This is a genomic window from Alteromonas sp. ABH4_453 (assembly GCF_056160665.1).
In genome coordinates this window covers 1-57671 of the sequence record NZ_JBSWXP010000001.1, presented here as the reverse complement: position 1 = coordinate 57671, position 57671 = coordinate 1, and the positions used below count along the sequence as shown (strand labels likewise).

The 57671-nt window shown below is 44.6% G+C and carries 53 protein-coding genes and 1 rRNA gene (1 of these 54 running past the window's edge); 36 read left to right on the top strand and 18 right to left on the bottom strand.

What is annotated here, in order from left to right:
• A protein-coding gene (gene ygfZ / locus ACXAGV_RS00270) for a CAF17-like 4Fe-4S cluster assembly/insertion protein YgfZ (RefSeq protein WP_474870850.1) crosses the window boundary here: on the bottom strand, nt 1-120 show its start. It extends 927 nt beyond the left edge of the window; only the first 120 of its 1047 coding nucleotides appear in the window; the start codon lies at nt 118-120; the stop codon falls past the left edge of the window.
• A gap of 187 nt (nt 121-307) precedes the next feature.
• Between ygfZ and ACXAGV_RS00265 the strand changes: the two genes are divergently transcribed.
• The 3 genes from ACXAGV_RS00265 to ACXAGV_RS00255 all read left to right on the top strand — a co-directional run bounded on the left by ACXAGV_RS00265 (nt 308) and on the right by ACXAGV_RS00255 (nt 1962).
• The gene (locus tag ACXAGV_RS00265; RefSeq protein WP_014950112.1) at nt 308-559 is read left to right on the top strand and encodes an FAD assembly factor SdhE; all 252 of its coding nucleotides are present in this window, start codon (nt 308-310) and stop codon (nt 557-559) included.
• Nucleotides 560-680: 121 nt separating this feature from the next.
• Complete coding sequence (locus tag ACXAGV_RS00260; protein ID WP_474870848.1) at nt 681-1076, top strand: hypothetical protein; 396 nt, start codon at nt 681-683, stop codon at nt 1074-1076.
• 13 nt (nt 1077-1089) lie between these two features.
• On the top strand, nt 1090-1962 hold the full coding sequence (locus ACXAGV_RS00255; protein WP_474870846.1) for a MaoC family dehydratase: 873 nt from the start codon (nt 1090-1092) through the stop codon (nt 1960-1962).
• 314 nt (nt 1963-2276) lie between these two features.
• Here the strand turns inward: ACXAGV_RS00255 and nadB are convergent, their stop codons facing one another.
• A complete protein-coding gene (gene nadB / locus ACXAGV_RS00250; RefSeq protein WP_474870844.1) occupies nt 2277-3962 on the bottom strand; it encodes an L-aspartate oxidase in 1686 nt (561 codons plus the stop codon).
• A 197-nt stretch (nt 3963-4159) separates the two neighbouring features.
• Between nadB and rpoE the strand changes: the two genes are divergently transcribed.
• The 10 genes from rpoE to ACXAGV_RS00200 all read left to right on the top strand — a co-directional run bounded on the left by rpoE (nt 4160) and on the right by ACXAGV_RS00200 (nt 13669).
• Nucleotides 4160-4738: an RNA polymerase sigma factor RpoE gene (rpoE, locus tag ACXAGV_RS00245; RefSeq protein ID WP_012518957.1), complete on the top strand. Its 579-nt coding sequence runs from the start codon at nt 4160-4162 to the stop codon at nt 4736-4738.
• Between the two features lie 99 nt (nt 4739-4837).
• The gene (locus ACXAGV_RS00240; RefSeq protein WP_014976995.1) at nt 4838-5419 is read left to right on the top strand and encodes a sigma-E factor negative regulatory protein; all 582 of its coding nucleotides are present in this window, start codon (nt 4838-4840) and stop codon (nt 5417-5419) included.
• A 124-nt stretch (nt 5420-5543) separates the two neighbouring features.
• On the top strand, nt 5544-6728 hold the full coding sequence (locus ACXAGV_RS00235; protein WP_474870842.1) for a MucB/RseB C-terminal domain-containing protein: 1185 nt from the start codon (nt 5544-5546) through the stop codon (nt 6726-6728).
• 18 nt (nt 6729-6746) lie between these two features.
• A complete protein-coding gene (locus ACXAGV_RS00230; protein ID WP_474870840.1) occupies nt 6747-7208 on the top strand; it encodes a SoxR reducing system RseC family protein in 462 nt (153 codons plus the stop codon).
• A gap of 323 nt (nt 7209-7531) precedes the next feature.
• Complete coding sequence (gene lepA, locus ACXAGV_RS00225) at nt 7532-9328, top strand: translation elongation factor 4 (protein ID WP_474870838.1); 1797 nt, start codon at nt 7532-7534, stop codon at nt 9326-9328.
• Nucleotides 9328-10230, top strand: coding sequence for a signal peptidase I (gene lepB, locus ACXAGV_RS00220; protein WP_014950104.1), 903 nt, complete (start codon nt 9328-9330; stop codon nt 10228-10230). Before lepA ends, lepB begins: the two co-directional genes overlap by 1 nt.
• The gene (gene rnc / locus ACXAGV_RS00215) at nt 10230-10916 is read left to right on the top strand and encodes a ribonuclease III (protein WP_101565228.1); all 687 of its coding nucleotides are present in this window, start codon (nt 10230-10232) and stop codon (nt 10914-10916) included. Before lepB ends, rnc begins: the two co-directional genes overlap by 1 nt.
• 19 nt (nt 10917-10935) lie before the next feature.
• Entirely contained in the window at nt 10936-11847 is a 912-nt protein-coding gene (era, locus tag ACXAGV_RS00210; RefSeq protein WP_474871885.1) for a GTPase Era, read from the top strand.
• Between the two features lie 212 nt (nt 11848-12059).
• Entirely contained in the window at nt 12060-12698 is a 639-nt protein-coding gene (gene pdxH / locus ACXAGV_RS00205) for a pyridoxamine 5'-phosphate oxidase (RefSeq protein WP_474870835.1), read from the top strand.
• A gap of 128 nt (nt 12699-12826) precedes the next feature.
• Entirely contained in the window at nt 12827-13669 is an 843-nt protein-coding gene (locus tag ACXAGV_RS00200; protein ID WP_474870833.1) for a TatD family hydrolase, read from the top strand.
• Between the two features lie 17 nt (nt 13670-13686).
• Here ACXAGV_RS00200 and ACXAGV_RS00195 read toward each other — a convergent pair whose 3' ends face one another.
• Nucleotides 13687-14382, bottom strand: a complete 696-nt coding sequence (locus ACXAGV_RS00195) for a hypothetical protein (RefSeq protein ID WP_474870831.1) — start codon at nt 14380-14382, stop codon at nt 13687-13689.
• Nucleotides 14383-14520: 138 nt separating this feature from the next.
• Here ACXAGV_RS00195 and serB point away from each other — a divergent pair, with 138 nt between their 5' ends.
• The gene (serB, locus tag ACXAGV_RS00190; protein WP_474870829.1) at nt 14521-15504 is read left to right on the top strand and encodes a phosphoserine phosphatase SerB; all 984 of its coding nucleotides are present in this window, start codon (nt 14521-14523) and stop codon (nt 15502-15504) included.
• Nucleotides 15505-15670: 166 nt separating this feature from the next.
• On the opposite strand, the gene ACXAGV_RS00185 is transcribed toward serB, so the two are convergent.
• Complete coding sequence (locus tag ACXAGV_RS00185; protein WP_474870827.1) at nt 15671-18199, bottom strand: PilZ domain-containing protein; 2529 nt, start codon at nt 18197-18199, stop codon at nt 15671-15673.
• A 189-nt stretch (nt 18200-18388) separates the two neighbouring features.
• Here ACXAGV_RS00185 and radA point away from each other — a divergent pair, with 189 nt between their 5' ends.
• The gene (gene radA, locus ACXAGV_RS00180) at nt 18389-19756 is read left to right on the top strand and encodes a DNA repair protein RadA (RefSeq protein WP_474870825.1); all 1368 of its coding nucleotides are present in this window, start codon (nt 18389-18391) and stop codon (nt 19754-19756) included.
• Between the two features lie 110 nt (nt 19757-19866).
• Here the strand turns inward: radA and ACXAGV_RS00175 are convergent, their stop codons facing one another.
• Nucleotides 19867-20274, bottom strand: coding sequence for a PilZ domain-containing protein (locus ACXAGV_RS00175; RefSeq protein WP_474870823.1), 408 nt, complete (start codon nt 20272-20274; stop codon nt 19867-19869).
• A 196-nt stretch (nt 20275-20470) separates the two neighbouring features.
• Nucleotides 20471-22138 carry an energy-dependent translational throttle protein EttA gene (gene ettA / locus ACXAGV_RS00170; RefSeq protein WP_014950094.1) on the bottom strand — a complete coding sequence of 556 codons (1668 nt, stop codon included), beginning with the start codon at nt 22136-22138 and terminating at the stop codon, nt 20471-20473.
• 355 nt (nt 22139-22493) lie between these two features.
• Here ettA and lpxD point away from each other — a divergent pair, with 355 nt between their 5' ends.
• The 10 genes from lpxD to ACXAGV_RS00120 all read left to right on the top strand — a co-directional run bounded on the left by lpxD (nt 22494) and on the right by ACXAGV_RS00120 (nt 31113).
• Nucleotides 22494-23522, top strand: coding sequence for a UDP-3-O-(3-hydroxymyristoyl)glucosamine N-acyltransferase (gene lpxD / locus ACXAGV_RS00165; protein ID WP_474870821.1), 1029 nt, complete (start codon nt 22494-22496; stop codon nt 23520-23522).
• 154 nt (nt 23523-23676) lie between these two features.
• The gene (glyA, locus tag ACXAGV_RS00160; RefSeq protein ID WP_474870819.1) at nt 23677-24933 is read left to right on the top strand and encodes a serine hydroxymethyltransferase; all 1257 of its coding nucleotides are present in this window, start codon (nt 23677-23679) and stop codon (nt 24931-24933) included.
• Nucleotides 24934-25031: 98 nt separating this feature from the next.
• A complete protein-coding gene (nrdR, locus tag ACXAGV_RS00155) occupies nt 25032-25481 on the top strand; it encodes a transcriptional regulator NrdR (protein ID WP_012517538.1) in 450 nt (149 codons plus the stop codon).
• 50 nt (nt 25482-25531) lie between these two features.
• The gene (gene ribD / locus ACXAGV_RS00150) at nt 25532-26671 is read left to right on the top strand and encodes a bifunctional diaminohydroxyphosphoribosylaminopyrimidine deaminase/5-amino-6-(5-phosphoribosylamino)uracil reductase RibD (protein ID WP_474870817.1); all 1140 of its coding nucleotides are present in this window, start codon (nt 25532-25534) and stop codon (nt 26669-26671) included.
• Nucleotides 26672-26691: 20 nt separating this feature from the next.
• Nucleotides 26692-27354 carry a riboflavin synthase gene (locus ACXAGV_RS00145; RefSeq protein WP_474870815.1) on the top strand — a complete coding sequence of 221 codons (663 nt, stop codon included), beginning with the start codon at nt 26692-26694 and terminating at the stop codon, nt 27352-27354.
• A 20-nt stretch (nt 27355-27374) separates the two neighbouring features.
• On the top strand, nt 27375-28475 hold the full coding sequence (gene ribBA, locus ACXAGV_RS00140) for a bifunctional 3,4-dihydroxy-2-butanone-4-phosphate synthase/GTP cyclohydrolase II (protein ID WP_474870813.1): 1101 nt from the start codon (nt 27375-27377) through the stop codon (nt 28473-28475).
• Nucleotides 28476-28649: 174 nt separating this feature from the next.
• Nucleotides 28650-29123 carry a 6,7-dimethyl-8-ribityllumazine synthase gene (gene ribH, locus ACXAGV_RS00135; RefSeq protein WP_025255832.1) on the top strand — a complete coding sequence of 158 codons (474 nt, stop codon included), beginning with the start codon at nt 28650-28652 and terminating at the stop codon, nt 29121-29123.
• 12 nt (nt 29124-29135) lie between these two features.
• Complete coding sequence (gene nusB / locus ACXAGV_RS00130; protein ID WP_014979773.1) at nt 29136-29558, top strand: transcription antitermination factor NusB; 423 nt, start codon at nt 29136-29138, stop codon at nt 29556-29558.
• Nucleotides 29559-29606: 48 nt separating this feature from the next.
• On the top strand, nt 29607-30572 hold the full coding sequence (gene thiL / locus ACXAGV_RS00125) for a thiamine-phosphate kinase (RefSeq protein WP_474870811.1): 966 nt from the start codon (nt 29607-29609) through the stop codon (nt 30570-30572).
• A gap of 40 nt (nt 30573-30612) precedes the next feature.
• Nucleotides 30613-31113 (top strand): phosphatidylglycerophosphatase A family protein, encoded by a 501-nt coding sequence (locus tag ACXAGV_RS00120; protein ID WP_474870809.1) that lies wholly within the window; start codon nt 30613-30615, stop codon nt 31111-31113.
• 129 nt (nt 31114-31242) lie between these two features.
• On the opposite strand, the gene dxs is transcribed toward ACXAGV_RS00120, so the two are convergent.
• From dxs to xseB, 3 genes are read right to left on the bottom strand one after another with little or no spacing between them, the layout of a single operon-like run.
• Nucleotides 31243-33123 carry a 1-deoxy-D-xylulose-5-phosphate synthase gene (dxs, locus tag ACXAGV_RS00115; protein WP_474870807.1) on the bottom strand — a complete coding sequence of 627 codons (1881 nt, stop codon included), beginning with the start codon at nt 33121-33123 and terminating at the stop codon, nt 31243-31245.
• 32 nt (nt 33124-33155) lie between these two features.
• A complete protein-coding gene (locus ACXAGV_RS00110; protein WP_474870805.1) occupies nt 33156-34046 on the bottom strand; it encodes a farnesyl diphosphate synthase in 891 nt (296 codons plus the stop codon).
• Between the two features lie 29 nt (nt 34047-34075).
• The gene (xseB, locus tag ACXAGV_RS00105; RefSeq protein ID WP_136782332.1) at nt 34076-34318 is read right to left on the bottom strand and encodes an exodeoxyribonuclease VII small subunit; all 243 of its coding nucleotides are present in this window, start codon (nt 34316-34318) and stop codon (nt 34076-34078) included.
• Nucleotides 34319-34718: 400 nt separating this feature from the next.
• Between xseB and pomA the strand changes: the two genes are divergently transcribed.
• The gene (pomA, locus tag ACXAGV_RS00100) at nt 34719-35480 is read left to right on the top strand and encodes a flagellar motor protein PomA (RefSeq protein WP_039217062.1); all 762 of its coding nucleotides are present in this window, start codon (nt 34719-34721) and stop codon (nt 35478-35480) included.
• Nucleotides 35480-36409: a flagellar motor protein MotB gene (locus ACXAGV_RS00095; protein WP_474870802.1), complete on the top strand. Its 930-nt coding sequence runs from the start codon at nt 35480-35482 to the stop codon at nt 36407-36409. Before pomA ends, ACXAGV_RS00095 begins: the two co-directional genes overlap by 1 nt.
• A gap of 104 nt (nt 36410-36513) precedes the next feature.
• On the opposite strand, the gene ACXAGV_RS00090 is transcribed toward ACXAGV_RS00095, so the two are convergent.
• Genes ACXAGV_RS00090 through ACXAGV_RS00070 form a run of 5 tightly spaced genes read right to left on the bottom strand, consistent with a single transcriptional unit; the run spans nt 36514 to nt 40949 of the window.
• Nucleotides 36514-37770, bottom strand: coding sequence for a class I SAM-dependent methyltransferase (locus tag ACXAGV_RS00090; protein ID WP_474870800.1), 1257 nt, complete (start codon nt 37768-37770; stop codon nt 36514-36516).
• A 2-nt stretch (nt 37771-37772) separates the two neighbouring features.
• A complete protein-coding gene (locus tag ACXAGV_RS00085) occupies nt 37773-38516 on the bottom strand; it encodes a DUF1365 domain-containing protein (protein ID WP_474870798.1) in 744 nt (247 codons plus the stop codon).
• Nucleotides 38513-39778, bottom strand: a complete 1266-nt coding sequence (locus tag ACXAGV_RS00080; protein ID WP_474870796.1) for an NAD(P)/FAD-dependent oxidoreductase — start codon at nt 39776-39778, stop codon at nt 38513-38515. The genes ACXAGV_RS00085 and ACXAGV_RS00080 overlap by 4 nt, the downstream gene beginning before the upstream one ends.
• A gap of 11 nt (nt 39779-39789) precedes the next feature.
• On the bottom strand, nt 39790-40509 hold the full coding sequence (locus ACXAGV_RS00075) for an SDR family NAD(P)-dependent oxidoreductase (protein WP_474870794.1): 720 nt from the start codon (nt 40507-40509) through the stop codon (nt 39790-39792).
• On the bottom strand, nt 40506-40949 hold the full coding sequence (locus ACXAGV_RS00070; RefSeq protein ID WP_474870792.1) for a nuclear transport factor 2 family protein: 444 nt from the start codon (nt 40947-40949) through the stop codon (nt 40506-40508). Before ACXAGV_RS00070 ends, ACXAGV_RS00075 begins: the two co-directional genes overlap by 4 nt.
• Before the next feature lie 259 nt (nt 40950-41208).
• Here ACXAGV_RS00070 and ACXAGV_RS00065 point away from each other — a divergent pair, with 259 nt between their 5' ends.
• From ACXAGV_RS00065 to ACXAGV_RS00055, 3 genes are all read left to right on the top strand, one after another.
• Nucleotides 41209-41784 (top strand): LON peptidase substrate-binding domain-containing protein, encoded by a 576-nt coding sequence (locus tag ACXAGV_RS00065; RefSeq protein WP_474870790.1) that lies wholly within the window; start codon nt 41209-41211, stop codon nt 41782-41784.
• A gap of 118 nt (nt 41785-41902) precedes the next feature.
• Entirely contained in the window at nt 41903-42514 is a 612-nt protein-coding gene (locus ACXAGV_RS00060) for a sigma-70 family RNA polymerase sigma factor (RefSeq protein WP_179983974.1), read from the top strand.
• Nucleotides 42507-43250, top strand: a complete 744-nt coding sequence (locus ACXAGV_RS00055; RefSeq protein ID WP_474870788.1) for a ChrR family anti-sigma-E factor — start codon at nt 42507-42509, stop codon at nt 43248-43250. Before ACXAGV_RS00060 ends, ACXAGV_RS00055 begins: the two co-directional genes overlap by 8 nt.
• A 99-nt stretch (nt 43251-43349) precedes the next feature.
• Here the strand turns inward: ACXAGV_RS00055 and ACXAGV_RS00050 are convergent, their stop codons facing one another.
• The gene (locus ACXAGV_RS00050) at nt 43350-44114 is read right to left on the bottom strand and encodes an outer membrane protein assembly factor BamD (protein ID WP_334059724.1); all 765 of its coding nucleotides are present in this window, start codon (nt 44112-44114) and stop codon (nt 43350-43352) included.
• A 185-nt stretch (nt 44115-44299) separates the two neighbouring features.
• Here ACXAGV_RS00050 and rluD point away from each other — a divergent pair, with 185 nt between their 5' ends.
• The 4 genes from rluD (at nt 44300) to dld (ending at nt 50720) form a co-directional block, all read left to right on the top strand.
• Nucleotides 44300-45283 carry a 23S rRNA pseudouridine(1911/1915/1917) synthase RluD gene (rluD, locus tag ACXAGV_RS00045; RefSeq protein WP_474870786.1) on the top strand — a complete coding sequence of 328 codons (984 nt, stop codon included), beginning with the start codon at nt 44300-44302 and terminating at the stop codon, nt 45281-45283.
• 16 nt (nt 45284-45299) lie between these two features.
• Nucleotides 45300-46055 (top strand): peptidoglycan editing factor PgeF, encoded by a 756-nt coding sequence (pgeF, locus tag ACXAGV_RS00040; RefSeq protein ID WP_474870784.1) that lies wholly within the window; start codon nt 45300-45302, stop codon nt 46053-46055.
• A 251-nt stretch (nt 46056-46306) separates the two neighbouring features.
• Nucleotides 46307-48883, top strand: coding sequence for an ATP-dependent chaperone ClpB (gene clpB / locus ACXAGV_RS00035; protein ID WP_474870782.1), 2577 nt, complete (start codon nt 46307-46309; stop codon nt 48881-48883).
• 133 nt (nt 48884-49016) lie between these two features.
• Nucleotides 49017-50720 (top strand): D-lactate dehydrogenase, encoded by a 1704-nt coding sequence (dld, locus tag ACXAGV_RS00030; RefSeq protein ID WP_474870780.1) that lies wholly within the window; start codon nt 49017-49019, stop codon nt 50718-50720.
• Between the two features lie 18 nt (nt 50721-50738).
• Here the strand turns inward: dld and prsT are convergent, their stop codons facing one another.
• The 3 genes from prsT to xdp1 (ACXAGV_RS00015) form a co-directional block, all read right to left on the bottom strand.
• Nucleotides 50739-53597, bottom strand: coding sequence for an XrtA/PEP-CTERM system TPR-repeat protein PrsT (gene prsT / locus ACXAGV_RS00025; RefSeq protein WP_474870778.1), 2859 nt, complete (start codon nt 53595-53597; stop codon nt 50739-50741).
• A gap of 60 nt (nt 53598-53657) precedes the next feature.
• Complete coding sequence (gene xdp1 / locus ACXAGV_RS00020; RefSeq protein ID WP_474870776.1) at nt 53658-54608, bottom strand: exosortase-dependent surface protein XDP1; 951 nt, start codon at nt 54606-54608, stop codon at nt 53658-53660.
• Between the two features lie 162 nt (nt 54609-54770).
• A complete protein-coding gene (gene xdp1, locus ACXAGV_RS00015; RefSeq protein ID WP_474870774.1) occupies nt 54771-55709 on the bottom strand; it encodes an exosortase-dependent surface protein XDP1 in 939 nt (312 codons plus the stop codon).
• 370 nt (nt 55710-56079) lie between these two features.
• Between xdp1 (ACXAGV_RS00015) and pssA the strand changes: the two genes are divergently transcribed.
• Together pssA and ACXAGV_RS00005 are read left to right on the top strand one after the other, a co-directional pair.
• A complete protein-coding gene (pssA, locus tag ACXAGV_RS00010) occupies nt 56080-56883 on the top strand; it encodes a CDP-diacylglycerol--serine O-phosphatidyltransferase (RefSeq protein WP_474870770.1) in 804 nt (267 codons plus the stop codon).
• Between the two features lie 427 nt (nt 56884-57310).
• Nucleotides 57311-57671, top strand: a 16S ribosomal RNA gene (locus tag ACXAGV_RS00005); the annotation flags it as partial.

Here is a 57671-nt window from a genome sequence, read left to right as displayed (position 1 = left end):
CGTAATTTGCCCTTGCAGGTAACTGTCGGCCTGTTCTCCTTCCAAAGAAATTATCATGGCATTTGAAAGCTTGACCACAAATTCATTGGGAAGACGTTGTAACGATGCGATAGATGTCATATTCACCACTGTAAAATTCGCTGTATGTACTCAAGGTATGGTAAAACCATCAATATTCAAGGGCAATACATGGGAATGTGCGCAGATTAAGTTCTATTTAGTTTGCCTATCTGACCAAAAGAGCAGTGATCCCCACGCATAGGGCATGGTATTATTGTTAGCGAATAAAAAACGGTATGAAAGACATATGTTTGAACCAAAAAGATTAGCGCGATTAAAGTGGGCGTGTCGCAGAGGCATGCTAGAGTTAGACGTACTTTTACTTCCTTTTGTGGAAGAAGCTTTCGATTCTTTAAGTTATGAAGATCAAGAAACATTTGAACGTTTACTTACCAGTGATGACCCTGATTTGTTTGCATGGATCATGGGACACCAGAAGTGCGAAGATCCTGAACTAGCCGCCATGGTGGCAACTATCGTCAACCGTGTCAAAGTATAGAATTTGCATTACGCACAATAGGTTTAGAAGGTTATTTGGGGAAGTATGCGTTGCTGTTTGTCTTTTCGCAGCATTGTGCAGCCTGCCTCAATACTTGTGGTCTTGGCTGAGCTTCTCAAAATTGATAGCGCTTGTTGCTGTTGTAACTACGTTAGTTATTTTCTGGCGTCTTTATGACGCGTTTAGTAACAAAATTTCTGCTACTCAATACGCTCTCTCTTTGACCAGCGATGGTATTATCCGGGTTGTTGACGACAGCACGCTCCCACTGGATTTGCAAAGCATGCCAAAAGGTAGCTTGTTAGTTGATGCTCAGGCCGACGGCACATCAATGAACATTCATCATTCTTCCCTGCTCTTTACTTGGGGACTGTGTATCAATGTGCTGCGTCAAAAACGCAGATGGTTTGAAAAAGATCATAGCCATCTCGCTTGGATCTTAAAAGGTGAGTGCTGCGAAGCAGACTATCGCCGGTTGGCTAGAGCCATTATCTTGGCCCGAAAAGCAACGCTTTAAAGGAATTAAAAAGATGTTTCGTGAGTATACCAAAGCGTTATTTAAACGCGTTGACGCCAGGCAGCTTATGCAGTTTAAACCGCCTACGTTGCCTCAGCGCATCTATACCAAAACGCTCAATGTCGACAATGTGCACTACGCTTCTTTTTGTCAGGAAGTTGATTGGCCGGCAAATGAGCATGCCCATCCACTTTATTTGCAGATGCTTTCCTTACCATTGCAAATGCAGTGTTTGCTGGACAAACAAAGCCCATTTCCATTGCTTGGCCTTATCCACGCCGCTAACAAAGTATCGGTAATAGACCATTGCGATTTAAGCGAACCCTTTGAATGTCGCGTGCGCTTTCACGATGTGAGACCGCATAACCGAGGTTGGGAAGTGGATGTGATGTTGGAAGCGCTGCAGGCAGGGAACCTGGTTTACAGGGCGATAAGTAGTTACTTAGTGAAGGTGAAAGCCGTTCATGTAGCTCCACTTGGTGCTAAAAATGACGTACATGACGATTGTGAATTAGAGAATAGGGCGCTCATCGGCGAAATTAGTGCTTCGGCTAATACAGGTCGCCGCTATGCAAAGCTTTCTGGCGATTATAACCCAATCCACTTGTCTACAATATCTGCCAAAGCATTTGGGTTTAAACAGCCTATTGCGCACGGCATGTGGACATTGTCACGCGCAGTGTCGGCGTTTGTAAGTCATCAAGACTTCAGACAATCTATGAGCATAAAAGAAGTAAACTGCCACTTTAGAAAACCCGTGTTTTTGCCCAACGACATCCATATTCAACAGCACTGTAAAACAGACAATAGTGTGCTAATAGACGTTACCGATAGTAATGACAGCCTTGTGCACTTATCTGCTAGTTTAGTGTTTAATCAGGCCTGAATTATCGTTTAATCAGGTGCAGATCTGCAAAAGATAAGCGTGAGATAACCTAAGGTTAATACCAGCCCGCATAGATAGTTGCTCACTTAGAAGGCGCCGGCAAGTTTCCTACCGAAGCGTGTGAATTTGAAAGGGAACAGACTGGTAAAATACCCTATGGACTATGAAAAGAGAGCATGCTGTGATGCTCTCTTTTTGTTTGACGTGCTTTATTGAGCGCTAAACGATGCTGTGTGAATGTATTGACCAGTCATTTAAAAAGGCGCATTAGCATTAGCGCTTTCTTTAGACTGTTACAGATCTTAATTTAGGCGCTAGTCGGCATCGGCGAAGCTGTCTTGGGTAATTAGCGAGCCAACGTCAGCACCAGACAGTTGTTTTCTGGGAATAAGAACCGTTGGCATCGGGTTGTTTACTTGCTCAGGGTGATCCAAATTAAAGTGTAACCCTCTGCTTTCTTTTCGCTCCATCGCGCATCGCACTATGAGTTCCGCAACCGTAACCAGGTTTCGGAGTTCTAGCAGGTTATTACTCACTCTGAAGTGTGAGTAATATTCAGTAATCTCTTGCTCTAATAACTTAATTCGACGCATGGCACGTTCAAGGCGCTTATCCGTGCGTACAATACCTACGTAATCCCACATAAACAGCCTAAGTTCGTGCCAGTTATGTTGAATGATGACTTCTTCGTCAGAGTTAGACACTTGGCTTTCATCCCAAGGCGCAATAGACTCTTCACAGTCTGCACTGGGAAGGTTTTTAATAATATCTTCCGCTGCAGCGCTGGCAAAAACCACACACTCAAGTAAAGAGTTAGATGCCATGCGGTTGGCACCATGCAGACCCGTGTAGGCCACTTCACCGATTGCGTATACATTATTTAAGTCGGTTTTGGCATTAAAGTCGGTCATCACTCCGCCGCAGCTGTAGTGCGCAGCGGGCACGACTGGGATAGGTTCACGGGTTATGTCGATACCAAGCGAGCGGCACTTTCGATAAATATTAGGGAAGTGCTTAACGATAAAGTCAGCAGGCTTATGACTGATATCCAAATACATGCAGTCAGCGCCTAATCGCTTCATTTCATAGTCGATTGCGCGAGCGACTACGTCGCGCGGCGCAAGATCGCCACGCTCATCAAACTTGTGCATAAAGCGGGTACCGTCGGCGTGGCAGAGGTTTGCGCCTTCGCCGCGCAGTGCTTCTGTAATTAAGAAGTTGCGTGCCTGCGGGTGGAATAAGCAAGTCGGATGAAATTGATTGAATTCCATATTGGCCACGCGACAACCCGCTCGCCATGCCATGGCAATGCCGTCACCGCTAGACACATCGGGGTTCGATGTATACTGATATACCTTACTGCCACCGCCGGTCGCTAGCGCAACGAAAGGGGCGCGAATTACTTCGACGTGCTCTTGTTGTCTATTCCAAACATAAGCACCCACCACGCTGTTCTTTTCTTCCTTTGAAGGAATGAGATCAATGGCGTTATAGCGCTCAAATATGTGGATGTTTGGATGCGTCGATACTGCGTCATTTAACGTAATTTGAAGCGCTTCGCCTGTGGCATCTGCAGCGTGAAGAATTCGCCGATGGCTGTGTCCGCCCTCACGGGTAAGGTGAAAGCGCTCCTCACCAGATTCACTTTTTTCTGTATCAAACGGTACACCGTAACTGATAAGCCACTCAAGTGACGCCTTTGCTCGTTCTGCAGTAAATCTTACGGCTGGCTCTTCGCAAAGCCCAGCACCTGCAGCAAGCGTGTCTTTTACGTGTGCGTCTATAGAGTCTTGTTCATCGAATACTGCGGCAATACCACCTTGTGCATAGCGGGTAGAGCCTTCATTGCGGTCACTTTTACTAAGTACAATAACCTGACAATGGTCGGCAAGCTTAAGCGCTAAGCTCAATCCTGCCGCGCCACTCCCAATAATCAATACGTCACAACGATGTTCTATTGCATTTGATGTGGAAGTTAGTGAAGACGATACAGATTTCATGTATTTTTATATCAATTCAAACGAGCAAAGGTTCGGCAAGTCTAAAGGATGAGTAGCAAAACACAATCATTCTTGCCCCCTGGCCTAAGCATTTTTTAAAATATTTAATGCTTTTACAGAACTTTTGTAAAAAGAACGCGTCTACACACATGCTTGTTAGAGCTATGGTGTAGTTGAAGTAGGGAGTAATGGCTCGAATGAGCGAGCAGATAACCGACCAACAACTGGTCGAAAAAGTACAGCGTGGCGATAAAAATGCGTTCAACTTATTGGTAACTCGTTACCAACATAAAGTGATGCATCTCGTTTCTCGCTATGTGAAAAATACCGGTGACGTTGCTGATGTAACGCAAGAAGCGTTTATCAAAGCATACCGTGCCTTACCTAATTTTCGTGGCGACAGTGCATTTTATACTTGGCTTTATCGCATTGCGGTAAACAGTGCCAAGAACTATCTTGTATCTCAAGGTCGCAAGCCGCCTGCAAGCGATGTCGATGCTGACGAAGCAGATTTCTACGAGGGTAGTGACGCATTAAAAGAGCAATCTACACCCGAGCGAAGCCTGTTATCTGAGGAAATTGAAGAAACCCTGTTTAAGGTAGTTGAGAAGCTGCCGGACGATTTACGTATGGCGATAACGCTGCGTGAAATTGAAGGGTTGAGCTATGAAGAAATCGCGAACGTTATGTCGTGTCCTGTGGGTACGGTGAGATCCCGTATTTTTAGGGCTCGCGAGGCGATTGATAAAGTTATTCAACCGCTGTTAGAAAATTAAAAAGAAATAAAATCAAAAAAAGATGAACTTTCTTTTTTACACGATGACTAACAGCTGTGTTAGGGTAGTTAACGATCACTTTGATCTGGAAATGAATATATGACGCAACAGCAAGAAAAATTGTCCGCATTCATGGATGGTGAGATAGAAGGCAATGACATCATCGATGCAATTAAGCAAGATGAAGCGCTTCAGGCCAAATGGCAACGTTACCATGTGTATCGCGGTGCAATGCGAAAAGAAGCAAGTGTTGCCCCACAGTTGGACATCACCGCAAGCGTAGCAGCTGCGCTTGAAAACGAGCCAGCTATAGTTGCACCTAAACGCTCGCGCTGGCAGTCGATACCATTGATTGGCAATGTTGTTCCTTTTGCGAAGCAGTCAGGCCAGTTTGCAGTAGCCGCGTCGGTGGCAGTGGCAGTTATCTTTGGTGTTCAATACACTAATCAAGAAGCGCCTACCGAGCCATTTATGACAGCGCCAACGATTGCTCCTCAAGGTGGATTGTCTCCAGTGAGTTTGGAACAAACCAGAACGTTACCACGTAACGACATGAATGAAATGCTTGAGAAAAAGCGCAAAATTAATGCATTGATTGCTGATCATGAGCAGCAAATAAAGCTTAAGCAAGCGCAAGAGGACGAAGGTGAAAGCGAAACAAGTGGACCAGAGCGCCCATAAGTTATCGCAGCCAGTCAACATTAGTTGGAATGTGCTTTCGCAAGTAAATTGCGACTGACATACATTTCATATTTTAATCATACCAGCATATACTGCTGGTATGTTTGTTTTAAGGCGGGAAAAAATGCGCTGTAGTTCTATCCTTGCACTTTTTTTCATTTCGGGCGCGGCTATTCAGCCTACTGTAGCCCAACCTACTTCGCTGAGCGAAGCGACGAAAGCTCCTACTATCCCAGTCCAAAATGTGAATGATGGCGACGCTGAATTAGACGCTAACTCAGAAACAAACACGAGGGCTGACCGACTAGATGATGCCTACAAAGCAGAGGCAGAACGAGAAGACGTAATTCAAGAGCAACTTGAACAAAGTCGAAGCGAGCAAAATGCATCTGCTTCACACACGCGAGAGCCACAATCGGCTAGCCAGTGGCTAACAGAACTTCAAAACATTATAACCAATGCCAATTTCCAAGTGTCTTTTGTGCAAACTATTGCAGGAAAGGAAACCGTTCCATATTTATGGCGCCACGGGATAATGGAAGATGGCTCTGAATTAGAGCAGTTAAATCTTCAAAATGGACCAGGCCGCGAGCTTATTCGTGTGAACGATGTGGTGAGTGTATTTGAGCCAGATGTACAACCCTATAGCTTGCGTTCAAAGCATATTAACGGTCCAATACCAAATGTATTATTGTATCATCCTGAACAGCTTGCCGAAGCCTATGAATTTGTTGCAGTAGGGAGAGCGCGGGTGGCAGGACGTTCGGCGCAACAAATTCGAATAGTCAGCCGAGATAACACGCGATTTGGTTATCAACTATGGCTGGATGAGTCGTCTGGCATGTTGCTCAAACTGAACATGCTTGATTTGCAAGGGGCGCTATTAGAGCAGATTCAGGTCACGGCATTTGCGATATCGCCAGAGCCTGCTGATTATTTCTCACGAATTAATTCTGCGTCGTTACCCGCGCCCATGGCGCTGAGCAATACGCCAAATCGTGCACACAAATGGGATGTCACCTATTTGCCGGCTGGCATGCGAGAAATAAAGCAAGATACAAGACGATTGGCCTTAACAGGACAGATTGTAGAATATAAACTCTTTTCAGATGGATTGGTTGACGTATCTGTGTATGTTCAGCCTGCGGAAGATGCTTTAGGTGAAACGCTGGCGCTGCGCAATGAAGTGAGTACGTTCTTAACGTTAACAGACGGCAAGGCCCAGGTGACAGTGGTGGGAGAAATACCTTTGCAAACCGCTAACGCTATTGCTACGTCTTTACGCCCCGTCAGCAGTGTAAGTGAATAACCGCGCAATTGAGTAACAATGATAAGAGAAACCGCCACCGTAGTTGCCGTTAATGGCGATACGGTCACCGTAGAAGCAGCGATTAAATCGACCTGTAACGCATGCCAAGCACAAAGTGATTGTGGTACCGGCGTTATTTCTCGTGCGCTTGCACCGAAAACGCAGCAGTTGACGCTGCGTACTCCCATGCCTGTGCGGGTTGGCCAAGAAGTGACTGTAGGCATACCGGAAGCAGGTATTTTAAGTGCATCGGCTTGGTTGTATTTGCTACCGCTCATAGCGTTTATCGGGGCATATTCGGTGTCTATATCATTACTTAGTAGTAACGGCTTTACTCACGAGTTATGGGCCATGCTGCCAAGTGGGTTAGTAACCTTCTTTACCTATAAGTTAATTGCTTACAAGTTGCGTCGTGTAGAACGTACGAAATATCAACCTGTCCTATTGGGTCAGCAAGACCACAGTGCACTAGAACATTGATTTTTTGAAGGGCTTTACGCTGCTCGAAGGTTTAATACGGGACTGCTTCATACGAGGCCAATTTATACGAGGCCAATTTATACGAGATTATAGCGTTAACTCACGCTCATCAATGTAGCCGAGTTTTGAGATAGAACGAGGAAGTCACGTCAGGTTGCCACTTCCATTCGTTATGTTTCTTGAAAGTAATAAATTTTCCACCACGCCAATTCGCTTTTCGCGCAAGAAATGGGTAAAATCCGCACGCGCTGCGTATAACCCTTAAAGCAAGGCAAGCAGCATTTTTTGTTTAATGAATTTTTCTGCAGGTAATTTCCAGCATTATGCAACAATCGCACATTCGTAACTTCAGTATTATCGCCCACATTGACCACGGTAAGTCTACGCTGTCAGACCGTTTAATCCAGCATTGTGGAGGGCTAACAGACCGGGAGATGGCTGAACAGGTTCTCGACTCAATGGACCTGGAAAAAGAGCGCGGTATTACTATCAAAGCGCAAAGCGTAACGCTGAACTACGAAGCGCGCGACGGTGAAACTTATCAGCTTAACTTCATCGACACTCCTGGACACGTTGACTTTACCTATGAAGTATCTCGTTCTCTTGCTGCCTGTGAAGGTGCGCTTTTGGTTGTTGACGCAGGTCAGGGCGTAGAAGCACAAACATTGGCAAACTGCTACACCGCTATCGAGATGGATATGGAAGTGGTGCCTGTGCTAAATAAAATCGACCTGCCTCAGGCTGAGCCAGATCGCGTTGCAGAAGAAATTGAAGATATTGTTGGTATCGATGCACTGGACGCTGTGCGCTGCTCAGCGAAAACCGGTATCGGTATTGAAGATGTACTTGAAGTTATTGTAAATAAAATCCCACCACCTGAAGGTGACCGGGAAGCGCCACTTAAAGCATTGATTATCGACTCGTGGTTCGACAATTACCAAGGTGTTGTTTCATTGGTAAGAATAGTGGAAGGCGAGCTTAGCAAGAAAGACAAAATCCAGATAATGTCTAACGGACAAACTCACCAAGTAGATAAAATTGGTGTGTTTACTCCTAAGCCATTAGACACGGGAACGTTAAGAGCCGGTGAAGTAGGCTTTATTATTGCTGGTATCAAAGATATCCAGGGCGCGCCTGTGGGCGATACCATCACCTTGGCTCGCGAGCCTGCTGAAGCTATGCTTCCGGGTTTTAAGAAGGTTAAACCTCAGGTTTATGCTGGTATTTTCCCGATAAGCTCTGATGACTACGAAGACTTCCGTGATGCCCTGGCGAAATTGAGCCTGAACGACGCTTCACTGTTCTATGAGCCAGAAAGTTCTGCAGCGCTAGGTTTTGGATTCCGTATTGGTTTCCTTGGCATGCTACACATGGAAATCATTCAAGAGCGTTTAGAGCGTGAATATGACTTGGGTCTTATCACTACTGCGCCTACGGTAATTTACGAAGTAGAAACGACCAAGGGCGAAACCCTTACCGTGGATAGCCCGGCTAAGCTACCCCCGGTAAACGATATTGCGGAAATTCGTGAGCCTATGGTTGAAGCTAATATTCTTGTACCACAAGAATATTTAGGCAACGTAATTACGCTTTGTGTTGAGAAGCGCGGTATGCAAACCAACATGACATACCACGGTAAACAAGTGGCGGTAACTTATGAGCTGCCAATGGCAGAAGTGGTGCTCGATTTCTTCGATCGTTTAAAATCTACTAGCCGTGGTTTCGCATCGCTCGACTACAACTTTAAGCGTTTCCAAAGCTCAGACATGGTGCGTGTGGATATTCTTATTAACGGTGAACGTGTTGACGCGTTGGCGGTAATTACGCACAGAGAAAACTCTCAAGGGCGTGGTCGTGAGCTGGTCGAAAAGCTTCGAGAGCTTATTCCACGACAAATGTTCGATATCGCTATTCAGGCGGCTATCGGTAACCATATTGTTGCAAGAAGTACAGTAAAACAGCTACGTAAAAACGTAATCGCAAAGTGTTACGGCGGTGACGTAAGTCGTAAGAAGAAACTACTTCAAAAGCAAAAAGAAGGTAAAAAGCGAATGAAGCAAGTGGGTAATGTTGAATTGCCACAAGATGCGTTCCTTGCAGTATTGAAGGTGGGCAAATAATGGCGAATTACTTCTCCTTGATTTTGGTGGCACTCACCTTAATAACAGGATTAATCTGGCTAGTGGATAGCCTAGTGTTTGCACCAAAGCGAAAAGCACGTTTACAGGCTGCGGCAACCGCAGAAGGAGCGGGCTATGGAGAAGATCCTCAGCTGCCGTACCTTGTTGATACTTCGCAACAGATTTTTCCTGTTATTGCTTTCGTATTGGTATTACGCTCGTTTTTATATGAACCATTTCAAATTCCTTCAGGCTCAATGATGCCTACTCTGTTAGTGGGTGACTTCATTTTGGTTGAAAAGTTTGCCTATGGCGTGAAAGATCCGGTATTCAGAAGTAAGCTTATTGAAACTGGCGTTCCAGAGCGTGGTGATGTGGTGGTTTTCAAGTACCCGGAAGAGCCTTCAATAGACTACATTAAGCGCGTGATTGGCTTACCGGGCGATACTGTGGTTTATCAAAATAAACAGGTTTATATCAAACCGAAGTGTGAGACTGGCAACAACTGCCCTAAATTGAAAGCCGTACCGCTGACGTTCCAAGAGCGTGGTGAGTTCGTACAGGACATGGCGCAGCTTATGCGGTATACCGAAGATTTAGGCACAGTAGAGCATGACATTTTGCGCCACCCAGTGCGCGAGATTTCGCCGGTTAATTTTTATACCCAGCCTGGAACGCGCAGCAATGAGTGGATTGTGCCAGAAGGTCAGTATTTCGTGCTAGGCGATAACCGTGACAACAGCCGCGACAGCCGTTTTTGGGGGTTTGTGCCAGATGCAAACTTGGTTGGAAAAGCGGTGGCGATTTGGATTTCATTTGAATTTGAGCGCAGCCCGTCAGACTTCCTTCCAACTTGGGTACCAACAGGTGTTCGATTTGAGCGAGCAGGTGGCATCCATTAATGCAGGGAATTGATAAATATCGTCGTCTGTACAAGGCGATAGGCTACACATTTACCAACGAAGCTCTATTGGAACAGGCACTTACTCATCGCAGTGCGGCTAAACAGCACAACGAGCGCCTAGAATTTTTAGGCGACGCTATTTTAGGCATGATTGTTGGGGAAACGCTGTTTAAACGGTTCCCAACGGTGCCAGAAGGCAAACTTACCCGAATGCGCTCTACCTTGGTTAAAGGAGACACATTGGCAGAACTTGCAAAAGAAGCCAGTGTGGGTGAGCTGCTTAACTTAGGGCCAGGTGAGCTCAAAAGCGGCGGTCATCGCAGAAGTTCGATTTTAGCTGATGCAGTTGAAGCTATTTTAGGGGCTATTTACCTTGATTCAGGTATGGACGAGGTACGCGGCGTTATTGACCGTTTATGGGAAACTCGCATAAATAAACTAGACCCTAATGCCCACCCTAAAGACAGCAAAACGCGTCTTCAAGAATTTTTACAAGGTCGTAAACAGGCGCTACCGACCTATGAAGTGTTGTCTATTTCAGGGAAAGATCATGCTCAGACTTTTGAAGTTAGCTGCAAGGTAGAAAGTTTACCAGAGGCAGTAGTAGCGTCTGGCAATAGCCGCAGAAAAGCAGAACAAGAAGCTGCTCGTTTAACATTGGAGAAGCTTGATGACAACGCATGATGAATCGAATTTGCCAGAAATGCCTGATATTCAAACTCGCTGTGGTCTTGTTGCCATAGTAGGGCGCCCTAATGTGGGTAAATCGACCTTGCTTAATCGTTTGCTAGGGCAAAAGGTAAGTATTACTTCGCGTAAGCCGCAAACCACTCGCCACCGCATTCTTGGTATAGACACCGACGGTGACTATCAAGCGATTTACGTTGATACCCCAGGGCTTCACCAAGACGAAAAGCGCGCGATTAATCGCTACATGAACCGCGCGGCATCCAGCTCTTTGGCTGAAGTTGGCCTTGTACTTTTTGTGGTAGAAGGCGATAGATTCAACGCCGAAGATGAAATGGTATTAAGTAAGGTTAAACAAGCAAACCTTCCTTGCTATCTCATCGTAAACAAGATGGATAAGGTTGAAGATAAAGAAAACTTTATGGTTCACCTTAAAAAGCTTGGCGAAAAGCACCCGTTTGAGCACATGATCCCTATCAGTGCTAAACAGGGCCGAATGGTTGACGAAATAAGAGATTTGGTTGCCAAATCGCTGCCTAAAAGTGAGTTTTTCTTCCCGGAAGACTACATCACTGACCGCTCAAGCCGTTTTATGGCTGCAGAAATCATACGTGAAAAGCTTATGCGTTTTACGGGCGATGAACTGCCTTATTCTACCACGGTGGAAATTGAGCAGTTTAAAATGGCTGAAAATGGTGTTTATCGTATTAGCGGTCTGATTTTGGTAGAGCGTGAAACGCAAAAACGCATGATCATCGGCAAAGGCGGAAAGCATTTGAAAACCATCGGTGAGCAAGCGCGTAAAGATATGGAAAACTTGTTCGACAACAAGGTATTTCTAGAGCTTTGGGTTAAGGTGAAACAAGGCTGGGCAGACGATGAACGCGCCTTGCGCTCTTTAGGTTACGGCGACGACAGCAACTTCTAGTCCACGCCTATAATATTTTTATAACGCTAGTCATCTGTAACTAGCGTTATAAAGATAAACAGTGAGCCAGCCTTGTCGCCAAGTGGTGTAGCTCAACGCCTGTTGAAAGTTAACTCAGTTAAATGCGCTTATACGAGCATTTACACGGTTGATTACTTATTCGGTTTCCAACATCACTAGCATCCAAAACAACCTCTTGTAAGGAGCGGTATATGGCAATTTCAGATATGCGTAGGCAGTACTCAAAGGGCAGTTTGAGTGAGTCAGATATAACTTCAAATCCGTTTACTTTGTTCGATGTATGGCTAAAAAATGCCATTGGCGCTGGAATTCCCGATCCTACTGCCATGACAGTTGCAACCGTTGATGCAAGCGGTCAACCCTCTCAGCGTATCGTTTTGCTAAAAGACGTGAGTGAAAAGGGCTTTGTGTTTTTCACTAACTTAGGCAGCCGTAAGGCGCAAGAGTTGGCGGTAAACCCTAAAGTGTCGTGCCACTTTCCATGGTTTTTCATGGAACGCCAAGTTCGTGTATGTGGTAGCGTTGAAAAACTTTCTGTTTCTGAGAATGCTGCCTATTTCTTTTCGCGACCGAAAGACAGTCAGCTGGCAGCATATGCGTCAAGACAAAGTAAGCCTATTGGCAGCAGGGAACTATTATTGACCCAGTTTAAGCAGCTAAGAGATAAATTTGCTAATAAGGAATTACCTGTACCGGACTTTTGGGGGGGCTTTAGGATTGTGCCTCATCAAATTGAGTTTTGGCAGGGTGGGGAAGACAGGTTACATGATCGTTTTGAATACAACAAAACTGAAGATGGTGCGTGGACAACTCAGCGCTTAATGCCGTAGAGAATTGTTTTAACAATCGGTCCCGCAAATATACTTTTTTAAAATGTCACCTCGCTTAGCGCGTGTTTCTGACGTTGTAATGAGTAATCAGCGTACGACAAAATGAGTAACAAGGAGGCATGTAAACTGTGATTGATAGCCATTGCCATCTGGACTTGCTTGCCCCAAAAAAAGACCTTCAAACAGCACTTGAAAATGCCAAAGCAACGGGACTTACTCGTATCATGGCGCCAAGTATTACTCCTCAATCTTGGCAAGCGCTACAAACGCTCAGTGAACAGTACAGCGACTTTCTTCCTATCGATACTGCACTGGGCCTTCACCCCTATTTTTTGATAGGTAACAAGCCTGGCGAGCCAGAACTCATGGGTGGTGAAAATGAACAAGCAGTCGAAGCGAACCTTCACCAACTTGAAGCCGCTGCGGCTAACTTGCACCCTTCGGTAAAAGCGGTGGGAGAAACGGGCATTGATGGGCATATAAGCGTTCCATTAGCACTTCAAAAAGACGTACTGCATACCCATTTGAAACTTGCTGACAGCGTATCGCTACCTGTGATTTTACATCACAGAAAAAGTCATCATTTGCTCGTTGAAGCGTTGAAGCAAACCAAATATCAAGGTATAGGTGTTGTACATGCTTTCTCTGGTAGCATTGAAGCAGCCAAAGGGTACATTGAGCGAGGGTTTTACCTAGGTATAGGCGGCACGATTACCTATGAACGTGCTCAAAAAACACGAAACACCCTTGCATTTTTGTTAGAACACCATTTTGATAAATTGCTTTTAGAAACGGATACCCCTGATATGCCCATGTGCGGTAGACAAGGTGAAGCAAACGAACCTCGTTATTTATCAGATGTCGTTGATGTTATGAGCGACAACTATGGGGTGTCACATAAAGAAATAGTGTCCACCACCACAGCAAACTACAATCGACTATTCAATATTGATGCTGGAAGTGAAGCATAGACTTCCAAACTAGCTATTTAGCGCTTCTCTTTGTTTCTTTTTGATTCGGTTACCTGAATAAACCATGGGCGAGACTTATAAAATGCCCGGGTTAGGTAAATACCTAGCATGAGCGCTAAAAAGACGATAATACACGCAATAAAAGCAAGTTGGTAACGCAATGTCAGTGGGCTCTCGAGGACTGCCTGCGTATTCATGTGAATATTCACATAACCTAGTAAATTTTCATTATCGTCAGTGATAACGCCAACATAAGTTAGCGGCGTTACACTTTGAGATTGGCTCATCGCTACCACGCTTTCAATTTGGGGCAAAGGGGCAATATATCTTCCGTCTTTATCGAACACGGACAAGGCAAGAATGTGTGGTTCGTTTATCAAAATAGCAGCGACACTTTCAATGTAATCCCTTCTGGCAATACTGTTCGATAACACCGTGCCAGCATCTGTTCCAAGGTTTTTACTAGTGAGCTGATCTGCTATGAATGCGGGCTGAAGAAGTTTTGCATATTGTCTGGCAATACTTTCTCCAGAAAAGCGGGTTTGAACTGTCAACCAGTCATTTTGGTACTGCTGTAACAAAAGTATTAACACAACCACCAGCGCAAATACCGTGCTCACTACTAGGGTATGAAATAGCCTTTTCAATGCAGTATACAAAGAGTGGGAGCTGCTTTTAACTTGTAATTGGGCTTTGCTAAGCACGTCTACCAATGCGTAATTCCATAAATGCCAAGAGTTGCCTAACAGTAGGTGAAATCTAAATAATTTTAAAGAGGATATTTTATTAGTTAGCCTAATTGGTTAGCATTAGTGCATCATTTGCCAACCACCGCAGTTTCTGTGTGCGTTATGAAAAACACCTTTACCATTAATATTAGTAACGACCATATTCATCTAGCTTCCTCGCTGTCAAACATTGTCAATAATGAGCACAATGAACACTCTTATTCGCATACGCTGACTATAATCGGTCAAGCGGTTACACCATATTTATTGAATGGTGTATGTGAAAAGCTCAACGATGTGTTCACGCCCCTGAGCGCCGCGTTTCATCATTTGCATCAGCAGATGGGTGACGACGTTGTTGAAGTTAGAGGAGATCTACGTAACGCAGACCTTGAAAAGATCAAGCCGCTACTTGGTGATGTAAGTAAAGCATTCAACCTCGATGTCAGCCTTCAGGCATCTCGACCGTCTTTGTCTAAGCCTGGGCTACTGGTCATGGATATGGATAGTACCGTGATTGCCATTGAATGTATCGATGAGATAGCAAAACTAGCTGGGGTTGGCGAGCAGGTTGCAGAAGTTACAGCAAAAGCCATGCGCGGCGAAATAGCTTTTAACGACAGCTTAACGCACAGAGTAGCATGCTTAGAAGGTGTACCTATTGAACATCTGAATCAAATACGTGACAGTATTCCTATTATGCCCGGTATTCAATCGTTGATCAGTCACTTGAAAAAGCATGACTGGAAACTAGCCATCGCGTCGGGGGGCTTTACTTTCTTCGCTGATCATCTAAAAGCGAGACTGGAACTTGACTACGCAATATCGAATACACTTTCGACAAAAGACGGGTTCTTAACCGGGAAGGTAGAAGGCGAAATCATTAACGCTGATGTAAAAGCTCGCACAGTAAAAGCGCTGTCTGAAAAGTGGCAAATACCATCTACTCAAACTGTGGCGATGGGCGATGGCGCCAACGACCTAGTCATGATGGCCGAGTCTGCCTTAGGCGTGGCGTGCCACGGAAAGCCTTTAGTTAACGAAAAAGCAGACGTGGCAATACGCGTGGGTAGTTTGCATAGTCTTCTGTATTTCTTAGATAAATAACTGATCAAGATCAGTGATAGGGTAACGCTAGCTTTTCAATGTAAATCGAGCTGGCGTTCACTCGTTTTCGGTTAGCATCAACCCGACGGCTCAGCGCTAAAAGCAATATACTCTCGCGTTTATATATTGTACTTGACGCCAAATTATACAGGGAAAGTAGCAATCTTCAGCTGCGCGCGTTTACAGTAACGCCAGGCTGAACTGTACTTTTAAGGGTTTTGTTTGCTGTGATGTCTTCCATCGTAAAACCGTATCTGATTAGAGCTTCGTCGGTCACGTCGATTAGGTGAGAACATGCTGCAATGCTCCACATTTTTTTCTCTAACTCGCGGGCTCTGTGCATGGCGTACATGGTAACGTAATTAATCTCTGTTTGCAGCATGGTTAAGTCAGGCTTACCCGTGGTGGTTAGCATAACGTGTATAGCAACAAACTGGCCTCGAACCATGGCTTCTCTAATAAACGCACGGCGCTGCTCGTTACTTTCAAATTTATGCGAGTAACGAGGAATAATTGCCATTCGGGGTTCTTTTTGAGACGCATCAAATGAAATGAAGAGCTCTTGTCGCAAAGGCATATTTTCAAGCTTGACCGCTTTAATTCCACTTTGAACAAATGGTGAATCTTGCTTTCTATCTCGGAACAAAAACTCCAGATTCACCTTGCCACGCTCTGCATACTGCGTAGTAAGTGTGGTAATTCTTTCGTCTTGTTTCCCGACAATACACGCCTGGGGCGTGTATCGCACCCCTTCTTTGCTCATCAGAAAAGATAGAGATGTAGCGTTTCTGGCGTTTATACAGCGAAGCGCTTGTCCAATGCCAGGCACCTCTTCTTCATCGTTATCGACCTTTAAATTGCCTTTATTCTTTTTAATTAACTCTTCAAAGAAATTACGTGCGCTTTTGCCTTCATCGCCGGTCGCGGTTTTCAGGTGAAGGATATTTTTCTCTACATTGTGATAGATGATATCGTATTGAAGATGCATAACATCAAAAGCGTTTGCTATCTCTTGAAGGCGAGGGAACGCGACTTCGACTCTACCTTCTAAACTGCCGTTGTAGTCTTTTGCAAGCTCAATTCGAAGGCCTAAGCCCTGAACTGAAATATCCTCGCTTATGCCTCGATGGACCGTCGTCTCACCATTAAACCTTGCCTCAATCTGTGTTCTTAACTGATAGCGGCTTTCTATGCGCTGTTCTTCGTACTTGAAGCGAACCAGATGAATGTTAGAGGCTGCGCGATTTCTAGGGTGACCAAAAATTCTCAAGTGGGAAAGGTTGTCTCGATTAAACTTAAGCTCATTATAGGTTTCTTGCCCCGTTACCGAGGTAACATCCGTTACATGAGCGAGGTAGCGCAGATTTTTAAGCTTAGACATCAATCGCGCCGAGGGCGGTGTATTGAGTTTTTTTACTTTGTGGCCAACAGAGTCTGGAATCGAGAGCGGGATGTGCGCTTGTTCAGGCTCCATATCTGTTAGCGTTACTTTAAACACTCGCCAGCTGGCTTTTCTTGAACCAAAGCCTAAGAATACCCGGGACAGCACTTCTTTCTGTTGAAGCTCTTCATAGGAGGCTGAATAAAAATACACTTTGTCGCTATGCAAGTGCGTAAAACTGAAGACAAAAATTTCTCTTACTTCTTCCGATTTGTTGAGCAATCGCATAAGTCTTTCTTGCGTAAGTAAGAAATTCAAGCGACAGTTGTCTTCTTCATCTTGCCAGTATTGAACGGTTTCTCGGTTAACTTCATTTACCATTGCATAGCGTGGAACCAAGGTTTCGTTAACAACATCAATGAATATTGGCAGAGTGGGGCTACGAGGAGAAAAATACTGCTCGGAGGTCTTACTGGTTATCGCTTCGATAGTGTTCGTCATATTTACTTTATAACGGCGTTTGTTACCGTGTATAAAGCTCTCTAAAAACTTATCGAACGCTGGACTTGGGTGAGTTTTATCGCGCTGTAGGGCTAAGTAGTTAACGTCGTTCTTCGTTATGATTTTTACCAGTTTGTAAGCAATGCCATTTTTTTTATCCATGGCAAATTCGCTTTCAAGCCCTCTGAAGTAGATGAAAAGGGTCTCGCCTTTTTCAAAAAAAGAGTCCTTTGACAACTTTATCTGCAGGCCTTCAAGAGAAATATCTACGCTTAACCCACGCATTGATTGATTGACACTGTTGAATATTTCTACAGCAACCGCAAAGTTCATGCGCTCTGTATTACGCTGTCTATAGTCGAGAAGGTTTACGGTGGGAACTTTGAATTGTTCTAAAACTGCTGAACGTTTTTTAACTTCGGGGTTTTCCTTATCTGCGCGCTCTTGAGCAAGCTCTTTTTCACGCATTAGGCGGAAGTTATTTTCAGTGTTTTGAACGGCCTCGTACACACCGTAAGTGTATCGACCAAACACGCGCAGTTGTTCTTCAAACTTATCAACGGCCACATCATCCATGTAGTGGCTTCGCCCTTCGTGCACATACTTTTTGCACTTTCCGTCAACATGGCCGCGCAAATCTATGGTACGCATACAAGGTTTAGCTAAACGCTTTACTTCCATTTTAATTAGAAAGCGTTTTTCTTTAGGCACGTCAGAAGCAGTTTGAAGCAATACCTGGTTAAATTCAGGCTCGTTAACCATAGGCTTTAGCTGTTCAATAATGTCAGCGTATTGCTTTAAATCTTGACTCATGAATGTGCAACTTTGTTGTTTAGTATCATTATTTTAGTTGTTATCGGCAAATCAGCAAAACTCATTAACCCGTTAATTTCTTATACTTTTAGGGTATGTTTCTGTATGAAAACTGACCGTAGGTTTGTGCTTAATTCACCATTATTAAGTGTTAGAATACTCTTTTTAAGCAATGGATAAAACTGGAATATGGCAAAACGTAAAACTGCTTATGTGTGTTCTGACTGCGGGGCTGAGTTTCCTCGCTGGCAAGGACAGTGCTCGGAGTGTAAAGCGTGGAACACGATAAGTGAGTTTGTGGTTGCCAGTGCCAAAAGTGTGGCGCGCCAAACCACGTCAGGCTATGCAGGACAAACTGCTGCTAAAATTGAGACGTTAAATGCAATAGATCTCGAATCACTACCGCGATTCTCGTCAACATTTAAAGAGCTAGATAGAGTGCTAGGGGGCGGAATAGTCCCTGGGGCAGCTATGTTAATTGGTGGCTCGCCAGGAGCGGGTAAGAGTACGCTTCTGCTTCAAGTAATGTGTCAGATGGCAAAAAGTGAAACCGCGCTTTATGTCACGGGGGAAGAGTCGCTTCAGCAAGTGGCCATGCGAGCGAAGCGCTTAAATCTACCTGACGACAAGCTGATGATGCTAGCCGAAACAAACGTGGAAACCATCTGTGATTTAGCGCTTACGAAAAAGCCTAAGATTATGGTTATCGACTCTATTCAGGTAATGCACGTGTCAGATGTGCAGTCTGCACCAGGCAGTGTGTCGCAAGTACGAGAAAGTGCAGCGTATTTAACGCGCTTTGCAAAGCAAAATCATATTGCCATGTTTATCGTTGGACATGTAACAAAAGACGGTAATCTAGCGGGGCCGAAAGTTCTCGAGCACTGTATCGACAGCTCTATGATGCTGGAAGGAGAAAGTGATGGACGTTACCGTACCCTTCGAAGTCACAAAAACCGTTTTGGTGCGGTAAATGAGCTCGGCGTATTTGCCATGACAGAGAAAGGGCTAAAAGAAGTGAGTAATCCTTCCGCCATTTTTTTAAGTCGAGGTGACAATGAAACACCAGGGTCTAGCGTGATGGTAATTTGGGAAGGCACACGCCCGCTACTTGTTGAGATACAGGCATTGGTTGACTACTCGCAGATGTCTAACCCAAGACGGATTGCGGTAGGGTTGGACCAGAACCGTTTATCCATGCTCTTGGCCGTGCTTCACCGTCACGGTAACGTGCAAATGAACGATCAAGACGTATTTGTCAACGTGGTTGGTGGGGTACGCGTTTCTGAGACCAGCGCTGACCTTGCTTTATTATTGGCCATGATTTCAAGTTTCAGAAACCGCTCGCTACCACGAGACTTAATCGTGTTTGGTGAAGTGGGGTTAGCCGGGGAAATTCGCCCGGTGCCGAATGGAACGGAACGCATTATCGAGGCGGCGAAACATGGCTTTAAGCGGGCGATAGTGCCAAAAGCAAATGCACCTAAACAAGCTATAAACGGAATGCAAGTGGTGCCGGTGGCACGTTTATCTGAAGCTTTAGACGCACTTGAGTAATGCGAAAGGCTCAACGTTTAAGTAAAGTATTGACGGTGCCTGTTAGATTGAAAGGCCTATTGAATGGGCCTTTCCTGCATTAAACGAGTGAAACGCGTTTTTTTTAGAGGTTATTGTGGCACCTGATAAACCGCATTAACTAACGCATTCAGGTCTTTCTCTTCAATACTGGCGTCGTCGCTGTTTAAAGTAATTAAACGACGAAGGGCGCTAATGCTGTCTACATCCATTCGCTCAACTTTACAGCCTAATGAAACCCGTTCTTTTCTACTGTCGGCATGACGATACAACTGCGAAATAGAAAGGGTTATTACAGGACTGTCTTCATTTGCTTGGAAGGTAGCAGTGTAAGGGTCGTGACTGTCGAACGGTAAGTGTGACAATGCCGTTTCGGTAGCTTGAAGTTTAATGCCTTGAAGCGATACGTCGCTGACTACCACATCAATACTTACGTCATTGTGAGCCAGTGTACCATTTACATTAAGTGATACTCGTTGGAATTGGCGCTTGTCTGTCATTACTCGTATACCTAATGTTTGTCTACGCTATCATACCAGTCCGCAGAGTGGGTAATGATCTATGCGGACTGGTATTAGTATTGGCTAATTTGCGCTCGTTCGCAACGAAAAGCCGCCAAATAAAAAAGCCGCTATCGTCGATAGCGGCCTTTGGTGTCGGTTCAGAGTTACAACACTCTACATCTCTGATTTTGTGTTATTTAGACATACGCTTATATTTAAGGCGATGCGGTTCAACCACATCTTGTCCAAACTCTTGCTTCAACCAGCTTTCGTAGTCTGAATAGTTACCTTCGAAGAAGTTGATGTTACCTTCATCGCGATAATCCATGATGTGCGTTGCCACGCGGTCAAGGAACCAACGGTCGTGCGAAATAACCATGGCGCAGCCAGGGAACTCCAGCAACGCGTTCTCTAACGCGCGAAGGGTTTCAACGTCTAGGTCGTTGGTTGGCTCATCCAGTAGCAACACGTTGCCGCCTGCTTTAAGCAGTTTTGCAAGGTGAACACGGTTTCGCTCACCACCTGACAAGTCTTTGATAAACTTCTGCTGGTCGGTGCCTTTAAAGTTAAAGCGACTGCAGTAGGCACGGCTGTTAATTTCAAAGTTACCAATGCGAATAATGTCTTGCTCGTCAGAAATTTCTTTCCACACGGTGTTGTTTTCGTTCATGTGGTCGCGGAACTGTTCTACCGCAGCAATTTGAACGGTTTCCCCTAAATCGATGGTACCTGAATCAGGTTGCTCAGCACCGGTAAGCATTCTGAACAAGGTTGATTTACCCGCACCGTTAGGGCCAACAATGCCTACAATGGCACCCTTTGGTACTTTAAACGTTAAATCGTCAATAAGTACGCGATCACCATAGGACTTTTTAAGGTTGCTAACTTCGATAACCTTGTCACCTAAGCGCTCACCTGGTGGAATGAAAAGCTCGTTTGTTTCGTTACGCTTTTGGTAATCGCTGGTAGATAGTTCTTCAAAGCGAGCCATACGAGCTTTGCTTTTAGCATGACGACCTTTTGGATTTGAGCGTACCCACTCAAGTTCCTGTTTCATGCTCTTCATACGCGCCGTTTCGGTACGCTCTTCTTGCTCAAGTCGGTTTTCTTTTTGCTCCAACCAAGAAGAGTAGTTACCTTCCCACGGAATACCTTCACCACGGTCAAGTTCTAAAATCCAACCTGCAACGTTATCAAGGAAGTATCTATCGTGGGTAATAGCGACTACCGTACCTTCATAATCGTGAAGGAAACGCTCTAGCCATGCGACTGATTCTGCGTCTAAGTGGTTAGTGGGTTCGTCTAGAAGCAACATTTCAGGCTTTTCTAGAAGTAGGCGGCACAGCGCTACACGGCGGCGTTCACCACCAGATAGTTTGCTAACGTCCGCATCCCACGCTGGAAGGCGAAGGGCATCAGCAGCACGCTCTAATGCATTTTCTAAGTTGTGGCCATCTTTGGCTTGAATAATGGCTTCTAGCTCACCTTGCTCTTTTGCAAGGGCGTCAAAATCAGCATCCGCTTCTGCATAAGCGGCATACACTTCATCAAGGCGAGTCAGTGCATGTTTAACATCGGCGACTGCTTCTTCGATATTGCCACGAACATCTTTGGTTTCATCAAGCTGAGGCTCCTGTGGAAGGTAGCCCACCTTCAAACCTGGTTGAGGACGCGCTTCACCTTCGATGTCGGTATCTACGCCGGCCATAATGCGAAGTAAGGTAGATTTACCCGCACCGTTTAGACCTAGCACACCAATTTTGGCACCCGGGAAAAAGCTAAGAGAGATATTTTTTAGAATGTGTCTGTTTGGTGGGACGATTTTGCCCACGCGATGCATACTGTAAACGTATTGAGCCATGCTCTATCCTCGCTGAAAAAGCGGTGAAAAATAATAAAGTCCTAATTGGGCGTATTCTACTCGTAACAGGGTAGTTTATGCTAGGGGCTGTTGACCTTTGATGTACAGAAAAGGTCAACAGCCCAATGTCACTTACGCTTGGTGTTTTCATGACTGGTGATATTTCGAGCGCTCATGCCAAAAAGATTGATTTATGCGTCGGTTGACGAGGCGATTTAAGGTAAACTTAGTTTTATAAAAATAAGTAATTTATAAGAACGAGTAAACTTGTGCTTCTGGGTGAGTTTGTAAGCAAGTCAAAAGAGCCCAGAGCGATAGACTCAATAGTATTCATATATCTGAACAGGTAATTAAGATGACCGCTATGAATAAACGCACGTACAGCCTAGATGAACTTGCCAAACATGTAGGTGGGGAAGTGCTAGGCGATGGAAATGTCACCATTTCTGCAGTGGGGACGTTATCTGGTGCAGCATCGCATCAAATCTCGTTTCTAACCAACCCAAAATATAAGCCGCAGTTAAAAGATACTAAGGCTGGTGCGGTAATTCTGCACGAAAGCTTAAAAGCAGACAGTCCTGTACCTGCGTTAGTTGCGACAAACCCTCATGCTGCCTTTGCGCTTATCGCTCAGTTATTCGATACCACCCCAGCAGTAGCGACAGGCATTGCTGAATCAGCAGTTATTGCGCCATCTGCTCGCATTGGCAGTGATGTATCCCTAGGTCACAATGTGATCATTGAAGAGAACGTGGTTTTAGGCGATAGAGTTACGGTTGGTGCAAATACCGTTATCCGCAGGGGCACCCATATCGGTGAGGGCTGTACTATCCACCCGAACGTGACTATCTATCATGACGTAGTAATTGGTAAGCGCGTGACTATTCATAGCCAAACGGTGATTGGTGCGGCAGGCTTTGGTTACGCAAACGACAAAGGCGTATGGATCCCTATCCCACAAACCGGGTCGGTTCGCATTGGTGACGACAGTCAGATTGGCGCAAGTAGCAGCATTGACCGCGGTGCTATGGAAGATACGGTGTTAGGCACCAACGTAATTATCGACAATCAAGTACAAATTGGCCACAACTGCATCATTGGCGATCATTCATGCATTTGCGGCGCTACTGGTATTGCCGGCAGTTGTCACATTGGCAAACACGTGATTATCGGTGGTGGAGTGGGCATCAACGGGCACATCAGCATTTGTGACAATGTTCAGGTGACTGGCTATACCATGATTGTACAAGATATCACTGAACCGGGTGTTTATTCTTCTGGCCAGCCAGCACAAACTAACCGTGATTGGCGTAAAAATACAGTTCGCCTTGCTAAAATTGGTAGTTTATTTGACCGTGTTAAAGCCCTTGAAAAACAGGTCTGATCTCGCGCTGGCGCAGGTATTACGTTAAACCTGCGCCATTTATATTAATTTGGTCATAAAGCGGTATACAAGTAACCGAAAATGACTAGAATATGGCTCGAATTTGAGCAATCAGTGCGTAACGCCATATAAAAACCGCAGTTAAGGAGCCCCCATGTTTTCTCGCGAAATGAATATAGCCGACTTCGATCCTGAATTAGCCGATGCAATGTCTAAAGAGGTTGAGCGTCAAGAACATCACATTGAGCTAATTGCCTCTGAGAACTACTGTAGTCCACGTGTAATGGAAGCACAGGGTTCGCAGCTTACTAACAAATACGCGGAAGGCTATCCAGGCAAGCGTTACTACGGTGGTTGTGAGCACGTAGACGTTGTTGAGCAACTAGCTATCGACCGTGCAAAAGCATTATTCGGTGCAGACTACGCAAATGTTCAGCCACACGCTGGTTCACAAGCTAACTCTGCCGTATTCATGGCACTACTTGACGCAGGCGATACGGTGTTGGGAATGAGCCTTTCTGAAGGTGGTCACCTTACTCACGGTTCACACGTAAACTTCTCTGGTAAAACCTACAATGCTGTACAATATGGTCTGAACAAAGAGACCGGCGAAATCGATTACGCTCAGGTTGAAGCACTAGCTAAAGAGCACAAGCCGAAAATGATTATCGGTGGTTTCTCTGCGTATTCAGGTGTTGTTGATTGGGCGAAATTCCGTGAAATCGCTGATAGCGTTGGCGCATACTTGCTTGTAGATATGGCGCACGTAGCAGGTCTTGTAGCAGCGGGCGTTTATCCAAACCCACTGCCTCACGCACACGTGGTAACAACGACCACCCATAAAACGCTAGCGGGTCCACGTAGTGGCCTTATCCTATCTTCATGTGGCGACGAAGCTATTTACAAAAAGCTTAACAGCTCAGTATTCCCAGGTAATCAGGGCGGCCCACTGTGCCACGTGATTGCAGCTAAAGCGGTTGCTTTCAAAGAAGCGCTACAGCCAGAGTTTAAAGTGTACCAGCAGCAGGTTGTTGCAAATGCGAAGGCGATGGTTACCGTAATGCAAGAGCGCGGTTATAACATCGTTTCTGGCGGTACTGACAACCACTTGTTCCTTCTTGACCTTATTGACAAGGACATTACCGGTAAAGATGCAGACGCAGCACTAGGTGCCGCAAACATCACGGTAAACAAAAACTCAGTGCCAAATGACCCGCGTTCACCGTTTGTTACCAGCGGTCTTCGTATCGGTAGCCCAGCGATCACTCGTCGTGGTTTCAAAGAAGAACAAGCTAAGCAAGTTGCTACTTGGATTTGCGACATTCTAGATAACATGGGCGATGAGTCTGTTATCAAACGCGTTCAAGACGAAGTGGTTGCACTTTGCGCACAATTCCCTGTTTATAAATAAATAGGTTTGTGTTTTATTGCGTACTTTGGTACTAATGCTGGACTAACTAGTCTAGGTTTAATTTAGATACCTAAGTGCGCAATATTTAAGGATTATTCATGTTTTGCCCGTTTTGTTCAGAACAAGAAACAAAAGTCATTGATTCTCGTTTGGTTGCAGAAGGGCAACAGGTGCGTAGACGCCGTGAATGTATGGTGTGTCACGAGCGATTCACTACGTTTGAAAGTGCAGAACTCGTGATGCCCCGCGTTATTAAACGCGATGGTTCCCGTGAACCGTTTAACGAAGACAAACTTCGTGCAGGCTTGCAGCGCGCACTCGAAAAGCGCCCTGTAAGCACCGAGAAAGTTGAACAATGTATCCTCTCACTTAAATCACAGTTGCGCGCAACCGGTGAACGTGAAGTGAGCAGTGAATTGCTCGGCAACCTTATTATGAAAGCCCTCAAAGAACTTGATAAAGTTGCTTATGTCAGGTTCGCCTCCGTTTATCGCTCTTTCGAAGATATTCGTGAATTCGGAGAAGAGATTGCACGATTGGGAGATTAAGTCGGCGACCTCTCAAACATCAGACACTTAGGGCTACAACAGGAATCCAAGTGAACCACGATACGGTTAAAAACGATTATTTTTGGATGGCAAAAGCCATTCAGCTTGCCCAACAAGGGCGCTTTACCACTTCTCCTAACCCTCGCGTAGGCTGTGTAATTGTTGATGAAAAAAATCAATTGCTTGGTCAGGGATATCACATTCAAGCTGGCACACCCCATGCCGAAGTTCATGCACTAAGACAAGCATCTAACGCACGTCCGCAAGGCGCAAAGGGCGCAACAGCTTACGTTACGCTTGAACCTTGTAGTCATTTTGGCCGCACGCCGCCTTGTGCAGTAGCTTTGGTTGAAGCGAAGGTGGCGCGGGTGGTTATTGCTATGACCGACCCTAACCCGAATGTATGTGGAAAGGGTATTAACATCTTACAGGAAGCAGGTATTGAAGTAGTTAGCGACGTGATGGCTGCTGAAGCCGCTGCGCTAAATCCAGGGTTTATTAAACGCATGCTTACCGGTAAGCCCTTTGTTCGCGTGAAATTAGGCATTAGCCTGGACGGGAAAATAGCCCTTCAAAATGGCGTAAGTCAGTGGATCACTGGTCCAGAGGCAAGGCGAGATGTGCAGCGCTATCGCGCGCAAAGCTGTGTAGTGTTAACGGGCTCCGGCACGGTAAAAGCTGATAATCCTAGCTTGTTGGTGCGAGAAAAAGAGGCTCAGTTCGAAGACTATCCTCTAGAGCACACCCGTCAACCAGCTCGGGTTGTTGTCGATGGCAAGAGCGCGCTTAGTCGAGGCTACGCATTGTTTAATGACGGCAACCTAACCTTAACTGCTACATCGCAAGCCCATCCAGATACTGCAACACAGCACTATCTTTTGGTAGATGAAAAAGACGGTAAACTCAATTTACATTCACTTATGTCAGCCTTAGGCGATAAGCAATATAATGAAGTGTGGGTGGAGGCGGGCCCAGGCCTTGCGGGTGCCTTATTGCAAGAAAGCCTAGTTGATGAACTTATTTGCTACCAAGCGCCTAAGCTTTTAGGTGATAAAGGAGTAAGTATGGTTAATTTACCCGCGTTCACGTCGCTAAATGAATGTATTTCGCTTTCGCTTATTGAAAATCGTCATGTGGGTAACGATATTAAGCTTATCTTCCGTCCTGATGTTAGCAACACCCGTGGTTAACGCGATTAAAGAGGAACTTTATGTTTACTGGAATTATTCAAGCGCTAGGTACTATTAAAAAGCTTGATAACCGAGGCAACGATATTCGCCTAACCGTTGCATCGCCTACGCTTGATATGTCTGATGTCGCACTTGGCGACAGTATTGCGACCAATGGTGTTTGCTTAACAGTCACCGATATGGGTCTCGATTATTATTGCGCTGATGTGTCGGCAGAGACCATCAAATTAACTGGCTTTGCTCATTACAGTGCAGGCTCAACGGTGAATCTAGAAAAAGCGATGCGCCCTAGCGACCGTTTAGGTGGCCACATTGTGTCAGGTCACGTGGATGGTGTAGGCGAGGTTACGCAAATTATCAAACACTCAGACTATGTAGAGTTTTGGGTAAAGGCACCTGAAGCACTAGCGAAATACATTGCGCACAAAGGCAGTATCACCGTTGATGGTATCAGCCTAACCGTTAACGAAGTTAACGGCGCAGAATTTATGCTTTGGATTATTCCTCATACGCTGCAAGAAACAATAATGGGAAGCTATAAGGTTGGCACAGCGGTAAACCTAGAGGTTGATGTTATTGCGCGCTACTTAGAGCGATTGATGCTGGGCGACAAAGCCGCCGAGCCAAAAAGCAAAGGCATCGACATGGCATTTCTTGCCGAGAACGGATTTTTAAAAAAATAACCCTACAAGAAGCACACAACATGGCATTTAACACTACACAAGAAATAATTGAAGACATTCGCCAAGGTAAAATGGTTATCTTGATGGATGACGAAGACAGGGAAAATGAAGGTGATTTGATCATGGCTGCTGAGCATGTGACGCCAGAAGCCATTAACTTTATGGTTACCCACGCTCGCGGCTTGGTGTGTTTACCAATGACGCAAGAGCGCTGCCGTACGCTAAACCTTCCTTTAATGGTTGATAAAAACGAAGCGCAGTTCTCTACTAACTTTACCGTGTCTATTGAAGCGGCAACCGGCGTGACCACAGGTATTTCGGCGGCAGATCGCGCGACGACCATTAAAGCTGCTGTGGCGAAAGACGCAAAAGCGGCAGACATAGTGCAGCCGGGTCATATTTTTCCGCTAATTGCTAAAGACGGGGGCGTGTTAAACCGCGCAGGTCACACTGAAGCCGGAGTAGATTTGCCGCGTTTGGCAGGATTAGAGCCTGCTGGAGTTATTGTAGAAATTCTTAATGAAGACGGCACTATGGCTCGCCGCCCAGAGTTAGAGAAATTTGCGGTAAAACACAATCTTAAAATCGGCACCATTGCTGATTTAATTGAATATCGCAATCTTAACGAAACCACTATTCAAAAAGTTGCTCAGTGCAATATGCCAACCGAGTATGGTGACTTCGAGCTTCATACGTTTAAAGATAGTATCGACAACCAGCTTCATTTTGCTCTTAAAAAAGGCGAAATTAAAGAAGACGAGCCGACACTTGTACGTGTGCACCTTCACAATACCTTTAGTGATCTACTTGGGTCTACGCGCGGTATCCATCGCTCGATGACGCTTGCAGATGGCATGCGCAAAATTTCAGAAGACGGTGGCGTATTGGTGCTATTAGGTAAAGAAGAGCATATTGAAAGTCAGGTACGCCGCTTTGCCGCAGAAGACAGAGGCGAGCGCCCGACTGGCGCTGACTGGCAGGGATCTTCACGCACTATTGGTGTAGGCAGTCAAATTCTAGCATCAATGGGCGTACACAAAATGCGTCTCCTTAGTAAGCCAATTAAATATCACGCACTTTCAGGTTACGGCCTTGAAGTAGTTGAGTACGTGCACGATTAGTACTTAGCTGTAGGGCGGAGCTAACGTGGAGAGGGTTTGCGACGAGCAGCCCTTCCACACATAGAGTCAAGCTAAAGTACCCGGTTACGAATAGTTGAAGTTAAAGAAACAATCGATTTAGTTTAGGCGCAGTTGTGGTATACTTCGCGCCGTTTTTTCTCGAGGAATGAATCCATGCAGGTAATTGAAGGTAATATCAGAGCAACCGGTAAGAAGTTTGCTATTGTTGTATCACGCTTTAATAGCTTTGTTGTTGAAAGCTTACTGGAAGGTGCATTAGACACACTAGAGCGTCACGGTGAAGTAAGCGATGACGATATCACGGTAGTACGTGTACCTGGTGCTTACGAGTTACCTGTTATTGCTAAGAAATTAGCTGAGAAGAAGTCATTTGACGCCATTATCGCTCTTGGTGCAGTTATTCGTGGCGGCACGCCACACTTTGATTTCGTAGCAGGCGAGAGCAACAAAGGTCTTGCGCAAGTATCTCTTGAATACGGCGTACCTGTATCATTTGGCGTAATCACAACAGATTCAATTGAACAAGCTATCGAGCGTTCTGGAACCAAAGCGGGCAACAAGGGTGCAGAAGCAGCACTAGGCGCGCTAGAAATGGTTAACGTTATCGATGCTGTTGAAAAGCTTTAAGGTAAACATTAAGTGAAAGTTTCAGCTCGTCGTAAAGCCCGTGAACTCGCCCTTCAAGGTGTGTATTCATGGCAAATGAGTCACAACGATATTCAGCAGGTTGAACTGGCGCTAGCCACCAGTAACGACATGCAAAAGGTAGATATGGCGTATTTCCAAGCCTTACTTCGCGGTGTTGCACACAACGCAAGTAACCTTGATGCAACCATTAAACCTTACCTTGGCCGTTTGCCAGAAGAGTTAGACGCTATTGAAAAAGCCATCTTGCGCATTGCGACGCTGGAACTCACTGAGCGCATTGACGTACCTTACCGTGTAATTATTAATGAAGCGATTGAGCTTGCTAAAGCATTCGGTGCTGAAGAAAGTCATAAATTCATTAATGGTGCACTGGACAAAGCAGTGCGCACGTTGCGCAAAGACGAGCGCGACTAACCTTACCGTGGCGGCATGGATTGCCGCTAAAAGGGTTTAAAAATTACCGTGAAAGAATTTGATCTTATCGGCCGCTACTTCTCAAACAGCGGCCACAAACGCAAAGACGTTGTTATTGGTATTGGTGATGACTGTGCTGTAACAACGGTTCCTGAAAACCAACAGCTTGCCGTTACTACCGATACTCTTGTTGCAGGTGTGCACTTTTTGAAAGACGCACCAGCTAAGTCTGTGGCATATAAAACAGTTGCTGTTAACTTAAGCGACCTTGCCGCGATGGGCGCTGAGCCCGCGTGGATTAGCTTATCGTTGTCACTACCTGAAGTGGACGAAGCTTGGTTAGGTGACTTTGTTTCGGGCCTTTACGAGCTTACTCAGTACTATTCTGTGCAGCTTATTGGTGGAGATACAGTTAAAGGCCCTATGGCATTTACTATTACTGCTCAAGGCTTCATACCGCCTGGTTCTGAGTTAACGCGCAGCGGTGCTAAGCCGGGTGACTGGCTTTATGTCACCGGAACGCTTGGTGACGCAGGTGCTGGTTTAGATATTCTACAAAATAAGCTCAGCGTAAGCGGTGAAGCAAAAGACGTGTTGGTCAATCGTCATTATTTCCCAACTCCTCGCGTAGCGGTGGGCACAGCTATCCGACGTATTGCAACGTCGTGCATTGATATCTCTGATGGATTGATTTCAGATTTGGGGCACATCTTAAAAGCGTCTAATTGCGGTGCGAATGTTCATGTAGACCGTTTACCGTTATCACGCGCGTTAACGAGTGCCGTTACACCTGAGCAAGCGGTTGAGTATGCGCTATCTTCAGGCGATGACTACGAACTTATTTTTACCGTAAGTGAAGAACAGCGCGGTAGCTTAGAAACCTCATTGGCGAGCACAAATGTAAAGGCTACCTGTATCGGACAATTAACCGGTCATAACGGTACGCTTTCATTACTTAAGGACAATGAAAAGTACACGCCCATTAATCCGTCTGGTTACGAGCACGCCTTTTAGGCAACCACACACTCTACAAGACCAATAAGAAGGAAGAAGCATGCAGGCTGAATATCGCGCAAGAGTAAGTATGAAAAATCCCGTTCATTTTCTTGCGCTAGGTTTTGGTAGTGGGCTTGTTCCCTTCATGCCGGGAACCTTTGGCTCATTTGCAGCATTGCCGCTTCTTATCGCGTGCAGCCAGATTTCTATGATTTCCTTTATTGCACTCACGCTAATCTTTTCTGTTGTGGGTATTTACCTGTGTGGCAAGACTGCTGACGATATGCAGGTTCACGATCATGGCTCTATTGTGTGGGATGAAATTGCGGGCATGTTTGTGACCTTTCTGTTTGTACCTATTTCAGCGTCCTCTTTGCTTGTAGGCTTTGTTCTATTCAGGCTTTTCGATATCTTAAAGCCTTGGCCAATAGGTATTATCGATAAGCGCTTACACGGCGGTACAGGCATTATGCTTGACGATCTTATAGCGGGAGCGATGGCGTGCGGTTGCTTGCATGTGATGATGGTGTTTTGGCCAGCAGCACTAGCTTTGTTTTAATTGATTACGAATATTCGCCGCCATTTGGTTAGACTTACCGAAAGCCAGTTGGCAGTGAGTAAACTATTTACAGAAAAGCCCGCAAAATAGCGGGCTTTTTAATGTTTTAGTGATAGCTTTTAGACTCAATTAATTAGCGCTTAAACTACCAGCTGCAGCAATAATGCCTTCAGCATCCAAACCGTGTTCTTTGTACATTTCTTGCTGCGTACCCTGAAGAACAAAGCTATCAGGTAGACCCAACATCTTCACTGTTTTTAACACGCCGTTTTGCTGCAAGTGCTCAAGTACTGCACTACCAGCACCGCCCATAATACAGCCGTCTTCTAGCGTAATAAGCGCGTTGTGTTCACTGGCTGCTTTTAAAACGGCATCGCCGTCTAACGGCTTAATGAAACGCATGTCGATAACGGTAGCGTCAAGGGCTTCTGCAGCTTCAAGCGCAAAGAGTAATAAACAGCCGAAGTTCAAGATAGCAACGCTTTCAGATTTATCTTTCGAGGTTTCTCGACAGGTACGTGATTTACCTATTTCAAGTTCCGCCATCGCCTCATCTGGCGTAATCCCCGTGCCAGCACCACGAGGATAGCGGACTGCAGCTGGTTTTTGTAGCTTGTGACCCGTATAGAGCATTTGGCGACATTCATTTTCATCTGAAGGAGCCATAACCACCATATTTGGAATACAGCGAAGGAAGGCGATATCAAACGCCCCTTGGTGGGTAGGGCCATCGGCGCCCACAATACCCGCTCTGTCTATAGCAAATAATACCGGTAAGTCTTGAATTGCCACATCGTGAATAAGCTGATCGTAAGCGCGCTGAAGGAACGATGAATAAATCGCAACAACCGCATTCATACCGTCTTTGGCAAGACCGGCGCCAAAGGTCACAGCATGCTGTTCGGCAATGGCAACATCGAAGTATTGTTCAGGAAAACGCTGGGAAAACTCAACCATGCCTGAGCCTTCGCGCATGGCAGGTGTTACAGCCATTAGTTTCGAGTCTTGCGCGGCCATATCACACAGCCACTTACCAAAAATAGCCGAGTAAGTAGGGGCAGAAGGCTTCGACTTTGGCAGGGCGTTATCTGCTGGATTAAATTTTGGCACCGCGTGAAACTTGATCGGGTCTTCTTCAGCAACGGCGTAGCCCTTTCCTTTCTTTGTTACAACATGTAGAAGCTGAGGGCCCTCAAAATTACGCATATTGCGAAGGGTATCGACTACAGCGTTCACATCGTGACCGTCAATAGGACCAATGTAATTAAAGCCTAACTCTTCAAAGATAGTACCAGGCACCACCATACCTTTAAGGTGCTCTTCTGCACGGCTGGCAAACTCTTTAATAGGTGGTACATTGCTTAACAGCTTTTTGCCGCCATCCCGTATTGAGTTGAAAAAATTGCCAGTAAGTAAGCGCGCAAGATGACTATTTAATGCGCCCACGTTTTCAGAAATAGACATTTCGTTGTCGTTAAGTACAACCACCATGTCTTTTTTGATATCGCCGGCGTGGTTAAGGGCTTCAAACGCCATACCTGCAGTCATTGCACCGTCGCCGATAACGGCCACCACTTTGCGGTCTTTACCTTCTTTTTCCGCTGCTACAGCCATACCCAAAGCGGCGCTAATCGATGTGGAAGAATGGCCCACGGCAAAGGTGTCATAGTCGCTCTCAGGCGGCCATGGGAAAGGATGCAGGCCATTCTTTTGACGAATGGTACTCATGCGCTCTGCACGGCCAGTAAGAATTTTATGAGGATAGGCTTGGTGCCCTACGTCCCACAACAAACGGTCAAAAGGTGTGTTGTATACATAATGTAACGCGACAGTAAGCTCTACCGTGCCTAAGCCGGAAGCGAAGTGACCACTGGTTTGGCTTACGCTATTAAGTAAGTACTCACGCAACTCATCGGAGAGCTCGCGTAATTTATCCTGGGGCAGTTGCCTCAATTTTTCAGGTGTTTGCGCAAGCGCAAGCGTTGGGTAATGTTGGAGATCTAAACTCATGTACTTATTATCTTTTTCAACATGGCGCGTGGCTAATGGTCACGTTTCACCAAAAGCTCGCTAAACGCAATTAAACTGTCGGTATTGTAGGGTAAACGCGTCAATGCTTGAAGTGCATTATTATGAAGCATTTCTAATTCTTGTTTAGCGCCAGCCATTCCGAGCTTGGCGGGAAACGTGTTTTTACCCAATGCTTCGTCTGACCCTGCCGGTTTACCTAATTTCTCGCTGCTGCCTTCAACGTCTAAAATGTCGTCTTGAACTTGGAAAGCTAGACCAATATCGGCGGCATAAGCCATTAAGTCAGTTTTAGTTTGTGGCAGTAAGCCTTCACTGACAATAGCGACCATTTCAACACAGGCTTTCAGCAAAGCCCCAGTTTTTAGCCTGTGAAGCTGTTTCAGTTCTTCTATCGAGATGGCTTTACCTGTACTGGCTAGGTCAATAGCCTGGCCACCACACATGCCTACGTAGCCAGCACTTTTTGCGAGCACAGACAATAACTGACCACGCTTTGTTTCGGCGTACGCACTTAGTGGCACATCGGCTAAAACCGTGAATGCGAGGGCTTGCAGCGCGTCGCCAGCTAAAATAGCCGTAGCTTCGTCAAAGGCGATATGGCAGGTTGGCATTCCGCGACGCAAGTCGTCATCGTCCATGGCGGGTAAATCGTCGTGCACTAATGAATAGGCGTGTACGCATTCAATCGCCATGCTAATGGCCATCTGGTCTTTTTTGGGCACGTCTAACGTGTTGCCAACAACCTGAACCAAAAGGGGACGCATGCGCTTACCACCAGCCAACAAGGCGTGGCGCATGGCGTCTTTTAGGCGTGGCGCGTAATCGGGTAAATCATCAATTAACGTAAGAAGAGATGCATCAGTTTGTTGTTTAACTTGTTGATGCAAAGCAGAAAAATTCATATATTGCCTGTTAGTTAAAAATGAACGAGTTACGGCTGTTCACTTTCAGGAAGAGTTTGAAGGGTTTCTTCGCCTTGTTCACTGAGTAGTATTTTTACTTTTTGTTCGGCGTTTTCGAGTGATTGCTGGCCTTGGCGGGACAGTGCAATTCCGCGCTCAAATTTTTCTAGTGCTTTATTCAAAGGCAGATCACCGTTTTCCATTTCGTTAACGATAGCTTCTAGTTCTGATAAAGTTTCTTCAAAAGACGCTGATGCTTTTTCTGTCGTCATAAAACACTCAATATAGTGGCCAAAATACATATATCGGGCACATTAACCGAGGGCTGCACAAGGGTCAAATGGTTTGTCCGTATATCGCCTATATCACTGCGACATAGCTTTTTTTTCACGCAGTTGAGCAAACAGGACAAACAGAAACTGTGCTATATTCGTGTTGGGTAGTTATATTACTTTTAAATGTGAGGTGACAGCGTGTGCCTAACGTGAACTCTATGAATAGGCAAACTCATCGTTTTTAAATGTATTGGGAAATGCGGGAGTTATTAACACGCTTCATAAATAACAAATAAATGTGATATTTTTCAATAATGTCGTTTTAGTATTTCTATCTCTTGCCGATAGAATTACTGTACATCAACAGCACTGTCTGCGCATAAATGGGGAAGAGTGAGTGGATTTAGCAACCGTCATAGGTATGTTGGGCGCTATTGGTTTCATAGTTATGGCTATGATTCTAGGCGGCAGTTTAGGCATGTTCATCGACGTCCAATCAATATTAATTGTATTTGGTGGGACCTTGTTCGTTGTTTTGTCACAGTTTACTTTAGGTCAGTTCTTCGGTGCAGGTAAGATCGCTGGTAAAGCCTTCATGTTCAAAATTGAATCGCCAGAAGAGCTTATTGAAAAAATTGTAGAGATGGCAGATGCAGCGCGAAAAGGTGGCTTTCTCGCCTTAGAAGAGGCGGAAATCTCCAATGAATTTATGCAAAAGGGCGTAGATATGTTGGTTGACGGCCATGATATAGAGGTGGTCAGAGAAACACTTGCTAAAGATATATCCATGACGTCAGAAAGACACGATTTCGGCGCATCATTTTTCAAAGGCATGGGCGATATTGCACCGGCTATGGGTATGATCGGTACCTTGATTGGTTTGGTTGCCATGCTATCAAACATGGATGACCCGAAAGCTATCGGCCCGGCAATGGCGGTAGCACTACTTACTACGCTCTATGGAGCTTTTTTCGCCAACGTTATTTGTTTGCCTATAGCTTTTAAATTGGCCGTACGGGCAGGAGAAGAGAAGCTCAATCAAAGTCTTGTTCTTGATGGTATTGTCGGCATCGCTGACGGTCAAAACCCGCGAGTTATTGAGGGTGTACTGAAAAACTATCTTGCTGCAAGTAAGCGTGGAAGCGCAGAGGAAGAGTAATGGCCGAAGAAGAATGCCCCAAATGCCCCCCCGAGGGGCTTCCAGCCTGGATGGGAACCTTCGCAGACTTAATGTCTTTGCTTATGTGCTTTTTTGTACTTTTGCTTTCATTCTCCGAAATGGACGTGCTCAAATTTAAGCAAATAGCGGGCTCAATGAAGTTTGCATTCGGTGTGCAAAACAAAATTGAAGTAAAAGACATTCCTAAAGGGACCAGTGTTATTGCTATGGAGTTTCGACCTGGTAAGCCTGATCCCACGCCAATTGAATCTATTCAGCAGCAAACCAACGAAATGACTCAGCAAATGCTAGAATTTCAGGCGGGAAATGAGGATTCAGCCGGCGGCAGGCAAAAGCAGCGCGGCGAACAACGGGGCGGTCAGTCTCAACAAACGGCTACTGAGTCATCCTCATCCGCTGAACAAAGCACTGACCAATCTCAAATGGCAGAATTGATGAAAAAAGTGGCTCAACAATTGGAAAAACAAATTTTAGACGGGTCGGTTGAGATGGAGTCGCTGGGGCAGCAGCTTACCATTCGAATTAGAGAAAATGGTTCGTTTTCCGCCGGCTCTGCTTTCTTACAGCCTCAGTTTCAGCCCGTATTACGAAAAATTGGTGTGCTGTTAGCAGATGTACCCGGAGAAATTGAGATTTCTGGGCATAGCGATGGTCAACATATTGCTAACGAGTTATATCGCTCAAACTGGGATTTATCATCACAACGAGCAGTAGCGGTAGCTGAAGCTATGCGGACAGCGCCTGGTTTTGATGAAAGCCGTATGTCTGTTGTAGGCAAAGCTGATACCAATCCCATTGTTGAGAATGCCACGACAGCGACTGATAGAGCGAAGAATCGCCGAGTGGAGATTAATATTAACCAAGGCAAACCAATGATATCCAAACCCATATCAGTGGTAGATGATTAATAGCTGTATGTGTATTGGGTGACTACCCATGAAAAACGGTGCTTAATGTAAGCACCGTTTTTTTTGGTTTTGGAACCTGTCCACGTTTCCATAACGCGGACAGACTACACTCTGGCTAGTTCTTCTCTGTACTGAGGTTTAGATATAACAAGTTGTACAGTGCTAATGGTTCTTTCTAGAAAGCCACCTTCGCAATATTTGAGGTAATAGGTCCACATACGCACAAAGCGCTCGTCGTAACCATCACTCAATAATTCATCTTTAGCCGAGATAAATGCTTCATACCAATGGTTTAGCGTTTTTGCATAGTCCACACCGATGTCGTGTAAGTCACGGATCATCATATTCGTGTACTTTTTAAGGTGTGCATTTAACTGGTATTGCGATGGTAAAAAACCACCCGGGAAAATGTATTTCTGTATGAAGTCTACGCTGTTTGAGTAGCTGTCATAACGTCTATCGTCAATGGTTATTGACTGAAGTAACATAAGACCGTCGTCTTTTAAAAGAGAAGCACATTTTTCGAAAAAGTTACCTAAATACTCTTTGCCCACGGCTTCAATCATCTCAATGGAAACGAGTTTGTCGTATTTACCTTCAAGCAAGCGATAATCTTTTTTAAGTAAGGTAATTTTACTTTCTAGTCCTTCCCGTTCAATCCAATCTTTCGCCCATGCGTGCTGCTCTTCTGAAATAGTAGTGGTGGTGACACTGCAGCCATAATGTTTCGCAGCATAAACTGCAAGGCCGCCCCAGCCAGTGCCTATTTCTAAAAGGTGGTCTGCTTCAGAAAGTTGTAATTTGTCACAAATGGCTTTTAGTTTGTAATTCTGCGCGTCGTTAAGCGTTGCATTTGCATCTGGGTATATTGCTGATGAATACATCATTGTGGGGTCGAGAAAGCGGGTGTAAAGCTTATTGCCCAAATCATAATGCGCTTCAATGTTCTTTTTAGCTTGGTCTTTCGTATTTCGACGCGCAAAATGCTGAATTTTATTGATGGGCATGGTTAGCCACTTAAACTTATTTTCCCACTCATCTAGGGTGGGTAAGTTCCGCGCGAAAATCCTTACTACAGCTGTTACATCGTCACTGTCCCACAACCCATCCATGTACGCCTCTCCAGCGCCAACACTGCCGCCAAGTAACAACTGTCGATAGGCTTGCATATCTTTGATATTTACCGTAGCGCGCAAGTCACTCTCGTCTGTGCCGAAACGCGCAACGACATCGCCATTTTCTTGAATAGTTAAGCGACCAAATGGAAGCTGATTTAAACACTTCAAAAATAGTGTTCTACAAGTTTTATCTACGAAAGAGACCTCTGAGGTGGTCAGTAGTACAGATTCACCGAAAGACATTGTTATTGTTCCTGACTCTTTTCTGGGTGTGTGTATAGTGGCGTTCGTTTCAGCAATAGCTTAAGCGCGTGCCAATAAATTCCGGCCACGGTTTTTATTGTCATACTGGGTATACGTTTAAGTGCGGCAGATAGATTCGCATTATCTAAAGTAAATTTAGTCAAATTAATCCCAGCGCTAAATTCTTTGTCTTCTCTTACGCAATCCATCGCTAAAGAAAGTCTAGACGAAGGCTGAGAAATCGACCATTTATAGGTCATATCCATAGGGTTGAAAGGCGACACGTGAAAAGCCTTAGGTGTATCGGCTTGAGTTTCTAGGTTTACAAGATAGTGATGGCGTTCATTCCATGGAGTATTACTCACTTCAGCTAGCATATGAGTATATTTACCCTCAGCGTTGCGTAGGTAGTAAAAATTAACTGGGCTAAAATAAAGCCCCCACATGCGTAATTGCCCCAACATAAAAACGTCACCGTTGAGTGCTTTACCACCGTTTAACTCGGTCATCCTTTCTAAAACCGCTTGTTTCAATGAAATAGAAGTGTCGCCTAGATAGTCTTCTCTTTTAAAGCGAACCCTTGCCTTATTGCTCGCACTGAAGTGTTTTAACTGACTAGATAAGGCGTCAAGTTCGTCGGTATCAAGCTTCAGCCAAAACAGATAAATATCATAGTCAAATTTATGTTGTGTCGGCTTGAAACGTTGGTGATATACCTTACCTTTATATATCGCGCTTTCTATCACAGGGTTTCACCAAAACGAGCACAAACGTCTAGTGCACTGGTAACGCCATCTTCATGAAAGCCGTTGTACCAGTAGGCACCACAGAAATGTAAGTTATCTACGCCGCAAATTTCACTTCTACGTGACTGCGCTTCAACCATGTTGGCGCTATACTGAGGGTGAGCGTATTGGTAGCTTCGTAAAATACTCTTCTCGTCAATTTCAGGCGTATTATTCAACGTTACACAATAAGTATTCTCTGCTTCTAACCGTTGAAGAATGTTCATATTGTAGGTAACAGAGGCGGGGCGGGCTTCCTCGCTTGCATCCTCTTTTAAACTATAATTCCAACTCGCCCAAGCTAATTTCCTTTTAGGTAGTTGGCCTGTGTCTTTATGCATTACTACATCGTTTTCAGCATACGGAATATTGCCAAGAATATCTTTGTGCAGTGAAGTAGGGGATTGAATCATTTTTAACGCTTGGTCACTGTGACTCGCAAACACTACATGGTCGAACGTTGCAACAGCACCAGATGAATCGGTAACTTCCCACTTATCATCGCGTTTGGCCACAGAAACTACAGCCGTAGATAATTTAATCTTGGACTCAAATGGTGCAATCAGTGGCGGAATGTACTGACTAGAGCCACCTTTAATTGTGTACCACTGTGGCCGGTCAGTAATATTGAGCAAGCCGTGATTATTGAAGAATTGCAGGAAGAAAGTTAATGGGAATTTTCTCGTTTGTTCCAGGCTACTAGACCAAATAGCGGCGCACATAGGCAGTATATAGTAGCGCGCGAAGTCATCGCTTAGCCCTAATTCTTTAATAATATCTTCCAGCGTCAATGAAGACGTGTCGCGCTTTTCAGCCACCATGGCTTTACACGCTTTGTTAAACGTCAGAATGTCTTTAACGATGCGCCAAAACTTAGGTCGAAAAATATTGCGCCGCTGTGCGAATAAACTATTTAAGTTATTGCCGTTATATTCAAGGTTTGCTTTTTTACTCATCACAGAGAAGCTCATCTCTGTTGGTTGGTAGTCAACGTTTAACTGAGTAATAAGCTTTATAAAGTTAGGGTATGTCCAATCATTGAAGACAATAAAGCCAGTATCGATATGATGGGTTTCGCCATTATCCTTTATCTTTTTGGTAGCAGTATGGCCACCAATGTAGTCGTTTGCTTCGTAAACCGTAATATCGTTCTGTCGATTTAAAAGGTGTGCGCAGGTTAACCCTGAAATACCTGTGCCTATGATGGCAATCTTGTTATTCATTTTTACTTCTCTTATTGTTTTTCTCTCATGGCCAAGGATAAACGCTTTTGAATTGGTGTAGGCAATATGTGCATAAAGCGCAGGATAAGCCCAAAGAATCGAGGGAAGAAAACGGTCTGCTTGTTGCTTTCTATCCCTTTAAGCATAGCCTCGGCAGCTTCTTCTGCACTAATTTTCATTGGCATTTCGAAGTCATTCTTATCCGTAAGGGGTGTTTCAACAAAACCTGGTGAGACGGACTGTACTTTCACCCCTTTATGGTGAAGGTCGACTTCTAAAGACTTGGTAAAATAGTGAAGAGCAGCTTTACTCGACCCATAGGCTTGGGTTCGAGTGAAAGGTAATAGACGGGCCATACTGTCGACAATGACCAGTTTGTCGCCACCTTTCAATCGTGGAAGAAGTGCGTTAACACAGTGAACTACGCCGAAGAAATTAGGCTCGAAAACACGCCGGAACATGTCTGGCTCGAAATCCTCAAGGTCTACATATTCACAAGTACCAGCATTAAGTACAGCAATATCAAACTTAACATTTGCTAACGCTCGCTTTGTATCTTCTAAATCTGACACATCAAACTGGCAACCGCTAACATTGCTATATTTGCTAAGCTTATCGAGGGCTTCTTTGTTTCTTCCACACGCAATGACACTATACCCATTATCGGCACACTTGATTGCTAGTGCTTTACCTATTCCAGACGTTGCGCCAGTAATTAAGATACTCTTCATTTTGCCAGCTTCCCTTTTATCTTTTTGATTATAAAACCTAAGATAGGTACGTGCTCGTAGACCATTTCGCCCAAATCGTAATAATCTTTGTGGTAGATGATGATGTCACCGTCAACACCAAGTTGTGTTGTACCGTCTAGCGTGATCTTTTTCGCATTATTTTTTAGTACGAGGGTCATTGTCCAATTTACAACGTGAGTGACATTAGAGTGAGATGAGGAAATCTGTTGCGAGCAGGTAAAAATGTCCGCTATATCAAATTTACAGCTTTCTGCCTGGGTTAGAAGGTTAGCAAAGTAGTTTTTCACTTCACCAATGCCACGATGTGTAGTGATTGGATCTGTAAATAAAACGTCGTTAGCGTATATTTTTTCTAAGTCCACTGGAGAGATTTGACATATATCTGTGTAAATTTTACAAAAGCGTGCAATGACATCCATTCAGCTTCCTTAACGTCGAAGTGGTATGATGAAAAAAACAATTTGCTGCCAAATTCTGTTTGGTCTTGTTGTGACTTCATTGAATATCGGACCGCAAGTCTATGATCTAAAATCTGTTAATGTTGTTAGATAAACCTTAACTTACATTAAACGACGTTCTCAAGATCATGTTTTTCAGATTATTAGTGAAAAATTTTCCCATTCGATCCTATTTGTACTCAGTTGCGTAATAATTTTCGTGTTTTTGGAAGTGTCGAGTATGAGTGTAGAACGTTTTCCCTTATTTCCTTTATCTGCGCACCTTTTGCCTGAAGGCAGAATGGCTTTGCGTATTTTTGAGCCTAGATATGTGCGCATGGTTAAAGAGGCATGCGCCGAAAATAAAGGCTTTGTGATGTGTATGCTAAATGCAAACGGTGACAAGAATTCAAACGAGCATATTCACAAAATAGGGACATATGCACAGGTTGTCGACTTCGATATGCTTGATGATGGGTTGCTTGGCATAAAGGTTGCTGGTTCTCATTTAGTTGAGGTGAGTAACATCGAGGTAGAGCACGATGGTCTTCGCACTGGTAGTTGTAAAGTTTTAGAACCTTGGCAGTGTGAATTAGCTCCTCAACAAATAGCGCCTATGGACGAGCGGCTTAAAGAAATATTTGGAAATTATGAAGAACTGGCAGCGTTGTATGAATCACCGAAATTTGATTGCCCCAACTGGGTATTAAATCGATGGTTGGAGTTACTGCCAGTAGATGGCTCGCAAAAGCAGCATTTTTTAGCGCAAAGAGAATGTACTAGTTTGGTAAATTACCTCTCTGCACTGATCGCTTGATAATTAGAGTTGATCTTGAGATTAAAAATTCGTAATCCAATATTCGCGAATTTCGCAAACGTTTTAAGTCAGAACGCCGTAGAATGATACAACCAAAACGGAAAAGCGGACGAATCTTATGTTAGTTGGAATTCCTTTGGAACAAAGTAACAGCACAATCAAACCTAAAGAGTGTGCTACCGAAATGTCTGATTACCTAGTGGCGGTTGCTGACGCCAGATGCAAACGTTCATTTGCTCGAGTGTTCAATTATTTTGCCCCCCGTCTTCGTTCATATGCTTTAAAGCAAATGGGTAATGAAGCATTGGCAATGGAGTTGGTGCAGGACACAATGTCAAACGTGTGGCAAAAAGCACACCTTTTCAACGCTGAGAAAGGGTCTCCATCGACATGGATATTTACCATTGCGCGTAACATACGTTTTGACATGCTGCGTAAATTGCAGAATAGAAAAGAAGATGTATGTTCTGATGATTTGTGGCCGGTGCTTTGCGAGCAAACGGCAGACGCTAATGAGGCGCCGCTTGACGAGCAGGTAACATTGGAGCAAATTGGTCATTTATTTGAATCACTGCCTGTAAAGCAAAAAGCGGTAGTTGAAGCCATCTATATTGATGGTAAGTCTCAACAAGAAGTTGCCGATGAACTTTCTATTCCCTTAGGTACAGTAAAGTCACGTACACGTTTGGCACTTCAACGATTAAAGGTCATGTTAAACGACAATGATTAGGTTTCACCCCAGTGCCCAACAGCTTAAAGATTTCGTTGAGGGCACTCTGTCACCTGCTGTATCTTTGATGGTTTCGGCACACTGCGATATGTGTCCGAAGTGCCAACAATTCGTTGAGATTGAGACAGAAAGTTTAGCTGCACAAATGATGTCAGCTGTAAGTGAGAATGCTTTCGCGACTTCCGATGCTTCGCTTCAGTTTGGCGATATGTTTTCACAAATCACCCAACTCCCACAATCACCAGAGGGCGGTGTTGATACTGTCAACGCTTCTGAATATCGAGAGACGTTTAAAAGTTCTCGTCCACCATCCAAAATTGAAAAATCGCATACTATTGAATTGGATGGGAGAAAGTTCACTTTACCCAGAACCCTTCATCGGTACATTGACAAGACTGGAAATTGGTCAAGTTTAGTCGGTAAGCTATGGCAGGCTCCGGTTGATTTAGGTAATCAGGGCGTAGCTAATTTTATCTTTATGGGCGGTGGCGGCAGTGTGCCAGAGCATACTCATCGTGGAACCGAGTACACGCTAGTTATCGATGGCGAGTTCAGTGACGGGCTCAGTCGTTACGATACCGGCGATTTTATTTTCATGGATGGTGAAAAGACCCATACGCCGAAGGCAGAAGGAAAAGACGGTTGCTTAGTATTTAGCATTGTAGATCAGCCATTACATTTCACATCCGGTTTAGCGAGGCTATTAAATCCATTTAGCCATCTTTTTTTCCGCTAAACTTATACCAATCGCTTAATAAGAAAAAACGCACCGAAGTGCGTTTTTTTATTTAATTATTCATGTTTAATAGTCGTTCGCGCTTTGAGTCTGCCTCGACTAGCTAATAAACTCGCTGTCCGGGTAGTTCAGTCTAAGTGTCTTCATTGCATTATCACGAAGCTCTGTAAGACCAAGCTGCTCGTAGCTTGAAACCATGATTTCTAAGGCTTGTTGGACCTGCGTAGTGTTAGGAAAGTGCTCAATAACATAGCGGCCACGGTTGGCAGCAGCAACATAAGCCTCTCGTCTCATATAAAAACGTGCAATAGCAATTTCATAGCGTGCCAAGCGATCTTTAATATGAACCATGCGCTGCTTTGCATCAGCGGCATACTTGCTGTCTGGATACTGCTGAATCAAACGACGAAAGTCTTCAAACGCTGCGCGGGATTTTGATGGGTCTCTGTCCGTACGATCAATGTTCATTAACTCTTGGAACAGGTTGCTATCTGATTCCATATTAGTTAAGCCACGCATGTAATACGCGTAGTCTACATCAGAATGGTTCGGGTTAAGGCGAATGAATCTGTCGATAGTGGCAAGCGTCTCTTCATTCTTACCCGACTTGTAGTAGCTGTAAATAAGATCTAGCTGTACTTGGTGCGACAAAGGACCAAACGGGTAACGAGAATCTAGCGCACTTAACGTTTGAGCAGCAGCGCTAAAGTTACCCACTTCCATGCTCTGCTTTGCTCTGTCATACAGTTGCTGCGCACCCATGTTAGCTAAAACTGCTTTCTCTTCTTGATCTGAAGAACTACATCCTGCGACAGATACCATAGCACCCAATAGAACGGGAGCCAGTAGACGAAATGATTTCATAATAATTCTATTTTCCTGCTAAACAGTTTAATACTTCGCTGTCTAAGCTCATGTGTTAAACAACAACACTTTAATTGCATTCTAACGTACTAACGACGAGAAAAACCATACAAAAACGTAAACAAGGCAGTGTACAGCGTGAATACTTGTTATAATACCCTTTTTTAGACGTAATCAATGGTGTTATGACACAGTCGCCGAACACAATACAACTAGAAGCTTCAACGGAAGCTGCGCATTTTGGTTTACGGTTAGATCAGGTTTTGGCTGATTTGTTCCCTGAATATTCTCGTTCTAAGTTAAAAACTTGGATTCAAGAAGGGAATGTTGCGGTAAATGGTGAAGTAATCACTGTCCCACGACACAAAATGCAAATGGATGAACTCATTACTGTACAAGCCGAAATGGATGTGCAAGTAACAAGTGTTGCGCAAGACATTGCGCTAGATATTGTTTACGAAGATGAGCACATCTTGGTAATAAACAAACCTGCTGATTTAGTCGTGCATCCTGGCGCGGGAAATCCGAGCGGTACAGTGCTTAATGCATTGCTAAATCACTATCCCGAAATTGACAAAGTTCCCCGTGCAGGCATTGTCCACCGTCTCGACAAAGACACTACAGGCTTGATGGTAGTGGCAAAAACAATACCTGCGCAAACGCATCTTGTTGACCAACTCCAGCGCCGTGAGATGAGCCGTGAATATGAAGCCATCGCACTAGGTACTATGGTTGCGGGTGGTATTGTAGATGAACCTATTGGCAGACATGCCACAAAGCGCACGCATATGGCAGTTCGCGAAATGGGTAAACCTGCGGTAACCCATTTCCGTGTTATTGAAAAGTTCCGTGCGTATACGCACCTGCGATTGAAGCTTGAAACCGGTCGTACACACCAAATTCGTGTACACATGGCGCATATAAAACATCCGCTACTAGGTGATCAGGTTTACGGCGGGCGTCCGCGTTTACCTAAAGGCGCATCCGAGGAGTTTATCGCAGCACTTCGTGGTTTCCAGCGACAGGCATTGCACGCCGCTCAGCTTTCACTATTTCACCCTGAAACTGAAGAATGGATGACGTGGAAAGCACCACTGCCTCAAGATATGCAGGACTTGCTTAAAGCAGTCAAAAAAGACACAACGGACAATCCGCAAGATATGCTCTAACTAGGGAGTAGGTTTTATGACATTGTCAGATGCAAATTCACCTATTTCATCTACGCTGGATTTGATTACGCCAGCGTGGTCTTGCCCTTCTAACATAGTCGCTTATACAACGACAAGGTTAGGGGGCGCTAGCATGGGGGATTTTGCAGGCTTAAATGTCGGCGCGCACGTGGGGGATGATCTCTTATTAGTTAAAGCCAATAGAAGCTTTCTCCCACACAGTGAAAAGATCACGTGGTTAGAACAAGTGCACAGCAACCACGTAGTGTCATTGCCAAGCGCTGATACCACCGCGGATGCAGCGTACTCTTCCTCTGTTTCACACTTTTGCGCTGTAATGACTGCTGACTGTGTGCCCATCTTATTATGTGATGAGAGTGGTCAAGAGGTGGCAGCAGTACATGCGGGATGGAAAGGGCTTGAGACTAATATTATCAGAAATGCGGTTGGGCAATTTAGCTGCGATGCCAATAAAATCATGGCTTGGATAGGTCCTGCAATAAGCGGTGCTTGCTATGAAGTAGACGCAAATTTAGCTAATAGATTTCGTCACATAGATGGCGCGATTGCCAATAGTAATAAAAAAGGGAAGTACTTATTAGACTTACCTCTAGTGGCACAGATGCAATTGCAGCAAACAGGTGTAGAAAATATTACTCAAAGTAATCTTTGCACTTACTCTGATGAGCGACGCTTCTATTCACATCGAAGAGCAAACCATCAAAACAAACGCACGACGGGACGGATGGTAAGCGTAATAGGGCTGCTTTAGATTGTTTAGGAAAAAAGGCAGCTGTTTTCAGTCTCATCAAACATTTGCGCTAAATCAAACTTCTTACAGTATTTGTTATCTTTTTGGCTAACTTTTCAATCTCATACTTGAATCGCAATTGAGCAGCCTACATAACTAGAACATAAAGAATACCATTACGCATAGATCATTACCCACTCTGCGAGAGTTAAAATGTTCGTAGTTGCGGCGTGTTAACGCAGGTATAGTTGTTCACTTATTAGGTTGAGATTATGAGACTAGACCGATTTACCAGTAAATTTCAGCTCGCGATATCCGATGCTCAATCACTCGCATTGGGGCGAGATCATCAATATATTGAACCTGTCCATCTAATGACCGCCATGCTGAATCAGCAAGGTGGTTCAGTACGCCCGTTGCTTGATCAAGCTAACATTAATGTTAACGCGCTTCGTTCTGCTTTGAGTCAGGCCATTGAACGCCTACCTCGAATCGAAGGCATTGGAGGTGATGTTCAGTTAAGCAAAGACAGTGGCATTTTACTTAATCTTTGCGACAAGATTGCTCAGCAACGAAAAGACGAATATATAACGTCGGAGATCTTCGTGTTAGCAGCCCTTGAAGATAAAGGGCGATTGGGTGAGATCCTTAAAAGTTTGAATATCACCAAAGACACCATTGAAGGCGCTATCGATGATATGCGTGGCGGACAGAAGGTGACAGACCCTAACGCTGAAGATGTGCGCCAGGCCCTTGAAAAGTACACTACAGACTTAACCGAGCGAGCGGAACAAGGCAAGCTTGACCCAGTGATTGGGCGTGATGACGAAATTCGTCGTACCGTTCAAGTTCTGCAGCGCAGAACCAAAAACAACCCCGTACTTATTGGTGAGCCTGGTGTGGGTAAAACCGCCATCGTTGAGGGATTAGCGCAGCGCATCATTAACGGCGAAGTACCTGAAGGCTTAAAGAACAAGCGCGTTCTTGCCCTAGATATGGGCGCGTTAGTGGCCGGGGCTAAATACCGCGGTGAGTTTGAAGAACGTTTAAAGGCCGTTCTTAACGAATTGGCTAAAGAAGAAGGCCGCGTCATTCTATTCGTTGACGAACTGCACACAATGGTAGGTGCAGGGAAAGGCGATGGCGCCATGGATGCTGGGAATATGCTTAAACCGGCGCTGGCACGCGGTGAACTTCACTGTGTGGGGGCAACCACGCTAGATGAATATCGTCAGTATATTGAAAAAGACGCTGCGCTAGAGCGTCGTTTTCAGAAAGTATTGGTTGAAGAGCCAAGCGTAGAGGACACTATTGCTATTCTTCGAGGCTTAAAAGAGCGTTATGAGCTTCACCACTCGGTAGACATCACGGATCCTGCCATCGTTGCAGCGGCGAGTTTGTCACATCGTTATATTAGTGACCGTCAATTGCCGGATAAAGCCATCGATCTTATTGATGAAGCGGCCTCTAGCATACGTCTGCAAATAGACTCAAAGCCTGAGGATATGGATCGATTAGAGCGCCGTATCATCCAGCTTAAGTTAGAAGAGCAAGCGCTTGCTAAAGAAACAGACCATGCAAGCCATAAGCGCCTTGAAATGATTGAGCTAGAGCGTGAGCAAGCAGAAACTAAGTATGCCGAGCTTGAAAAAGTATGGCTAGATGAAAAAGATGCCATGCAGGGCACCCAAACCATCAAAGGGGAGCTGGAACAAGCAAAGCTTGATTTAGAAATTGCTCGCCGAGCATCTGATTTGAATAGGATGTCGGAGCTTCAGTATGGCCGTATTCCTGAGCTTGAAGCCAAGCTTGAGCAAGCGGCAGAAAATGAAACCCGCGAAACCACGTTACTTAAAAATAAAGTAACGGACATCGAAATTGCTGATGTGCTCTCTCGTTGGACGGGGATACCTGTAGCGAGAATGCTAGAAGGCGAGCGCGAGAAGCTGTTGCGCATGGAAGATGTGCTTCAGAAACGGGTTGTAGGGCAAGAAGAAGCCGTTGAAGCAGTATCAAACGCTATTCGACGTTCACGTGCTGGGCTTGCCGATCCAAACCGGCCTATTGGCTCATTCCTATTTTTAGGGCCAACTGGCGTGGGTAAAACTGAGTTGTGTAAAGCTTTGGCCGGCTTTATGTTCGATACTGAAGATGCCATGGTGCGTATCGATATGTCTGAGTTTATGGAAAAACACTCGGTCGCTCGCTTAGTAGGAGCGCCTCCTGGCTATGTTGGCTATGAGGAAGGTGGCTACTTAACCGAAGCGGTGCGTCGCAAGCCTTACTCGGTCATTTTGTTGGACGAGGTTGAAAAGGCACATCCAGATGTATTCAACATTCTACTTCAGGTGCTGGATGACGGCAGGCTGACTGATGGACAAGGCCGCACTGTAGATTTCAAAAATACGGTTGTGATCATGACGTCTAATTTGGGTTCGGATATCATTCAAGATAACCATAACGAAAGTCAGTATGACGATATGAAAGCATCGGTGATGAGCGTAGTAGGGCAGCATTTCAGGCCCGAGTTCATCAACCGTGTGGATGATATTGTGGTATTCCACCCATTAGGCAAAGAGCAAATTAAGTCTATTGCTAAAATTCAGCTTGCCTCGTTGCGTGCAAGGCTTGCTGAAAAAGGGTACAAACTGACCTTGTCTGCCGCAGCCATGGACAAGTTAGCCGATGCAGGTTTCGACCCTGTGTTTGGCGCCCGTCCGCTTAAGCGTGCGATACAAGTGCAGGTGGAAAATCCACTCGCCCAGCAACTGCTAGCGGGCGAATTATTGCCTGAGTCCACTATTCGCATAGATGCAGACGAAAGCGGACTATTTGTAGTAAGCAGTTAATCAGAAAACCAAATCTTTAACTCAAAGGCACTGGAAACAGTGCCTTTTTTATTGCTTTGTTATTGCCTTGGCGCTGTCTTTTCCTTTACTTTATTCTGCTAAGTAATTTCAGCAAGAGTGTTAGGAGTCATACATGGAAACAGCCCCAATTGTTAACGCATTTAAACGCGTACTCGGGGAAAGCCACCTTGCCGTTGGAAAACGTCAAACTGAGCACTATCGCAAAGGATGGCGCTCGGGCGAAGGTGAGGCATTGGCCGTACTGTTTCCAAACACGCTCAAGCAATATTGGGAAGTACTAAAGGTTTGCGTTGAATATAATTGCATCATCATTATGCAGGCCGCTAAAACGGGTTTGACTGAAGGTTCTACACCAAGCGGAAGTGATTACGATAGACCTGTGGTGGTTATTAACACCTTAGCCATGGATGATATCGTCCTAATAAACGATGGTAGCCAGGTGTTGAGTTTTCCTGGTGCAACCTTGTTTAAGCTTGAGAAAATGCTAAAGCCCCTTGGCCGCGCGCCACATTCGGTGATTGGCTCTTCGTGTTTGGGGGCGTCTATTGTGGGTGGTGTAGCTAATAATTCTGGCGGCGCATTGGTTAAACGAGGCCCCGCTTATACGGAGTTGTCGTTATTCGCTCAAATAAGTGCTAACGGTGAACTAAAGTTGGTTAATCACTTAGGGATAGACTTGGGTGAAACACCTGAAGAAATTATCGGAAATCTTTATTCTGGCAACTTTCCAAAATCTCTACCTGAAACCAGTATGAAAGCGTCAGCCAGTGACTATGAAGAAATTGTTCGAGATGTTAACGCTAACACCCCCAGTCGCTTCAATGCCGACCCATCAAGACTTTATGAAGCCAGTGGCTGTGCGGGCAAAATTGCCGTTTTCGCCGTGCGCTTAGACACATTTGAAGTGCCTAATGAAGAACAAACGTTTTATATCGGTACAAACGATGCTGATGTTCTTACCCGTATCCGCAAAGATATTTTGTCGACGTTTAAACACATTCCCGAAGTTGGCGAATACCTGCATAGAGAGATGTTTGATATTGCGGATGTGTACGGCAAAGATACCATATTAAGTATTGAGCGTTTAGGAACTGATTCACTACCTAAAATGTTTGCACTAAAAGGGCGGGTGGATGCTGTGCTTAACAAACTGCCTTTTATGCCTCGCTATTTAAGCGACAGAGTTATGCAGTTTGGCAGTAAGTTTTTCTCTGACCAAATCCCCGCAAGTTTAAGAGCCTACCGAGACAAATACGAACATCATCTTATTCTTAAGATGAGTGATGGCGGTATTGAAGAGGCGAAAACACTTTTAGCCAAGCTTTTTAAAGAAGAGAAGCTTGATGGCGACTACATTACTTGTGACGAAGAAGAAGCATCTAAAGCCTTTTTACTTCGCTTCGCAGCGGCAGGTGCCGCGGTGCGCTATCAAATGATGCATCATAAACAAGTAGGGGATATTTTAGCGTTAGATATTGCCTTGCGCCGCAATGACGAATTTTGGGTAGAAGCGTTGCCTGAGCACATAGCCAAAAATGTTGAAAAGCCGCTTTATTACGGTCATTTCTTTTGTCACGTTTTTCATCAAGATTACATACTGAAAAAGGGCAGCGACCCCAAAAAAGTAAAAGCAGATATGTTGGCATTATTAGATAGTCGCGGCGCTAAATATCCTGCCGAGCATAATGTTGGGCATTTGTATAAAGCAGAAAGCACTCTACAGCAGTTCTACAGAGAGCTAGACCCTACCAATACCTTTAACCCAGGCATCGGTAGGATGGAAAAGCACAAACGCAATTGCTCGTGCTGTCTTTAGCTGCACGCGAAGAGAGCCTTATAGGCTCTCTAATAATGTTCTAGCCTGCGGACGTCGAAAGAATGGGCGTTCTACGTTTACTGCATACTCTAGCTCTTTTTTCGCTTCCTCAATTCTATTGAGTTTTGCAAGCGTGTAGCCAAGGTGATAGCGAATGTTAGGGTCGTTCGCGTCTCTTGCGAATGCGTCTCTAAGCATTTTAAGACTACCCTCATAATCTCCCTGTAGCGCTTTAATATGCCCAAAGGTGTCTAGTATTTTCGAAGAGTTAGGCTGCAGCTCATATGCTTGCCGCGCATAGTTTCTCGCGGTAACCAGAGACTTTTCGATATGCATTATCGCTAAACGATTAAAGGCTTCGGCTGGATTAAGTAGGTTGGGCTCTTCAATTAGCTCTTTATACAGTGCTGTTGATTCCTCGAACTCTTGTATAAAGAAAAGGTACTGAGCCAGCAGATTTTTCGCCAGCAAATTGTTTTCATTTTCGTTCACCAATTTGCGGGCAGTATTTAAAAATACATCAACGAACTGCTCGTTTAATGCGTAGTTGTAGATCGCAATAAATGCCTGTGCAAAAGAAGCGTCGACTTCTAGCGCTTTTTGGAAAGCGTTAATCGCGCTTTCGTTATTACCTTTATTTGCAGCTAATCTTCCTTTCAGAAAATGGTAAACCGGGTTTTGCTGCTGGTTTGCAGGAATAGTCGCTAACAACGACTCTGCTTTATCGTTTTTCTGTAAATCTAACAATAAGCTGGTATAGCGCAATGTAACAAATGTATTTGTATTGGCTATTTCGTACGCGCGAGTCATGGCGTTTAACGCGCCCTCGTTATCACCAATATTTCGGGCTTGGTCGGTATAAGCGATAAGCTTTCCAGCATCGTCGTTAATAAAGTTTCTTACAATGCTTAGCGTTTTTTCCGCATCTGCACGCTGATTATTTGATAGCTGAAGCGCAGCTTTACGAAGAAGGTAGTCAGCGTTGTCGAAGTCATCTTTAATGAGTAGGTCTAAGTGATACAGTGCGTTCTTAGTGTCGCCCTGTTGCTGATACAAAGAAGAAACGCGTTCCCTAGCACCGATATTCGACGGCGTAAGTGTTAGTAAATCGAGATAGATTTGCTTTGCTTCCTCTACCTTGCCTGCTTTAGTCAGGTTAAACGCTTTTAGCATCAACGTTTCATTATGCTGTGGTGACAAGGTAAGAAGTTCTTCAATCAATTGGTTAGAAGTTTCTACGTTGCCCAGGCGGCTTTCTGTCGCCGCCAAATTAAATTTTGCAGGAAAGAGGGTAGGGTTCTGCGCCAGCGCTTTTTCAATATTGGTTTTAGCTTCTTGTAACTGACCTTGTCTAATCAAAATGCCAGCTTTAAGGTTGTATACTTCAGCTTCGTCAGGAAAAAGCTTGCTTAGTAAATTTGCGCCTTTCAAAGCATTATCAAACTGCTGAGCCTGTAAGTTCATTAATGAATAAGTGAATAGAAAACCTGCGTTATCTTTGTAGGTCGGCAGATTTTTTTCAAGAATTGATAGCGCTTCGTCCTGTTTACCTCTGGCAGCCATCAATTTGATTTTAAACAGCTGAAGTTTGTTTTCATTCGGATACTTATATTCAAGGTTTTGCAACAAGCGCTCAGCTTTAAACGCTTTGTTTTGGCGAATAAACAAGTCACCTAGAAGAAGTGCTGAGTCAGGGTCTTCCATTAACGCATCTTGATGACGTTCAAGCAGGGCAAGTGCTTGTTTGTCTTGCTGTGTTGCCATGTAGACTTGGCTTAGCATTAATACAGCCTGGAGGTCATCAGGCTCCTGTTGCAAATAGCCATTAAAGTCTTTTGCGGCCGTTTCCATGTTGTTATTAAAGAAGTTTGTTAAACCACTTATGTACAGCAACATGGGTTGAGAGGTTATCAGCTCAGGGTCGAGTTGCGCCATAAAATCATTAAGCTCTTTTAGCTTCTCGTTATCGATAGCTTGCTGGTTGTCTCTACTTTGTAGCCAACTGTTGAGTAATATGGCTAACGGATCGTTAGGTGTATCCTCAATAATTTCATCAACGAATAGTTTAGCCGTATCATAGTCTTTCGCTTCTAAATACAAGTCAACTAGATTACGCAGGGCAATAGGGTCATCGCGGTTAAACGTCAGGGCTTTTTGTAAATGTGCGGTTGCGGCGTCTTTATCGCCTTGTCGGTATGCGAGCTGTCCTTTCAAACGCCATGTGATAGCGTTTTCTGGTTCTAACGACATGGCTTTGTTTATAAGAGACGTTGCTTTGGCTAAATCTTCATTTTGAAGGGCAATAGAGGCTAGACCATTAATAGCAGGCACGAAGTTAGGCGTACGGGAAACTATGGTGTTGTAGTCACGTAAGGCGCATTGCTCATCTTCCAATCTAATACAAGCTGTTGCTCGTATCATCAGCCACTCGCGCTCTGCATCACCCGACAGCTTGTTTAAATCAGAAAACTCTACAACCTCTTTGTATTTGTTCAAGAACAACCATGTGTTGCCAAGCGGCTCTGCAAGAAGGTTAATATCGGCACCCATTTCAAGCGCTTCTACGAACTCCATCTCGGCCGCGGTTAGGTAGCCGTTTATAAGCAGTATTTCACCCATTAGTATCTTTGCAGCTAGATTTTCAGGGTCTTTCTGTAAGCTATTTTTCAGGTGGATATAGGCTTCGTCGTACTCGTTTTGATTAAACGCAGTAAGCGCTTTTTCATAGTCCTCTGACGTAGTAGCAAAACTGTTGAAAGCGATTAATGAAGAGGCAACTGCAGAGACAACGGCGCGTTTTACAACACGCTTTTTATTATTAAAAAAATCCATATTAACCTTCAATACATAGCCAAGCTGCTGGCTGAAAAATAGCATAAAAAAAGGTGGCCTAAGCCACCTTATAAAGATACGTGTTTTCTAAGCGTTTTTAAACAATTAAACGCGACGCTTACGTCTGTAAAGCACAAGACCCAAACCTAAGCTCATTAGTGCTAGGGCACCTGGTTCGCTAACTTCTGTAGGAGGCTGCGTTGTTTTTTGCTCTAACCCAACAGTAAGTGATGAAAGTTTAAAACCTACATCGTTTATAGAGCCGCTTGCGCTTTGGCCGAATACAGTATTGTAGGCGCCAACAAGCCAATACTTAGCGGCGGTCAGTTTCTTTGTGAATGAAGATTCATAATAGTTATCTGAATTTTTTGTTTCGCTAATGTCGAAATGGCCAAGTGCCCCACCAATTACGGTGTCACTTACATCTGACCACGTAAAGTCACTAGTGCCAGTAAACAAAGCGTTCGCGCTTTTATAGTCGAGGCCAGCAACAGTGACATCGTTTGTCTCGCCGCCATCGTAGTAATTTGCAGAGAAAGTACCGCCTGTTAAGACGACTTCTTGGTCAAATGAAAGTAGGAGCATGTCAAAGTCTCTAGTTCCCCCATCCCACACATTATCTATCGAATGACTATCTTTATAGGTGATGCCTTGGTAGTAAGCTTTATCGGCATTTCTGATTCCCAAACCGTATGCCTCAGAACCAGAAACACAATTGTCGTAACCATCATTTAAACAATTGGTATGACCAGTCATTGATGCACTTTTCACTGAGGTATCTTCAGTACCTTCATGCCATTCTCCAGTGTTGTTATTATACCAAGCGGTGTGACTACCTGTATCACTCCATGCAGAAACTGAAACCTTTACGTTAATGCCGTCGATTAAAATACCTTGAGAAGCATCTGTGCTGTTATGGATATTGGTAGTGTTTTTAACGCCACTACCGCTTACCAGCGTGTAAGTGGCTTCTTCTAACGCTCTATCGCTAGCATATATGTTCCCACTAAGCGGTAGGAGAAAAAGAGGAATGCTTAAAATTTGTTTCAATTTCATTTTTGGACCACAAATACTATGAAAACACTATATTGTCTTTTAGCATTTACTGTGCCATTTTTTATGTTGTTGAATTTTAAGGGGTATTTTGGGGGGTGTTCGGTCTTAGTAAAAAAAACTGACAGATAATACCACCTGTCAGTGATCTAAAGTCTAATTTCTTCAAATGGTTTTCTTGCGGCGCCACATGACGAATAGCGAACAAGCCATAAGTAGGCCGATGGTACCAGGTTCAGAAACTTCAGTGGTATCTGGTGTACCGGTTGTTTCTGTGACAGAGAAACCAATATTGGCTAGTTTGAAAGCGTCGTTGTTAAATTTTCCACCAATATCGCCAAATACAGTGTTGTACGCACCCACTAACCAATATTGGGCCGACTCTGTGAACGTAAAGTCAGCGCGGTGATCTAAATATTCACAGCTCTCAATATCGAACGAGGCTGACGTTAGGGCATCTTCAACAATATCACTCCACGTGTTTACACCAGAGGTTAGTTTCGCCGTATTACTAAGCGCCGCTACCGACACTTGACTATCTTTACTATTATATAGCCAAGAAAAGCTAGCGCCGGTAAGCGTTACCGCAGAATTAAACGATAGCAACACAAAATCATAATCGCGTTCTACGTTTGTGAATCTATAGTAGTCCGAGTTATCGCTACCACTGGAGAAGTAATTTAAGTTATCAATGGCGTGGTCAGCATTGCCGCGGTAATTTGATTCATCATTATTGGTAACACCATAAGCCCACTTGTCAGATATTTTCTCTAGCTTCGCGCCGGCTACGGTTTCTCCAGTAATTCCCTGCGTATCAGAAAAGGCAGACATATTTATATTTAGTCCGTCTATTTGAACAATGGAATCATTTGTCGCGGAGTTCTGGGTTACTTTGTTATCTACCAAATCATAATTGTATTCGCCTAACGGTGAATTGCATACTTTGCTTTGTTCTGATGTTTGACTTGACGAACCGCAGTGAGAATAACTCTTTTTAGTATAATAGTAGGTGGCATATACTGAGCTAGCACTCAACATGGATAGCAAAGCCGTGGAGACTAGTAATACAGACTTCAAAGAAAAGGTTTTTGGAAGTATTAGCATAATTGCTTTCCTATAAAAGAAGCGCTTGTCGCTTCTAGTACCGACTAAGATAGCTGTGCACCTCTAGATGTGGAACATACTTAGTCAATACCTAATTTCAACATGGACTTGTATGATATATGAACGGTGACCTATTTAAGGTATGTTGCCGTATACCTAGTTATTAGAGTCAGTTGAAGGGATACGTCAGGCGACTGAGCTTTCTAGGAAGAGCTGCTAGTAATGTCGGCGATAGAGTATCGACTATTCTTTGCATAATTAAGCTGGGTAAGAATATGCAGGTAAAGACGCTGTATTTTTACTTTGCTATGCGTTCACGCATATCTATGAAATAATTAACGCAATTGTATATGTAGAAGTACGAGGACATATGTCTGATCAAAAACGTAAAGGGATATACTTACTTCCCAATTTGTTAACAACAGCCGGTTTGTTTTCTGGTTTCTTTGCTGTTGTTTCGTCAATGAACGGTAGGTTCGAAGCCGCGGCAGTGGCTATCTTTGTTGCTATGATTTTTGATGGCTTAGATGGTCGCGTGGCAAGAATGACAAATACACAGAGCGACTTCGGTGCTGAGTTTGACTCTATGGCCGATATGGTTTCTTTCGGTGTAGCGCCTGCACTTGTTGCTTACAACTGGGGTTTGACTGAGCTGGGCAAGTTAGGCTGGCTAGCAGCCTTTATATATGTAGCAGGTGCAGCGCTTCGCTTGGCTCGTTTTAATACGCAGGTGGGCATTGCTGACAAGCGCTTCTTCCAAGGGCTTGCAAGTCCTGCAGCAGCAGCTGTTGTTTCTGGCCTTGTATGGGTAGGTGTAGAATATGACGCCGTGGGTACTGATTACGGTTTTATTGTTGCTGCAGTAACTGGCTTAGCTGGGCTATTGATGGTCAGTAACTTTAAGTACAACTCTTTTAAAGAGGTAAACTGGCACGGCAAGGTTCCATTTGTTGGGCTGCTTTTAGTACTACTTATATTTGTTGTTGTTGCAACAGAACCTGCTTTGGTATTGTTCCTTGTGTTTGCGCTATATGCACTTGCCGGACCTATTAATACTTTCCGTACCGTTGAGAAAGTAACGTTAGACGACGTAGTGGGCGATCACGAAGAAGATGCGGACTTTAATGCTGATCAAAAGAAAAGCAACGAAAGTGTAGACAATAAGCAGGAATAATTACGTATTAATAATTAGATGTCTTCGTTCAATAGTATAAAGGAAATGCCTTTTTGAAATGATAGAAGAAGGATATTCAGGCTTGAACGCATGCTAAATGTACGAATAGATTAAAAAGCGACCGAACGGTCGCTTTTTTTATATTTATTTAAAAAAGGGTGTTGACGATGTGTCAGGAATGCGTAGAATGCGCGCCTCCTCAACAGGGAACAGCAAAACGCTAACAACTGATGAGGATGTCAAAAACCAAGTTTAAAAATAAATAAACAAAAGTTGTTGACAAAAAAAAGATGCGCTGTAAGATACGCATCCGCTTCGGGAGAGGCAGCTAGCAAATGCTAGCAACGTTCTTTAACAATTTAGACAAGACAATCTGTGTGGGCACTCGTTAAGAGTGTCACAACGACGATTCATATTTCGATATATTTAATTGAAGAGTTTGATCATGGCTCAGATTGAACGCTGGCGGCAGGCCTAACACATGCAAGTCGAACGGTAACAGGAAGTGCTTGCACTTCGCTGACGAGTGGCGGACGGGTGAGTAATGCTTGGGAACTTGCCTTTGCGAGGGGGATAACAGTTGGAAACGACTGCTAATACCGCATAATGTCTTCGGACCAAACGGGGCTTAGGCTCCGGCGCAAAGAGAGGCCCAAGTGAGATTAGCTAGTTGGTAAGGTAAAGGCTTACCAAGGCGACGATCTCTAGCTGTTCTGAGAGGAAGATCAGCCACACTGGGACTGAGACACGGCCCAGACTCCTACGGGAGGCAGCAGTGGGGAATATTG

Bases quoted from the DNA above. Each gene is read 5' to 3' on its own strand.
- xdp1 (WP_474870776.1), bottom strand. From the start codon at position 54,608: ATGAAATTGAAACAAATTTTAAGCATTCCTCTTTTTCTCCTACCGCTT.
- ACXAGV_RS00065 (WP_474870790.1), top strand. From the start codon at position 41,209: ATGAGTGTAGAACGTTTTCCCTTATTTCCTTTATCTGCGCACCTTTTG.
- rluD (WP_474870786.1), top strand. From the start codon at position 44,300: ATGACACAGTCGCCGAACACAATACAACTAGAAGCTTCAACGGAAGCT.
- ACXAGV_RS00055 (WP_474870788.1), top strand. From the start codon at position 42,507: ATGATTAGGTTTCACCCCAGTGCCCAACAGCTTAAAGATTTCGTTGAG.
- nadB (WP_474870844.1), bottom strand. From the start codon at position 3,962: ATGAAATCTGTATCGTCTTCACTAACTTCCACATCAAATGCAATAGAA.
- pssA (WP_474870770.1), top strand. From the start codon at position 56,080: ATGTCTGATCAAAAACGTAAAGGGATATACTTACTTCCCAATTTGTTA.
- xseB (WP_136782332.1), bottom strand. From the start codon at position 34,318: ATGACGACAGAAAAAGCATCAGCGTCTTTTGAAGAAACTTTATCAGAA.
- ACXAGV_RS00230 (WP_474870840.1), top strand. From the start codon at position 6,747: ATGATAAGAGAAACCGCCACCGTAGTTGCCGTTAATGGCGATACGGTC.
- ACXAGV_RS00145 (WP_474870815.1), top strand. From the start codon at position 26,692: ATGTTTACTGGAATTATTCAAGCGCTAGGTACTATTAAAAAGCTTGAT.
- ACXAGV_RS00120 (WP_474870809.1), top strand. From the start codon at position 30,613: ATGCAGGCTGAATATCGCGCAAGAGTAAGTATGAAAAATCCCGTTCAT.
- pdxH (WP_474870835.1), top strand. From the start codon at position 12,060: ATGGCAATTTCAGATATGCGTAGGCAGTACTCAAAGGGCAGTTTGAGT.
- ribH (WP_025255832.1), top strand. From the start codon at position 28,650: ATGCAGGTAATTGAAGGTAATATCAGAGCAACCGGTAAGAAGTTTGCT.
- nrdR (WP_012517538.1), top strand. From the start codon at position 25,032: ATGTTTTGCCCGTTTTGTTCAGAACAAGAAACAAAAGTCATTGATTCT.
- ACXAGV_RS00060 (WP_179983974.1), top strand. From the start codon at position 41,903: ATGTTAGTTGGAATTCCTTTGGAACAAAGTAACAGCACAATCAAACCT.
- rpoE (WP_012518957.1), top strand. From the start codon at position 4,160: ATGAGCGAGCAGATAACCGACCAACAACTGGTCGAAAAAGTACAGCGT.
- ACXAGV_RS00110 (WP_474870805.1), bottom strand. From the start codon at position 34,046: ATGAATTTTTCTGCTTTGCATCAACAAGTTAAACAACAAACTGATGCA.
- ACXAGV_RS00235 (WP_474870842.1), top strand. From the start codon at position 5,544: ATGCGCTGTAGTTCTATCCTTGCACTTTTTTTCATTTCGGGCGCGGCT.
- ACXAGV_RS00070 (WP_474870792.1), bottom strand. From the start codon at position 40,949: ATGGATGTCATTGCACGCTTTTGTAAAATTTACACAGATATATGTCAA.
- lepB (WP_014950104.1), top strand. From the start codon at position 9,328: ATGGCGAATTACTTCTCCTTGATTTTGGTGGCACTCACCTTAATAACA.
- lpxD (WP_474870821.1), top strand. From the start codon at position 22,494: ATGACCGCTATGAATAAACGCACGTACAGCCTAGATGAACTTGCCAAA.
- prsT (WP_474870778.1), bottom strand. From the start codon at position 53,597: ATGCTATTTTTCAGCCAGCAGCTTGGCTATGTATTGAAGGTTAATATG.
- rnc (WP_101565228.1), top strand. From the start codon at position 10,230: ATGCAGGGAATTGATAAATATCGTCGTCTGTACAAGGCGATAGGCTAC.
- ACXAGV_RS00265 (WP_014950112.1), top strand. From the start codon at position 308: ATGTTTGAACCAAAAAGATTAGCGCGATTAAAGTGGGCGTGTCGCAGA.
- dxs (WP_474870807.1), bottom strand. From the start codon at position 33,123: ATGAGTTTAGATCTCCAACATTACCCAACGCTTGCGCTTGCGCAAACA.
- dld (WP_474870780.1), top strand. From the start codon at position 49,017: ATGGAAACAGCCCCAATTGTTAACGCATTTAAACGCGTACTCGGGGAA.
- radA (WP_474870825.1), top strand. From the start codon at position 18,389: ATGGCAAAACGTAAAACTGCTTATGTGTGTTCTGACTGCGGGGCTGAG.
- ACXAGV_RS00185 (WP_474870827.1), bottom strand. From the start codon at position 18,199: ATGAGTCAAGATTTAAAGCAATACGCTGACATTATTGAACAGCTAAAG.
- xdp1 (WP_474870774.1), bottom strand. From the start codon at position 55,709: ATGCTAATACTTCCAAAAACCTTTTCTTTGAAGTCTGTATTACTAGTC.
- glyA (WP_474870819.1), top strand. From the start codon at position 23,677: ATGTTTTCTCGCGAAATGAATATAGCCGACTTCGATCCTGAATTAGCC.
- serB (WP_474870829.1), top strand. From the start codon at position 14,521: ATGAAAAACACCTTTACCATTAATATTAGTAACGACCATATTCATCTA.
- ACXAGV_RS00175 (WP_474870823.1), bottom strand. From the start codon at position 20,274: ATGACAGACAAGCGCCAATTCCAACGAGTATCACTTAATGTAAATGGT.
- ACXAGV_RS00090 (WP_474870800.1), bottom strand. From the start codon at position 37,770: ATGTCTTTCGGTGAATCTGTACTACTGACCACCTCAGAGGTCTCTTTC.
- ACXAGV_RS00095 (WP_474870802.1), top strand. From the start codon at position 35,480: ATGGCCGAAGAAGAATGCCCCAAATGCCCCCCCGAGGGGCTTCCAGCC.
- ACXAGV_RS00240 (WP_014976995.1), top strand. From the start codon at position 4,838: ATGACGCAACAGCAAGAAAAATTGTCCGCATTCATGGATGGTGAGATA.
- ACXAGV_RS00075 (WP_474870794.1), bottom strand. From the start codon at position 40,509: ATGAAGAGTATCTTAATTACTGGCGCAACGTCTGGAATAGGTAAAGCA.
- ettA (WP_014950094.1), bottom strand. From the start codon at position 22,138: ATGGCTCAATACGTTTACAGTATGCATCGCGTGGGCAAAATCGTCCCA.
- era (WP_474871885.1), top strand. From the start codon at position 10,936: ATGCCTGATATTCAAACTCGCTGTGGTCTTGTTGCCATAGTAGGGCGC.
- lepA (WP_474870838.1), top strand. From the start codon at position 7,532: ATGCAACAATCGCACATTCGTAACTTCAGTATTATCGCCCACATTGAC.
- ribBA (WP_474870813.1), top strand. From the start codon at position 27,375: ATGGCATTTAACACTACACAAGAAATAATTGAAGACATTCGCCAAGGT.
- ACXAGV_RS00050 (WP_334059724.1), bottom strand. From the start codon at position 44,114: ATGAAATCATTTCGTCTACTGGCTCCCGTTCTATTGGGTGCTATGGTA.
- ACXAGV_RS00080 (WP_474870796.1), bottom strand. From the start codon at position 39,778: ATGAATAACAAGATTGCCATCATAGGCACAGGTATTTCAGGGTTAACC.
- clpB (WP_474870782.1), top strand. From the start codon at position 46,307: ATGAGACTAGACCGATTTACCAGTAAATTTCAGCTCGCGATATCCGAT.
- ACXAGV_RS00255 (WP_474870846.1), top strand. From the start codon at position 1,090: ATGTTTCGTGAGTATACCAAAGCGTTATTTAAACGCGTTGACGCCAGG.
- pgeF (WP_474870784.1), top strand. From the start codon at position 45,300: ATGACATTGTCAGATGCAAATTCACCTATTTCATCTACGCTGGATTTG.